Source organism: Undibacterium sp. GW821-FHT07F11 (assembly GCF_059418665.1).
In genome coordinates this window covers 1-57671 of record NZ_JBWKQH010000015.1, presented here as the reverse complement: position 1 = coordinate 57671, position 57671 = coordinate 1, and the positions used below count along the sequence as shown (strand labels likewise).

The window sequence follows — 57671 nt, the reverse complement described above, 5'->3', positions numbered from 1 at the left end:
CTGCACCGATTTGCTCGCCTATGGCGATTTGTCCGCCTGCTTTTTCTTTCAGATACTGGGCACCCGACAAATGATCGGCATGGGCATGGGTTTCCAGCAGCCATTGCAACGTCAAGTTATTCGACGCAAGAAATTCCAATACCAGGTCGGCAGATTTGCTCGTGGTGCGCCCTGACTTGGGTTCATAATTCAGTACCGGATCAATAACCGCAGCATGACCGCCAGGCGCATCAAATACGATATGGGTGGCGGTACAGGTTTGCGTATCGAAGAAACTGTGTACGTGAGGCTTGGTGTCTGGATTCATGATGAACTCGCGCATGGCGATGAAATGAGTTCTCGAATAATAACAAAAATGTTGCTGATTTTGACATCCGAAATGCGAGTGCCACATTAAGCCTGGTTTCACACTCGACGTGAAGGCTAGCCAGGAATACTATAGTGGACTTTTGTAGTTAAAACAGAATGCCTTCCGCTTGCGCGACGATGATGGCTGCGATGCAAATGCTCGCGATAGCGCCACTATCGCTTTGCTTTGCATCTTGCCCTAATCGCCGGGCAAGCGTCTTTCACTTCTGTTTTAACTACAATAGTCCACTAGCATATTTTTTAATCCAGGCTTTCGATATGTTCCTCTCTGCAGCAGAACTTGTAGTGGCTCTCATCGGTGCCTTGGTCGGTCTCATCATGGGTCTGACCGGGGCTGGCGGCGGCATACTGGCAGTGCCTGCGCTGGTGTATACCCAGGGTTTCAGCATGCAGCAAGCCATGCCCATGGCCTTGCTGGCCGTCAGCAGTGCCGCCATGATAGGCGCGATTGAGGGACTGGTACGCAAGCTGGTACGTTACCGTGCTGCCATCCTGATGGCAGTTGCGGGTAGCCTGCCTACCCTGCTGGGCGTACAAGTTGCACAGCGCATGTCGCAGCAATGGCTGATGCTGGTGTTTGCCATGATACTGGGTGTGGTGGCTGTGAGACTGTTTGTGCAATTGCGTTCACCTGACTGTGATGACGACAAGCGTGCTGCCATGGCGCGTATCAATAGTAGTACCGGTCGCTTTGAATGGTCTTTCAAGACCGGGGCAGTGATTGCCGGCATAGGTGCGGTTTCCGGCTTCATGACAGGTTTGCTGGGTGTGGGCGGTGGCTTTGTCATTGTCCCCATGCTCAGGCATTACACTAATGCCAGCATGCATGTGGCAGTGGCGACTTCGCTGCTGGTGGTCAGCATCGTTGGTTCCATGGGGGTGGGATCAGCCCTGTTGAGTGGTGCACATTTGCCGGTCTTGCTGTCAGCCATGTTTGTGGCGACTACGGTAGCCGGTATGTTGCTGGCCAGGCGCATAGCCCTGCAATTGCCGCAGCAAAAGGTACAAATGATTTTTGTCGTTGTGCTGGTATGTGTGGCAGCCAGCCTGGTCTATCGTGCTATGGCTTAGTTGAGACTGCGGCTGCTGCCATTCAATATGGCAGCCTGCGATTCCAGTTGTCGGGCCACGTTGCCGCACACCAGGTCACACAGGGCGTAAATCGATTCGTCAGCGATATGGTAATACACAGAAGTACCGCGTCCTTCGCGTGCCACCAGGCCATGCTTGGCCAAGGTAGACAGATGGCGTGAGACATTCGCCTGAGAGCAGGCGCAACGCTCGGCCAGTTCGCCGACATTGTGTTCTTTTTCGCGCAGGCAATTCAGGATACGCAAGCGGGTAGGCTCAGCGAGCGCCGAAAAATAATGGGCAATCTGTATCAAAGCCTGATCAGATAATCCGTCCATAACAGTCAATGTAGTAGTGGGAATGTTTCTATCATACCCCTAGTCGGGATGATTGCACATGCTTAATTTACTATTTGCGTAATTGCGCAAATAAGAATATTATATTTTTGCGGCATGTGTGAAAAGCATCTGCGAAAAACCTGCTATCCATGCCACCAACTGTCATTCATGAATCCAGAACCTTTGATTACTCCGTGATGAAGCAAGTGCTTACTTTATTAATTATTCTGTTTGCAGCAGCAAGCGCGGCTGTCGCTACGTCTGCAGCAGAGCTGGAGGTGGCTGCGGTCAGGTCCAGCAATGCAGCCAGCCAGATTACAACAGATGGCGTGGTCGAAGCCGTCAGGCAGACGATTATCGCTGCCCAGGTATCGGGTGCGATCACAAATTTACCGGTCAAGGCTGGCGACAGCATGAAGGCCGGGCAAATGCTGGTGCGTATTGATGGTCGCGCCGCCAGCCAGCAGGCGCATGCCAGCCAGGCGCAGGTCGAAGCAGCGCGAGCGGCCTTGCAGGTGGCAAGCAAAGACTATGAACGGCAAAAGCAGTTGTTTGCGCGTCTATACATCAGTCAGGCGCAACTCGACAGAGCTGAAGCACAATTCAAATCAGCTACCGCTGATGCCAATGCCCAAATAGCCCAGGCTGGCGCGGTGCAGACGCAATCGGGGTTTTATACATTGACTGCACCGTATGCCGGTCGCATTGCCGACGTCTTTATCAGTCAGGGTGACATGGTCACACCAGGCAAGGCCTTGATGGCGGTATATGATCCCGCAGCCCTGCGCGTGACAGCCACACTGCCAGAAGCCCATCTCGCCAGCCTTGCGCAAGGCCAGAGCATTACGGTGGAGATACCGGCTTTGCCAGCCGCGCAAGGCATCATCAAACTCAATAAATTTACCATCTTGCCTGTGACCGATGCCAGTACGCACACCGTGCAACTGCGCCTGGATTTGCCAGCTGTGCATGGACTGGCACCCGGTATGTTTGCGCGTCTGCAATTACCAGTACAAGCCGCACAAACTGGACATGCCCTGGGCAAGGATGATGCCGCACGCCTGTATGTACCTGTCAGAGCAGTAGTGCGCCGTGCAGAGTTGCATGCTGTGTATGTCGTCAATTCGCAGGGCAAGCCAATGCTCAGGCAGATCAAGCCTGGCCCCGTCATTGGTAGTGAGCAAGAAGTGCTGGCTGGTGTTGCCGCAGGTGAAAAAGTGATGCTCAATCCTCTGGCCGCAGCCCAGTCACGCTGAGGATATGCCATGGCAAAACAATTGGGATATTCTGGCCGCATCGCCAAATTTTTTCAGACGGCACAAATCACGCCCCTGCTGGCGCTGGTGGCATTTTTACTTGGCGTATTTGCCGTCATCGTCACGCCGCGTGAAGAAGAACCGCAAATCAATGTGACGATGGCGAATGTGCTGATCCCCTTTCCCGGTGCATCGGTGAAACAGGTGGAGCAACAAGTGGCAATACCGGCAGAACAGGTGCTGGGACAAATCGCCAATGTCGAACATGTAATGTCGGTATCGCGGCCAGGCATGGCGATTATGACTGTGCAATTTGAAGTTGGTATACCGCGTACTGAAGCACTGGTGCGTTTGTACGATGTGGTCCACAGTAATCGCGACTGGTTGCCCGCCAAACTGGGCGTGCTGGAAGCCATCGTCAAACCCAGGGGCATTGATGATGCACCCATCGTCGCCCTGACTTTATGGAGCAAAAATCCGCAGACCGCAGCCTATGACCTGGAGCGTGTTGCCCACAGCATGGAAGCTGAACTCAAGCGCGTAAAAGGCACGCGTGAAGTAAGCACTACAGGTGGCCCCGGCCACGCCATCAACATAGAACTTGATCCGGCCAGGATGGCAGCGAATGGCTTGACAGTGGCTGACCTGCAAAGCAGTTTGCAAGCTGTTAACCTGGGTTTGCCTGTCGGTGAGTTGACGCGTGCCAATCAAAGCATTGTTATCGATGCCGGGCCATTTTTGCATGATGCACAAGCCGTGACTGAAGTAGTGGTTGGCGTCAAGGCTGGCAAACCCATTTTCATGGGGGATGTGGCAAAAGTCGTGGATGGCGCGTTGCCCGTGAGCTCTTATGTCTGGCATGGTTTGGCAGGTAAAGATGCTGCGGAATATCCAGCCGTCACCATTGCCATCAGCAAGCAGCCGGGCCAGAATGCAGTCGCCGTTGCTGACGCTATCAAACAGCGCGTGGCAGAACTGCGTAATACCGTCATACCCGAAGGTATGGAAGTCAGCATGACGCGCAATTACGGTCAGACAGCTGACGACAAGGCAAAAAAACTCATACAGAAATTATTGTTTGCAACTGCCTCCGTGGTGGCCCTGGTATTTATTGCCTTGGGGCGGCGTGAAGCAGCCATCGTCGGCACAGCAGTGATGTTGACTTTAACAGTGACCCTGTTTGCCTCCTGGGCCTGCGGTTTTACGCTGAACCGCGTATCCCTGTTTGCTCTGATTTTTTCCATAGGCATACTGGTCGATGATGCGATTGTCGTGGTTGAAAATATACACAGGCATCAGGCGCTGTGCCCGGATAAGTCGCTGACAGAAATCATACCCGGCGCGGTTGATGAAGTCGGTGGCCCCACGATACTGGCAACGCTGACTGTGATTGCGGCATTATTGCCCATGGCCTTTGTCAGCGGCCTCATGGGGCCGTATATGAGCCCCATCCCCATCAACGCCAGCATGGGCATGTTGCTGTCGCTGGCGATAGCCTTCATTGTCACGCCATGGCTGGCACGTATCTGGATGAAGCATGGTAACAATGTGCATGAAAGTGAATTGCAGAAAAAAATTGGCAGTATTTTTAAATGCATGTTTCGTCCCCTCCTTGATGAGCGCAAGGGACGATGGAATGGCTGGAAGCTGACGCTGTTTATCGTTGCTCTGATTGCCATGTCCATCATCTTGCCGGTACTTGGCTGGGTACAATTGAAGATGCTGCCCTTTGATAATAAATCAGAGTTTCAAGTCGTGGTCGATATGCCTGCTGGTACGCCAGTAGAAAAAACTGCAGCTGTCTTGCGCGAACTTGGTGCTTACTTGTCCAAAGTGCCGGAAGTGGCTGACTATCAGGCTTATGCAGGTATAGCCGCACCCATTAATTTCAATGGCCTGGTGCGTCAGTATTATCTGCGTTCTGGTGGCAATGTCGGTGACCTGCAAGTCAATCTGGTGGACAAGCAGCATCGCAGCGAGCAAAGCCATGCCATCGCCAGCCGCTTGCGTCCTGCACTGCAGGCAATTGGTCAGCGATTTTCTGCCAATGTCAAAGTGGTGGAGGTACCTCCCGGCCCGCCAGTGCAGGCAGCCATCGTTGCAGAAATTTATGGCCCCACAGATGAGGGCAGGCAGCAAGTCGCCCGTGCTGTACGTGCAGTATTCAACAAGACTGCCGGTGTGGTGGATGTTGATGACAGCAGCATTATCAACGCGCCGCGCAAGGTCTTGCTGATAGACCAGCGCAAGGCTGCAGTACTGGGCATCAGTCAGACAGCCATAGTAACAACCCTGCGCGCTGGTTTGCATGGTGATGCGGCCAGCTATCTGCATGATGAAAGCAAATATGCGACCGCCATACAATTGCAATTGCCGGTCACTGAACAAGGCAGTCTGGAAAGCCTGTTGAGCCTGGGTCTCAGATCAGCGCAAGGCAAGCTGGTACCGGTGCGTGAGCTGGTGAATATCTCGGACACCTTGCGCGAGCAGCCGGTGTTTCACAAAGATGGCCTGGCAGTCAATTATGTCATCGCTGACATGGCAGGCAAGATAGACAGCCCGCTATACGGCATGTTTGCGATGCGCAGCGACATCGGAAACATTATTGCTCCCGATGGTGGCAAGCTGCATGAGTTTTTCATCCATGCCCCATCCGACCCTTACCGCGGCTTCAGTCTGAAATGGGATGGCGAATGGAAGATTACTTATGAAACTTTCCGCGACATGGGGGCAGCCTATGGCGTAGGTCTGATACTGATTTACTTGCTGGTAGTGGCGCAATTTGGTTCTTACCTGACACCGCTGATCATCATGGTACCAATACCTCTGACCATCATCGGCGTCATGCCGAGTCATGCACTGCTGGGTGCGCAATACACCGCCACCAGCATGATAGGCATGATCGCCCTGGCAGGCATCATTGTCAGGAATTCTATCTTGCTGGTGGATTTTATCCATGTGCAGGTGGCTGCAGGCATGGCGTTCAAGGATGCGATAGTCAGCTCTGCCATCACACGTGCACAACCTATTGCATTAACCGGATTTGCCGCCATGCTGGGTGCTTTCTTTATCCTCGATGACCCCATCTTCAATGGTCTGGCGATCTCACTGATTTTCGGCATCCTGGTGTCTACCCTGCTGACATTGATAGTGATACCGCTGCTGTATTACCACGTTTATAAAAACTATCCTGAATACCAACAAGGAGCTTCATCATGACTAGCTGGCAGATTGTCCGTATCGTTGCAGGTTGCTTTATTCTTTTAAGCCTCGCCTTGGGTATACCAGGCAGTCCGCTGTTCGTGCATCAATGGTGGCTGGGCTTTACTGCCTTTGTCGGGATTAACTTATTGCAGAGTGGCATCACCAAATGGTGCCTGATGGAAGGTATTTTACGCAAGCTGGGCGTGCGTGCAGGCAACTGAAAAGCCTGCACTTAACCCTTGATAGAAAAATGAATGCGTGAATTTGGTGCAGCCAGTTTATCGCTTAATCGTCGCCCCGGGTCTTTGCGCCTGCCTTGCAGTTTGCGGGTATTTAATAAAATGGCTTGCTGTTTTTCACGGCGGTCGGCATTGCGCCGGTTTTCAACTTGACGGCGTTCTACCTCTGGCCAGGTGACTTCTTCACTGGCAGATTTACCATCTTGTGCTTGCCCATGTGCAACAGGTCGACGGTATTGGTTGGTGGCATGCGGCGTTTCTGCGGCTTGCTCAAAGATACGGAATACTTTTAGAGGAAACATGACATAAGTGCAGGAAATAAGGCTGTTCGCACTTAGAACGGTCAAATTGCCTAAAACTTTAGCAGCCCACTTTTACAGGCAGGCTCAAGCTCCAATAAAATTTCCAGAGTGAAATTTTTATACTGCTTATACTTTTAACTGGAAAGGTGTGAAATTGGTATCTTTGTCATAGTAATCTTCATTCTCTTTTCTCTTCAGGAAAGCGACTACTTTATAAGTTACGGGCGTCATGACGACTTCCCAACTGGTCTTCAAAATATATTGTGCGACCATGACCGTGATCAGCTGACTGTCTGACCAGATGCCGTAAAAGGCAATCACATAAAACAGGCTGGAATCAACAAACTCGCCGCAAATGGTCGAACCTATGGTACGCATCCACAGATGTTTGCCTTCCATTGCCACCTTCATCTTGGCCAGCACATAGCTATTCACAAAACTGCCACACCAGAATGCGGTGACTGATCCCAGGATAATTCTTGGTGTATTGCCAAATACCGCATTCAGGTGAGTCTGGTACTCGGTATTAAACGGGTCCGCCGCCGGTGTCAGTGCCAGTACGACGACTGACATGATGGCAGCAAACAGAACCGCACCAAAACCTGCCCAGATCACGCGGCGGTCACGTCCATAGCCATACACTTCAGTCAGTACATCACCAAAAATATAAGAGATAGGGAAAAACAGTACCCCGGCACCAAAAGTCACCGTTCCCACTATTGGCAGCGTCACCTGTGCAGCCTTGGCTGCACCGATGAGATTCGAGCATAACAACACAGTGACAAAGGCCGCCATAACAAAATCGTAATATTTATAACTGGCAAGTGGGCGTGTCATCAGATTCATCCTGGAGTGTGTTGCTGTATGTTGGTATGTTGCTATGCCATCAGGCAGAGCCTTAGCTTCAGCCATATTCCTGCACCCGGTTCAAACTTGTCAACCTTGACTCAGGTTTTTGTTGGAAAATAGACCAATACGGCATTTTGCTACAATGAGCTTAGTTCAGTTCAATCCGCTTTAAAGTGTTTACATGTGCGCAACCCCTATTACCGTTGATGTTCCAGTTGAGCAATTATGCATAGGCTTATATGTGCATCTGGATATTTCATGGCTGGAACATTCCTTTGCCCTTAATAGTTTCAAGATCAAGAGCCAGCAAGAGATCAATGCGATAAAGCAGTTGGGCCTGAAAACCATCAGGGTCAACCCGTCCAAATCTGATAATCGTCCCTTGCCGCCACAGCCAAAAACTGCAGAGGCAGTGGAGCCAGAACCGGCCATCGTGCACAGCCCGGAAGAACTGGCCCTGATTGCTGAAAAAAAAGCGCGCATAGATCGCTTGATCAAGGAGCGCAACGCCATCGCCCAATGCGAAAAGCAACTGCTGAAGGCTGCCAATACCCTCAAAAATATTACCAAGAACCTGTTCTCTCGCCCGCAGGAATCTGTGCGCGAAGCTGAGCAACTGGTGCAGCAAATGCTGGACTCTTTGCTGGTCGACAAAGACATCGCCATCCATCTTATGAACGACAAGATAGTCGGCGAAGAAGCCTATTATCATTCCCTTAATGTCGCAGTACTGACCATGATGCTGGCAAAAGAATTATCCTTTCCGGCGGACGACATCAAGCAATTGGGCATGGGCTGCATGTTCCACGACATAGGTAAAGTTGAGATCCCTGACCGTATCGTCAACAAGACTTTTGCACTGACCAAGGCAGAACAAAATCTCTTGCAGATGCATAGCCACTATGGCCAGCAGATTGCCGAAAAACTGAACCTGCCGAAAGGCGTGACCGAGATCATCGCGCAGCACCATGAGCTGGCTGATGGCAGTGGTTATCCGCAACAACTCAAAGCTGAGCGTATCTCACCGCTGGCACGCATCGTTGCCATCACCAATGCCTACGATAATCTGTGCAACAAGCCCAACCCTGCCGATTCGCTCAGTCCGTATGAAGCCATGTCCTATATGTTTGCCCATCAGCGCAAGCAATTCGATGCAACGGCACTGAACCTGTTCATACGCTGCATGGGTGTCTATCCGCCAGGTACCATCGTCAAGCTCAGTGACGGTACTTTTGGCATGGTGGTGGGCGTCAATTCCAGCAAGCCTTTGCGCCCCAGCGTATTGATCTATGACCCAAGCGTACCCAAGTCCGAAGCCATCATCCTTGACCTGATACACGAACCCATACTCGACATCACTGCCAGCCTCAAGCCCGGCCAGCTGTCGCCAGAAGTGTATGAATACCTGAGCCCGCGCAAGCGCATGACTTATTTCTTTGATACGCAAAAGGCAGAAAACCTGAAGCGCCCATAAATATAAGGGTTTAACTGGTTTGCCGCGGCAGCGATGCAATCAAATCCGCAAAGCGCTGCCCCTGTATCATGATATGGCCGCGCAATAAATTCGCGGTCAGTTCTGCCTCACCTTGCAAGATGGCCTGCACCACCTGGTCATGCTCATTAAAGGAATTGGCAACGCGGTCACGCACGCGCAGTTGCAGGCGGCGGTAAGGCCGCAGGCGGCGGTGCAGGTTAATTGCCTGCGTTTCCAGAAAATCATTGTGGCTACCGCGATAAATCAGGTAGTGAAAAACTTCATTCTTGTAAAAGTATTCGTCCGGATCTTCAGCATCACGCGCCTCTTTGCAGGCTTCATGGGCAGTTTTTAAATCTGCCTGTTCCTGCTTCGACATGCGACGCGCGGCCATACGGCCACACATGGCTTCGAACTCTGCCATGACTTCAAACATTTCCACTAGTTGTTGCGGGCTGATGGTGGCGACCTGTGCACCGCGCCGAGGGCGCATTTCTATGATGCCCATGGACGCCAGTTGTATCAGCGCCTCCCGTATCGGGGTGCGGGATACGCCAAAGCGTTCTGCCAGTTCGGTTTCATCGAGGTGATGACCTGGCTGAAGTTGTCCTGTTGCTATCAATTCTTCTATTTCTTCTCGCAGGCTGGCTGAGCGGTTTTTCATTTTTCTTGTGTATCTAATTAATTCGTAAGTCTAGTATATATTCAAGTTGACTTTGAATGCAAAATAGTCGATCTTGTATACAATAATTTTAATAAGGCATACAAAGCGCAATTGTCAGCGGGATATGCAAAGAGAAAAAGGCAGGGCAAAACCTTGTCAAAAAGAGATGTCTCATCCATAAAACCTTAGGAGTAATCATGTCGCAATTGAAGAGAAGAACAGTCTTGCAAGCTTTAAGCCTGGCACCAATGGCAGCGACATGGTCGCCATCCTGGGCACAAAGTACAGCCCTGAAAATTTCCCACCAATTTCCTGGCGGCACGCTGGAAGAAGGTGATTTTCGTGACCGCCTCTGTCGCATGTTTGCCGCAGAAGTACAAAAACGCACGAGTGGCAGCCTGAAGTTTGAGGTCTACCCCGGTTCCTCACTGATGAAGACCAATGCGCAATTCTCTTCCATGCGCAAGGGCGCGCTGGATCTGTCACTGGTACCCTTGTCGTATGCTGGGGGGGAAGTACCAGAAGTGAATATCGGCCTCATGCCCGGCCTGGTACCATCCTATGAAGTGGGTGCTGCCTGGAAGAATGCCGAAGTCGGCAGGGAACTCAATAAACTCTTGCTGGACAAGGGCATCGTCGTTGTCAGCTGGATCTGGCAGGCTGGTGGCGTGGCATCACGCACCAAGGCGGTAGTTGACCCGGATGATGTCAAGGGCATGAAGATACGCGGTGGTTCGCGTGAAGTGGATCTGGTGTTGAAGGCCGCCGGTGCTGCTGTAGTTTCGTTGCCGTCAAACGAAATCTATGCCGCCATGCAAACCGGTGCGATGGAAGCCGCCATGACTTCATCGACTTCACTGATCTCTTTCCGCCTGGAAGAAGTATCGAAATTCCTGACCAGTGGCCGTGGCCAAAGTTACTGGTATATGTTTGAACCACTGATGATGTCGAAAGTGATTTTCGACAAGCTGTCCAAAGATCAGCAAAACACCATCATGACCGTGGGTGCAGAACTGGAAGCCTTTGCCATCAAGGCAGCCAAACAAGATGATATTGCTGTTGCCACTGTCTATGAAAAGAAAGGCGCCAAGGTAGTTGACCTGAACGCTGCCACCGTCAAGAAGTGGCAGGCAATCGCCCGCACGACGGCGTGGAAAGACTATGCCGACAAAAATGAAAACTGCGCCAAATTACTGAAGCTGGCGGAGAAATTATTATGAGTCATGGCTTTGAAATGGCAACTCCTAAAGGGCCTCCAGTTCCGGACCATCCCTTTGTAGCCCGGTTGGCAAAAGTACTGGAATGGATCAACAAAGCCATCGTGCGTATTTCCATGTTCGCCATGTTGTTGACGGCCTTCATCCTTACTTATTCTGTCGTCACGCGTTACCTGTTCAAGATACCGACAGACTGGCAAGATGAAGCTTCAGTCTTCATGCTAATAGGCGTGACTTTCTTTTCTGCGGCTTACGTACAATCCTATCGTGGCCATATAGGTATAGAGGTCTTGTCTTCCATCCTGCCCCCGGCAGTCAACCGCTTTCGTCTGTTACTGGTGGATATTATCAGTGCGACGTTTTGCCTGTTCTTTTCATGGAAATCCTGGACGCTGTTCCATGAAGCCTGGGTGGATGGGCAAACTACCTCGTCCACATTTGCACCACCCTTGTGGATACCCTATGCCATGATGGCAACCGGCATGACCCTGTTGTCGCTGCAAATCCTGGTACAGATACTGGCTGCCGCCACCAATAAGAGGGGGCCAGCATGAGTCCGCTAACCCTCGGTGTTTTATATGGCATCGTCACCCTGGTCGTGATGTTTTCCGGCATGCCGATTGCCTTTGCCCTGGGTGTAGTGGCAACCGGCTTCATGTATTTTTTCATGCCTGCTGCTTCACTCGATACCATCACCCAGAACGTCTATGAAGAAATGGCATCGATCACCTTGTTGTCGATACCGTTATTCATTTTAAAAGGCGCGGCGATAGGTAAATCACCTGCCGGACGTGACCTGTATTCTGCCATCCATGCCTGGTTGCACAAGGTGCCGGGTGGCTTGGGTATTGCCAATGTCTTTGCCTGCGCCATGTTTGCGGCAATGGCAGGTTCTTCACCTGCGACCTGTTCTGCCATCGGCTCGGCAGGCATACCAGAAATGCGCAGGCGTGGTTATTCGCCCGGCTTTGCTGCTGGCATCATCGCCGCCGGTGGCACTCTGGGCATCTTGCTGCCGCCATCGATTACCATGATCCTGTATGCAGTTGCTGCCGAACAGTCGCTCGGACGTTTGTTCCTGGCTGGCATAGGTCCGGGTGTCTTGCTGGTGATTTTGTTTTCTGGCTATGCCGTCTACAGGGCACGCCGTGAGTATGCGATTGCGTACAAGGCGTACGAGCAGGGTGGTGTCAAATCAGCTTATCTGGAAGAAGAACATTTCACCCTCGCGCAAAAAGTCGAGATGCTGCCACGGGTTTTGCCCTTCGTTATCTTGCTCATTGGTGTCATGGTGGCTCTGTATGGAGGCTATGCCACGCCTTCAGAAACTGCAGGCCTGGGTGCTTTGTTGGCCATGGTGCTCATCGCGATTGTGTATGGCGTCTGGCGACCAAAAGATATTTCACCCTTCATCACCTCTACCATCAAAGAATCAACGATGCTGCTGTTCATCATAGGCATGTCGCTGCTATATTCTTATGTCATGAGTTATCTGCACATCAGCCAGTCGGCGGCGCAATGGGTGGTCGATCTGCACTTGAGTAGATGGATGTTGCTGACAGTGATTTTGCTGATGGTGGTGGTGTTCGGTTTCTTCTTGCCGCCAGTATCGATTATCCTGATGATGTGCCCCATCATCTTGCCGCCCTTGAAAGTGGCCGGGTTTGACCTGATCTGGTTTGGCGTGGTCATGACCATAGTCATGGAGATGGGTTTGATACATCCACCCGTGGGCTTGAATATTTTTGTCATCAAGAACATCGCACCTGATATACCTCTGAAGGACATAGTCTGGGGTGTCATGCCTTTTTTATTATTGATGCTGGTAGCCGTGATTTTGTTATGCGTATTCCCGCATATCGCCACTGCATTTCCTGATGCCTTGATGGGAGCGAAATAATGACCGCAGCCGGTCGCTGGAATACCTTGCAAACCAACCGTCAGCAGCGCCTGCAAAGAGCAACTGCAGTGTTGGGCAATGATTTACAGGGCAAACTATTTCCGCAGCAGCGCATAGGCGACTGTCTGTATGCGGTACTGGAAACAGGCGACCGGGTTTGCCTGGAAGGGAATAACCAGAAGCAGGCAGATTTCCTGGCCAAAGCACTCACTAAACTGGATGCGACACGTGTCCACGATTTGCACATGTTGCTATCCGTGCTGGCCTTGCCTGAACATCTGGATGTATTTGATAAGGGCATCGCCAGCAAGCTGGATTTCTCTTTCTCCGGCCCGCAGGCAGCACGCCTGGCCAAACTGGCTTCGGCTGGCAAATTGAATATCGGTGCCATCCATACCTACCTGGAATTGTATGCGCGCTATTTCGTTGACCTGACCCCGCGCGTGGCCCTGGTGGCAGCGCAATCGGCTGACCGCGCAGGCAATTTATATACTGGCCCTAATACCGAAGACACACCGACGATAGTCGAAGCTACGGCATTCAAGTCCGGCATTGTGATTGCCCAGGTGAATGAAATAGTTGATGTCTTGCCGCGTGTCGATATCCCGGCGGGCTGGGTGGATTTTGTCGTGCAGGCACCAACACCGCATTACATAGAACCCCTGTTCACCCGCGATCCGGCTTTGATCTCCGAGATACAGGTCTTGATGGCGATGATGGCCATCAAGGGCATCTATGCAGAATATGAAGTTAAACGCCTCAACCATGGCATAGGCTTTGATACCGCCGCCATAGAATTGCTCTTGCCCACCTATGCAGCATCGCTGGGTCTGAAAGGCAAGATCGCCAGCCACTGGGCGCTGAACCCGCATCCAGCTTTGATACCCGCGATAGAAGCGGGCTTTGTTGAATCCGTGCATTCCTTTGGTTCTGAACTGGGTATGGAAGACTATATCCGTGCCCGGCCTGACATTTTCTTTGTCGGTGCAGATGGCAGCATGCGCAGCAACCGTGCGCTCTCGCAAGCTGCAGGGCATTATGCCTGCGACATGTTCATAGGCTCCACTTTGCAAATTGATTTGCAGGGTAATTCATCAACAGCTACTTTGGGCCGCATCGCCGGTTTTGGTGGTGCGCCTAACATGGGCGCTGATGCACGAGGCCGCCGCCATGCCAGCCCGGCGTGGCTAAAGGCGGGCCGCGAAGCACGTGCAGGCAGCAATCAGATACCGCGCGGGCAAAAACTGGTGGTGCAAATGGTAGAGACTTTCCGCGAGCATATGCAACCCGCCTTTGTAGAAAAACTCGATGCCTGGCAACTGGCAGAGCAAGCGAAGATGGCGATCCCACCAGTGATGATTTATGGCGATGATGTCACCCACATCCTCACTGAAGAAGGCATCGCCAATCTTCTTTTATGTCGTAGTGAAGAAGAGCGCGAACAAGCCATACGTGGTGTCGCAGGTTACACGCCTGTCGGCCTGGCACGTGACAAACGCATGGTAGAAAACTTGCGCGACCGCGGCATCATTAAACGTGCAGAAGACCTGGGGATAGACAAGCGCATGGCCACACGTGATTTGCTGGCCGCAAAGAATATGAAAGACCTGGTGCGCGCATCCGGCGGCTTATATCAGCCACCTAAACGCTTCAGGAACTGGTAAGGATCATCATCATGGAAACTTTGGTATACCGCTTTGAACAAGGACAGCGCAAGCTGGGATCGGCGGCGCAACTGGTAGGCGTGGTCAGCTCAGGCAATCTTGAAGTGCTGGTGCAGTCGCTGGATTTGCAATCAGCCTGCGAGATAGAAATCAGCACGGCTGCTACTGGCTTTGGTGCGATCTGGCAAGCTGTCATGAATGACTTTAACCAGCGCTGGCAACTGGCCGATTGCCGCATCGCCATCAACGATATGGGGGCTACTCCCGCTGTCGTCAGCCTGCGCATGGATCAGGCCATAGAAGCCTGTCTGGAGCAAACCAAATGAGTAGCTATCTCGAAGCAACGGCCAGGCAAAGAGTGGCCGCACTGATCAGCGATTTCACAGAGTTTCTGCCACCCGCAAAAGAATGGACCAGCCCACATCTGCCGCAACTGAATGCACCGGTGTCATTTGATGATGGCGCCGTCATCGGTCGCGGCACTATCGATGGCAGGCAAGTCTATGTCGCCGCACAGGAAGGTGGCTTCATGGGGGGCGCAGTCGGTGAAGTGCATGGTGCCAAACTGGTAGGCCTCATGCGTGCTGCCGTCATCCACAAACCTGAGGCACTGGTCTTGCTGGCAGAGTCCGGCGGTGTGCGCCTGCATGAAGCCAATGCGGGCCTGATCGCCGTGTCAGAAGTCATGCGCGCCTTGCTGGCTGTGCGTGCGGCGGGCATACCCGTCATCGTCGCCATTGGTGGCAGCAATGGCTGCTTTGGTGGCATGGGCATAGTCTCGCGCTGCGCGAATGTCATCATCATGTCAGAAGAAGCACGCCTTGCCATGTCTGGCCCCGAAGTCATAGAAACCGCGAATGGCGTAGAAGAGTTTGATTCACGTGACCGTGCGCTGGTGTGGCGCACCACCGGCGGCAAGCACCGCTACCTGCTTGGTGATTGCCAGATGCTGGTAGCCGATGATGATGCCGCATTCAAGACAGCGATAGTGCAAGCCATACAGGACAGTGCACAAAGCGAAGTTGCCCTCAGCCTGGCTGCACTGGAAGCAGAACAGCAAATGCTGACAGCACGACTGCAAGAATTTGGCAACAAGATAGAACCTATGGATATCTGGGCCGCCATGGGCATAGAACATGCTGAGGATATTGCCATGCTCGACACCCAGGCTTTCCTGCAACTGAGCGCCAGCATCAGGCAGACGGAGCGCCAATATGGATAGCATGCAATTGCTTACGCAATTATTCCCGCAAGGTCACGATGTCACCATCGCCGATGATTTTATATCTGGCACAGCGACTATAGCTGGGCAAAGCATCAGCGTCATCGGTACCAGCGGGCACACACCAATAGGTGTTGAGATAGCACTCGCGCAAGCCAGGGCAGTGCTGGCGACAGTACGTGATTATCCGCAAAGAGCTATCTTGCTGTTGGTTGATACTCAGGGCCAGCGTTTGCGCCACAGGGATGAAATGCTGGGCATCAACAGCTATATGGCACATCTGGGTAAATGCATAGAGTTAGCCAGACAGTCTGGCCACAAGGTCATTGCCCTGGTCTATGACCAGGCCTTGTCTGGCGGCTTCATTACCAGCGGCATGATGGCCGATGCCTGTTATGCCTTGCCAGAAGCCACCATACGCGTCATGGGTTTGCCAGCGATGGCACGCATCACCAAAGTGCCTGAAGAAAAGCTGACTGCACTGGCACTGCACAATCCCGTGTTTGCACCTGGCCCCAAAAACTATGAACGCATGGGGGGCGTACAGGCAATATGGGAAGGCGATCTGGCACAGAGCTTGCGCGATGCCCTGTTGCAGGCCGATGCAACTGACAGACGCAGTGAACTGGGTCAACAGCGTGGTGGCCGTCGCAAGTCGCAGCAAGTGATAGAGGCTGTTCTATCTCAGGCGGCACAAGTACAATAAGGTATGGATAGTATCGCGCAATATCAAAGGCATGATCTGGTCTGGCTTGCTGATGAAGCATGGCTGGCTGTCTTGCAGTCTTTTGGCGCGCCAGATCTGCTCAGTCAGTGGCAGCAGGAAGAATGGCCTGCCGTAGTCACACGCCGTCATCCTGATGCGGCCGAAGATGAAGTCTGCATAGGTTTCCCGCTTCCTCCTGTTAATGGCAACAAGCCGCGCTTTGCTGCCAGGGTAAAGGCTGAACATATCGCCATCCATCAGTCTGCCTTGTCCTTGCATACTGTCGTGGCGATTGTTCCACCTGCATGGCAGTCAGGTTTGCAAAACCTGCATCAGCAAGCCCTGATGGCGGGCATCAAGCTGCGCGTGTATGGCTCGGTCGCCATGCAATTTTTAACCGCGCAAGATTATCTGAGTCCGGCTTCAGATATCGATATCCTGTTCCGGCCTTATCATCAGGCGCAATTACGTGCTGGCCTGGCTTTGCTGCAAGAGCAGCAAAATTTACCGATTGATGGCGAAATTATTTTCCCTGGTGAGGCCGCAGTTGCGTGGAAAGAGTGGATGCAGCCAGCCCATCCAGGTCAAGATTTTAATCAGCAGCGGGTGATGGTCAAAGACATGCATGGCGTCAACCTGCGCACGCGCCAAAGCTTGCTTGATCTCTTGGCTGAGGGTGAATTGCCATGTTAGGGCAAGCACATGTGCTTACTGAATGGTGTTCAGTTCAGGCACAGATAGTTTCATCTCAAAGAAAACATGTTGCTCGTCAGATCGCTATCTTTGCAATTCGCAGCCTGCATGCCGAGCTGGTCTTATATCCCAAACCCGGCCTGGTATCCCTGCGTGACAATGGCAGCCATATTGACATGAATGCTACCTGCTTCATGCGCAGCCTGTTTTCGCTACGCCATTATTTCAGAGATATTGCGCTCGCTGGTGCGGACGGCGCTGAATTCCAGGTACTAAAGCAACTGGGCATCGCAGCAGAACAGCGCATGTTGAAAGCGACCAGAGGTATCAATACACATCGCGGTGCCATCTTTGCTTTGGGCATGCTCAGTGCAACGGCAGGATATTGCTTGTCACGCAGCGATGTATTGTCGGCTGCAACTTTACGGCAAGTCCTTGTCTCGCAATGGGGGAAGGCATTGGCTGCGCATAGTGCTCCTGAAGACGTCCAGCAACTGAGTCATGGCTTGCAGGCCGCAAAACTATATGCTGCCAGTGGCGCGAGAGAAGAAGCAGCGCTGGGTTTTCCATCCATCTTTGAACTGGCTTTGCCACGGATGCAGCTGAGTTTGCATGAAGGTCGCAGCCTGTATCTGGCGCAGGTAGATTGCTTCTTCACTCTGATGGCGCATATCAGCGACACCAATCTTTATCATCGCGGTGGCGCAGCAGGCATAGTTTATGCCAAGGATGCAGCACAAAATTTTCTGGAGCAGGGCGGTACAGCCAATCCGCAATGGTTGACCACGGCAGAAAATTGTCATCAAGAGTTCATCACCCGCAGGTTGTCACCAGGCGGTGCAGCAGATATGTTGGCTGCAACTTGCTTTGTGCATCACTGCCTGGAAAAATTTTCAACAATAGAAAATCATGAATAAGTTCGCACTACTGTGTCCGGGGCAGGGGGCGCAATCTGCGGATATGTTTGCGCTGGCCATGCAACACAAGCAAGCTGCCAGTTTTATTCAAGAGGCGTTGAGTCATAAGATAGGACAACACACTCTGGCAGATGCATTTTCGTCGAATGAGCTGCGGTTCGAGAATCGCTATGCCCAGCCTTTGATCGTTACAGCCACGTTGGCAAATTGGCTGGCGCTACGGGATAATTTACCCATGCCGGATTTGATTGCCGGATATAGTATAGGTGAGATCACTGCACATGCCGTCAGTGGCAGCATGGACGTACACGCTGCAATGCAAATCGCTACCACCCGCGCCGCTTTGATGCAGGCTTGCGTGCATGCGCCGCAACGCATGCTGGCAATATCTGGCATAGCTGTCGCTGACATACAGCAATTCGCCGCCACCCATGACCTTCATGTCGCTATCATTACAGCTGATAACAAGGCCATCATCGCTGGCCTGGCAGACAAGATCAGCGCGGCAATGCCTGAATTTGCGAGCTTGCCCGGGCATGATATTACACATGCAGAAATAGCCGTGCACATCGCTTCGCATACGCCCCTGATGCTGGCTGCCGCGTCTGGTTTTGCACAATTGCTGAATGACACTCCCATGTGCGCGACTGAGATTGCAGTGCTGGCAGGTGTCAATGCAGAAAAAGTCACAGAGCCAGCAATCATACGCAGCAGCTTGTTGGCACAACTGAGCCAGACCATACACTGGCATGCCTGTATGGATGCCTTGGCTGAAAGCGGCATCAGTTATGTGCTGGAACTGGGTCCAGGCTCGGCCTTATCCAAAATGCTGCAGACTCGTCATCCGCAGATTGCTTGTCGCTCAGTGACAGATTTTCGAAGTCTGGGAGGCGTGGTCGCATGGGGGCAGCGACAATGCGCTAGTTGAAGTAGCAGAGTTTCTTGTTTAAAGATTTTTTTGAGACCAAAAAGTGGCAGTAGCTTGGTAGGCTATTCAGTTACGATGAATTTATTGAGTTTTTCAATAATCTCATCTGGAACGTTTTTATTGCACATCAAATACCTTTTTTCGCCTTCGGGCATGTCCCGCAAATGGATCAACTGCAAGTCGCTTAATGTAAATCCTGCCAGCTCTATAGAATATGCTGCTTCCTCTTCAGAGATGAACATGAAATCTGCGCGATTTGCCTTGATCATCTTGATCATGCTGATATTCTCTGCCGTAGTTTGTACGAGAGCGGGTTTAAATTTGGAAATCAAAGCATCAATATACTGTCCATAGGAGTACTGTGACTTGACCAGGATCCGTATGTTCCGACGGCCCAGGATTTCAGAAAGCAGGCTGTCGTTTTGCATCTTGAATTCGGGATCGGCAATTAAGACAGTTGCGTTGTCGCGATAGATCGCTTTGGTAAACTTCGCAAATTTTTCGCGTTCAGGATTTTTGAACCAGCCAACTGCACAATAAAATCCAAGATTTTCCTTGATGTTTTGTAGCTGACGATTTGTCGGCTCTTTTTCCCATACGTATTCAATGCCTGCATTTTTGAATGCACGGGCAACTGGAGTGGCCGTTAGCCCGCTAACCGTTCCATCTGCATTGCTAATAAGGTATGGTGGACGCTCATTGTATGCAATGACGAATTTGCCGCCAGCGGATAAGGCGACAGACGAGGCCGTCAGCAAACAAATCAAGAATGCTGCTTTTAAAAACGGTATTTTAGTTTTTGCAATAGGAACATTTATGCTTTTGGTCATGATATTTATTATCACTGAATTTAAATTGCATCTGGCTAGATTCTTCTGGAAATAGCCAATTTTAAAATGTCGTCGAAATGGGGTATGGGATTTTTTTTAAAAAGGACATGTATCCCTGTCGTCGTTATCGTTTCTTTTAATTTAATAAAGAATTCATACTCCGAGTTTGTATCGAAGTCAAATGCATATTGTAGCCTCTTGTGCGCTTGCATCATGTTTAATGAATTGATCGACAGCATTTTTGAGCATGCAAACAGGATGTTCCCATTGTTGAAAGTATTGGAAGCTGGTGTCGTCTATGTACGGATGTTGCGCTGTTTTCATCCGGGGTGACACAGTCCGATCGGACATGAAGAGTTTTGAGATTGTTGTCTTTGGTGAGGCTCTCCTTGCTGGCTCTGAGACATCTTGCAACAAAAATCGCTCATCAACAGCGGAATTTTGTGGTCGTCATCAAAGCAGAAGTGACAGCAGCAATTGCCGATGGCAGACACCCTGTCGGAACGACAGACGATGAAGAAACCGTCTATGACTTTTTCATGGAGTTGTACAAAAACAAACGCGTAACTGACTATACCTATGAATGCGCAGAAAAGCGCTTTGGTAAAAAAGGGATAGTGGACCTGACAGGCATCAATGCCTATTACACTTTCTGGCCATGCAGATGAATGTGGCGCAGTATCGGATACCCAAGGATGGGAAAAAGCCGGCGCGTTTTCCTGAGGGATTTTTGGATTATCTTCAGGTCTGCTTGGGCTATATAAGCCTGAAAAAACTGTTGCAAATTCAAACTGGCGTTGCTGTAAGTTGCTCGCTATTCTTAATCAGAAACGTGGCCTGCGTCTGGTAGGGGCGCCGTGCTCATCAGTTCTTTGTAGGCACACTTTAACTTATGAATTCACGCATCTCTTGAGATCTTTGATAAGGAGGGATGTGCGCATGGCGCACTCTAGGCATTTACTCTTGCTGGACTTCTTACATAATCCGGATTCTCCACTAATCAACGACCCCGTCCCAACTTACCTCACCTTGAAGAGAAGAGTTAACTACTGCGTTTCTCCGGACAAAAAAATGGGGCCAATGCCCCATTTTTTACATCTGCAATAGTTGCTGCCGGCTACAATGAGCCGCTATCAATAACGACGGCGTTGCTGACCACCACCTGATGGACCGCGTGTTTCAATATGGCGGAAAGTAATTCTGCCCTTGCTCAAATCATAAGGCGACAATTCCAGCGTCACCTTGTCACCGGCGAGTATGCGTATGTGATGCTGACGCATTTTGCCGGACGTGTAAGCGATCAGTTTATGGCCGTTTTCCAGGTTCACGCGGAAACGTGAATCGGGCAGCACTTCTTCAACTTGACCACTCATTTCCAACAGTTCTTCTTTTGCCATGGTTTTTTCATCTTTATAGTAGGGCGTGACACTGTGCACAGACTGCGCCACTGATGGCAGACGATCACATAATCATCTGCAAGGGATTACGGTGAACTCACTGTTGATCGCCTGATACGGTAAGGCGAAAAGAGTGTGAGTGTTGAAAGAGGCTGTGCACAGACGGTTTTACCATCACATCAACACAGTGCGTGAATACCAACCAGAAGAATGTGCTAAAGGTCAGTAACTAGTGCAAGGTCAAGCAAGTCTGTAGCAGCTTGTTACCAGAAACGCTACTCAGCGCTTATCAGAAACACTTCGTCAGAAATACAGCGATTTATCGGAAGATAAAAATTCTTTTGCAATAGGATTATACCCCGAATACCATACTTTCCTCGCGATTTGTCGATAAACTGCCAGAGAAATTGAGAAAATGGTGTCTTTTTATTGCCAAATTGCTCTGTAAAGCGACATTTCCCTGTCATTGATGCAAATCAATTTCACATGTGCCTGTTATTCCGACAAAAACGGGTACATAAAGTATTTATATTGCGCTTGCCTGGTTGGCCTGATTGTGGACTGCATTGCCCTCACAGAAGCCAGGGCGGCAAATACTCAGCGAGTGAGTTCTGCATGAATGGACAATATTGACCAGTGACTTTACTAGAACTCATTTCATAAATAGGGTGAGATGCGTTTGCCTCATAACACCGGCTGGCAAGGGTAAAGCAGGGAATTCGTGCAGCATGGCTGCACGCCTGCGTACGATGTGCGCTTGCAAGCGCACATGCGCCCTGCAAGGGGACGAGGCAGTCAATAGCGGTGCTATTGATCATGAGTCGAATTGTCAAAACCTGCAGTCCAGTACGCGTTATGAGGCAAACCCTTAGTGAACTGACGATTTGGGTGCATTGCAGCGTGCAGTGTGTCACCCCTCCCTCGCTAAGGCACCGGCCTTAGCTTAACAGGGTACACACCTTAGGCCTTGCACTGCATCCCAAATCGTCTTGTTCGCACTCACTCTATTTATGAAATGAGTTCTAGCTTAAAGCTCACAGGCTGACCTGCTGTATGTATTCACAATAAGCTTTTTGTACATCTGTGCGCCTCATCAAACCGCTGTGCCCGGCATCTTTGATGAACAACTGGCGTTTGCTTTTGGATGGGATCGCTTCATAAACTTTCTGTCCAAGCTCAGCCGGGGTCAGCTTGTCTTTTTCTGCGGTGAGTACCAGTGCCGGGCCCTGGTAGTTCGACATCGCCCTGATGTTATCTACCTGCTGCAAACTATCCTGGATATTGATGCTGACGAACGGCTTGGTATACCAGGGTGTGGACAGCGATACCATGTCCTTTACATTGCTGGCCGTAGTTTCCAGAATGATGCCATCTGGCTGACGCTGCTCGGCAATAAAGCCTGTCGCAAAGCTGCCCATGGAATGCCCATGCACCACCAGCTTGCCAGTGGTTTTGGCGCGCATGACATCGTAAATTTTCAAGGCATCTTCCTGCATGTTTTTAATGTCAGGCACACCTGCCGTGCGGCCATAGCCGCGGTAGTCAAAACTCACCAGATTGACATTGCAACTGCCTATGTTTTTCAACATGAAAGGCAATGAGTCTTCCACATGAGAGAGGTTGCCACCAAAATACAGCACCGTGACTTTGCTGCCACTTTGCTGGAATGCCGCACCTTCCAGTCTGGTCTGATCGGCGGCGATGACTGTTTCATCTCTGAGCTGTACTGCCGGATTGATTTTTTGTATATCGTCCTGCGTCAATTTTTGCCTGAGCTTGTAGCCGGTTGAACTGTCGGGGCGTATGTATTGCTTGTCAGTGATGTCAACATGCATGCAGGCCACCAGTTGGCTGCTGGCTCCAACAACAAGTGCAGCTAAAAGCCAATTTGATTTGATGGAACGCATGCTGTCTCCTGATTGAACAAGTAAGGGTGAATATTATCACGCTCAGTTCTGATTTTTTTAATCCGCACCTTTAAGAATGACTACAAAAACAACTGTGCAGCAGTGTCCTTTTGCGGACATATGCACTGTCCGTAAATGAACGCTGGATACATCCTGAGTAAGTATTTTCAGGCATTTCTGGACAAATAAGAGAGTTTTGATGCCAGACCATAGTGGCACAATATTTGCGATAAGCCTTAGCCATGATCTCGCCCACCAGAGGCGCGACATATCATGGAGAACTTAATCAAATGACGAAAAAACAAATCCCGCACTACTGCAAGCTGCCATATATCTTTTTTTTCTTTTTAGTCTGTTTTACCCAGCAAGTATTTGCACAAACTGCAGCGCCCACAAAAACACCTGCTAAGGTACAGACCCTGGATGAATTGAAAGCTGCTGTCGAAAAAGTCCGGCAAGAAACCGGCACTCCTGCAGTTGGCATCGCACTGGTTAACAAGGACGAAGCTTACTGGGTCGAAGGCCTGGGCCAGGCAAATCTTGAAAAGAAAATCAAGGCAGATGAAAACACCTTATTCCGCATTGCCTCGACCTCAAAAATGTTCATTGGTCTGGCTGTGCTGAAGCTGGTGGAAGAAGGCAAATTGCACCTTGATGACAAGGTGCAGACTCTGGCACCAGAAATTACTTTCCAGAATAAATGGGAAGCCAGTCATCCTGTCCTGCTTACGCATTTGCTGGAACATACTACAGGCTGGGACGATATGCATCCGGCAGATTTTGGTTTTGACCGCAGCGACACACTGGACATCAAGGACGGTCTGGCTTTTCACTCCCATTCCAGGGTATCGCGCTGGGTGCCGGGTACGCGCATGGCCTACTGCAGTACCGGCACTGTGGTGGCGGCCTACATCGTCGAAAAAGTCAGCGGGAAAAAATTTGAAGACTATGTGCAAGAGAATTTTTTCCAGCCCTTGCAAATGCCGACGACCAGTTATTTTGAATCAGAAGCCGTGAAAAAATCAGGTGCCACTCTGTATTCTGAAGGCGTGCCGCAACGCTATCAATACCATCTCTACCGTCCCGATGGCGCACTCAATACTTCAGCTAAAGAAATGGCAAATTTCCTGCGCTTTCTGGTACAGCGTGGCCGCTTCGGTGATCAGACTTTATTGAGCGCAGCATCCTTTGACCGCATGGAAAAAGGCACAAGTACGCTGGGTGCAGCAAAAGGCGTGCGGGCGGGTTATGGCCTGACCAGCATGTCCAATGGCTTTGATGGCTATAAAATCCCCTTTTATGGCCATCAGGGCAGGGTAGTCGGCGGCGTCACTGATCTGTTTTACGCACCTGGCCTGCAACAGGGCTATATCATCATGCTCAATACTGACAACTACGAAGCTCTCGACCGCATCGTCGATCTGGTACGTCAGTATTTGCTGCGCGACAGCCAAAAGAAAACCGCGCCAGACTTGCCCATGCCAGCAGAATTCAAGAAACTGAACGGCTGGTACAGACTCATCAATCCACGCAATGAGATCAGCCGCTTTGTTGATGACGTCACTACCTTGAGCACATTTGAAGTAGAAGGCAAGTACCTGTTGCGCTCCACACTATTCGACGGTATTACCCTCAAGGCGCAAGCCATGGACAATCATCTTTTGATGGATGCGAATTCCGGCCTGGCGGCAGTCGCCATCGTGAATGACCCGCTGGAAGGCGAAGTCATACAAGTACGCAATGCCATGTACAAGTCCATCCCTGGCCTGTATTTCTGGGGTCTGATCATCGCACTGGGGGCATGGGCAGTTTTTGCCTTGTTGAATATGCTCATGGTGGCTGCCTCCGTGCTGCGCCGCATGCTGCGCAAAACCAGCAAGGCCAGCAATATCAAACTCATCGCCTTGCCCATGCTTGCCACCTTTCTGATTGTTCTGGCAAAATTTTCTGGCGCGATATTTGGCGAAGGCGATGCCGACTGGGGCCAGGTATCCGCAACTTCAGTTACCACCATGTTATGCAGCCTGACCTATGCCGCGGTGTCCTTGCATTGCCTGTGGCTGTCTATCCGCCAGATCAGGCAACAGGCACAAACCAAGGTGTACTGGCATGCCTATGCACTGTCGCTGCTGCATGGGCTGATGGTGGTGTACTTGGCTTATTACGGCATCATAGGTATCAGGACCTGGGCGTATTAGTACTATCCCGAGTTGCCAAGCACCCGGTCCCAATAAGGCGGCTCACCAAATGTGCTGCGCAGATGGGCGATAAACAATTGCGCTTTTGCTGCATGTGAACGGCCAGGCATACGCACTGCGTGTATGCCTGGCCGTATCTTTGCGTGGGTGCTGCTGGCGTTGGGAAAGAGCGAAATCAATTGACCTGCCTCGAGTGCATCGCAGACCATCCAGCTGGCCAGGTGGACTATGCCTATGCCCGCCAGCGCAGCCTGCAATAAGGACTCTGTATCGTCAGAGCGCAGGCTGCCGCGTATTGGCAGGCTGGTCTCGCGATTTACGCCGGGGTAAGTCCACCAGCCAGTTGGTATCGGTGGTGTGGCTATTGTCAGGCAATTATGCTTTAGCAAGTCTTGTGGCGTGGCTGGCCTGCCATGGCGGGCCAGGTAAGCAGGGCTGGCACAGGTCAGCCTGTGCAGCGGTGCCAGTGTGGTCGCCACCAGGTCGCTGTCTGGCAGTACACCTATGCGCACTGCGACATCGACTCTGCGTGTGGACAGATCGACGATGTCATCGCTGACATGTAAATCCACTTCCATCAAAGGATAACGATTGAGGAAACTGGCAACAGCCGGGGCAATATGCCGCCTGCCAAATGCAGAGGGCGCGGTTACCGTCAGCAAACCGCGCGGGTCAGCGTTCAGTGCTGACATGGCTTGCCGCGCATCCGCCAGTTCTACGGCGATGTTTTTTGCTCTTGGCAAAAACTGTTCTCCGGAATCAGTCAGCAGCAGGCGTCTGGAACTGCGGTGGAATAATTTAATGCCCAACTCAGCTTCCAGTGCATCTATCTTGCGTGAGATGGAGGACACCGCCACATCATGTTTTTTTGCCACGGCAGACAAACTGCCCGCTTCATGAACTTCCAGAAAAACCTGTATTGCATCGAACATGGCGGGCTCTCTTTTGTTTGCGAAAATCGCAAAGATGATTTGCATATTGGATGATTGTACTGATTTTTGCAAAGAAATAGAATCTCTCCCATCAACAAACCTTCATCAACAACACCTGGCGAATAGCCCCAAGGAAGAGAACATGATCAAGAACACTTTGCATAAATTAGCCCACGCTGCCATATACCTGTCCATCGCCGGTGCATTCGGCATGAGCAGTGGTGCAGCTTATTCAGCCGCACCCATGGTAAAAACTTCTGCCCCGGCGTATTACCGCACTATGCTGGGCGCATTTGAAGTGACCGCACTCAGCGATGGCACCGTCAAACTGCCAGTAGAAAAGATCTTGATGGAGCCTGAGCAAAAAACCAAAGATGCATTGGCAAAATCTTTTTTGCAGGCACCACTGGAAACCTCGGTGAATGCCTATCTGATTAACACCGGCAACAAGCTGATACTGATAGATGCAGGCACCAGCAACCTGTTTGGCCCCAGCCTGGGCAAGCTCATCGCCAACCTCAAGGCATCTGGTTATGAAGCTTCGCAAATTGACGATATTTACCTTACCCATTTACATCCCGACCATGTGGGTGGCTTGATGGTCAATGGCGCTATGGCTTTTAATAACGCCACCATCCATGTGCATCAGGCCGAGGCTGATTACTGGCTCAGTCAAAAAAACCTGGAGCAGGCACCGGCAGATGCCAAGTCTTTTTTCCAGGGCGCGATGGCTTCGCTTAATCCCTATAAGGTAGCGAGCAAGCTGCAAACCTTTAGTGCTGATGGTGAATTATTGCCAGGCCTTACTGCACATTCCACGCATGGCCACACTGCTGGCCATACCTCTTATCTTGTTGAAAGCCAGGGCGAAAAAATGCTGGTGGTTGGTGACCTGATCCACGTCGCATCCGTGCAACTCGACAAGCCTGAAGTGACAGTGACTTTCGACAGCCATGCCAAAGCAGCCTCAGCCATGCGCCAGAAAGTATTTGCCCAGGCAGCAAAAGACGGCGTCATCATCGCGGCCTCGCACATACAGTTCCCTGGCATGGGGCGCTTGAAAAAAACAGGTTACAGCTATCAATGGGTGCCGGTGAATTTCACATTGATGCCATAAGAAATTGATGGCTTGCCCGGGCAGGCCATCAATCATTTCATACATGTTTTAGTCTCAAAGAGAAAAAAATGATCAAGTTCTTTTATCACCCTTCACCCAATCCAGCCAAGGTCGCCCTGTTTCTTGAAGAGTCTGGCCTGCCGTATGAGCTGGTGCCAGTTGACACGCAAAAAGGGGAACAACATGGGGCGGCCTATTTAGCCATCAACCCCAATGCCAAGACGCCTGCCATCGTGGATGAGGAGACTGGTGCGGTGGTATTTGATAGCAATGCCATCCTGCTTTACCTGGCGGAAAAATCAGGGCAATTCCTGCCAGTAGCTGATCCGGCTACACGTGCAGAAATGCTTTCGTGGCTGATGTTCATCGCCACCGGCATAGGACCGTTTTCCGGGCAGGCAGTACACTTCAGGCATTTTGCGCCAGAACCAAAAATCTATGCACTGAACCGGTATGACTTTGAAGCCTGGCGTCACTGGCGCATACTCGATGCGCGTCTGGCAGAGCGCCAATATCTGGTTGGCAAGGACTATAGCATTGTCGATATGGCTTTTTGGGGTTGGGCGCGTGCAATACCGTTTATCCTTGGTGATGATGCCTGGGATGCTTTGCCGAACGTCAAGCGGCTGTTTGATGAAATCAGTGCCAGACCGGCAGCGCAACGTGCCGAGAATCTGAAGTCTGCCCATGCTTTCAAGATGGCGATGGATGCTGAGACCATGGCGGCGATGTACCCACAAAATGAACGGCTTGCTACTGTTGTTGCCGTGGATTAAGTGAAGCTTCAGTGATGCAAGAACAATGCATCACTGAACAAATTCAGGAAGCGCCAAGTATCTCTTTGATTCTTGGGTACATGGAGCGAGAAACCGGAATCTCTTTTGAAAATTTTGTATCTACCGAATACTTCCCACCTGCAGCTATCGACAAGCGCTTGAAGTGCTGCATATTGACTACATACGATCGGTGTACGCGTACAAAATTCCCAGGTAAAATTTGCAGCATATTCTCTAAAGATTTTTCATGGAAGTGCTGTTGACCATCACAACAAACAATCTTGCTGTAATGTCCGTCAGCCTGTAAAAAATCGATATCTGCAATCGCCAATAATTCTATATTGCCCATTTTTTTAATAACCAGGCTGGCACTTTTATTATTCGATGGCTGGCGTTGCTGATAGCGTTCAAATGCTAAAAATAAACGTTCCTGGCTAAAAGGCTTGGGTACAAAATCGACGACACCAAAACCAAAAGCGGTCACTGCCCGCTCTGTATGTGCTGAAATAATAATTACCTGGAAGCTGGTAGCGTTCCCATCATTTGCCATGTGTTTCAACTGTAAAATTTTGAAACCATCATGACCCAGTAAATTCAAGTCCAGCAGCAATAAATCAACACTTATTTTTTCAAGCAAGGCCAGGGCATCATCGACATCATCGCAATGATGCAATTGAGTCAGCTTCGGTCCAAAATAATGTCGTGCCTCGCGCAGCAGACGCTGTGCGATCAAGGGTTCATCCTCGACGATCAATAATTTCATGGGCTTTCTTCGTTCCGATTTTGATCAATTTCCTGGGCAGATATCAATGGTAAATGAAATCGTGCCTGCCATATATCATCCAATTGTTCCGTCACATAACTGGCACGGCCATCAAAAACTTCTTGCAAGCTCTGGCGAATATAGTCATTTCCCGTGCCTGTTCCGGCATGCGCCTTAGGGCTGACTACAGGTATCATCATGACGATTTCCATCGTCTTCTGGCCGCGATGTATATGCAGTTCAAACCGCGTCTCTTGCCTGTACTTATTGTGTGAGAATGCATTTTCCAATACGGTCAGCAAGATGGCAGGCGGGATAGTGATGGACGATGGATCTCCGTGTATCTGCAAATAGCATTTCTTTTGCAGGCGGGTACTCATAATCTCCAGATAATTCTGGCATAAACCTAGTTCCTGCGTCAAAGCGATCCTGGTGTGATTGGCATACTCATTCAGCATTCTGAATTCTCGTCCTAATGCCTGGATAAACTCTTCTGCCTGTTGTGGTGATTGATGCAGCAATTCACTCACCAGGCTTAAAGAGTTCATGAGAAAATGCGGTTGCAAACTGCGTCTTAGTAATTGGTTTTCCAGTTGGGTGGCCAGTGCCGCCTTTTGCTTGTCGCGGGCAAACTGCTGCAGAAGTTGCAGCAAGATAGTGAATAATAAAAAACACAGGCTCAGGGCAAAACCTGTTTCTGCAAAATGAAAAGCAGGCGTCAAAAACAGCAGCAAAGAAAAAATCACGACCACCAGGCTCATACCGCTGGTTTTCTTCTGGCGTTTGTACGCAATGAAGTTGATCAGCAAACTTGCCAGCAACGCGATACCAAACATCAGCTCGCTCTTGCTATCAAAGTAAGGGCTGATGAAAGTCACTGCGGCAGTAAGTATCGCCAGGCTGCCGGCAATCAGCGCCAGCCGTTCAAACCGGAAGTAGACCAGGAAATACAGCGGCAATAAAATAGAAAACAAATAAGTGAGCCCAGCCACCAGATATAACCTGGTTAAGTGAAATGGATACTGGTAGCCGTTCAGGGCGCGCCAGGTTTCGACCAGGAGCAGGCTGCTCGCTACCAGGCACAGTGTTAAAAAAAGTATCCAGTGTGTACGTCGCTGATATAACAAAGTCAGACCTGAAAACAATAAAACCACCAGCAATAATGCACCTGTTAATAACAGTGGCAAAATAATTCCCCTGTTACTGGTTGCATGCAGGCTTTGCTGCTCCGAGATGGATAAATCGTAGAAGGGATTCATGATACGTTCACTGCCATGATGGCGTGAAATTTTCAATACCAGGCTGTGCACGCCTTGTTGTAATTGCTCGGGCCTCAGGCTGACGCTGTATTCAATATACCCAGGTATTTCTTCTTTCGCCGTGATTGCCGGCTTGCCATTCCGTCCAACTTTGACCCCGTCAAGAAACAACTCAGTGGCTGCAAGCAAGGATAAAGACAGGACCTGATTTTGCTCTGGTGTCTCGGCCATTAAAAATCGCGCCCCCAGACAATAATGCTGCTTCGCTTTCAGATCATGCAAAGAGGATCCCGCTTGAGCGGGTGCGGTAGCCTGCTCAGGTGGGGCTATTAAACCTGTTTCCCCGCATTGAGAGAAGTCACCGGGTAGATGCTGGAAGCGCAATCCCATCAAATCTACTTGTGCAAGGCAGGGGCCCAGCATCAGGAAGAAAAGAAAAAATACCAGGTATTTTGTAAAGGTTGAAGTCATGGGGGGATTGTATCCATGTTTCTTTGCTGCCAAGTGCAAATCAGGCAGCGCAAGTGCAGTTCATGTGGTTTTTGCTTTTTTCTCGTCGGTGCATGGCTAAGATATTGCTCTCTATTTTCTTTGCGGTCATCTGCTTCTCCATCATGCGAAACATAGTCCTGTTCTTCCCGGTTTTCATGCTGATATTTTCCGCGAACATTGCAGCGGCTACTTTATCGGCTACCCTGTCGGCCGACACGGACAGGCAAATCCGGTTGAAAAGATTTGAGCAGTTCGTCGCTACCCAAATGGCGAGGGATAAGATTCCCGGCTTATCCATAGGCTATATGCAAGACAATGTGATGTGGGCCCGTGGCTACGGCTATGCTGACCTGGAAAACAAAGTCCCTGCCACAGCAAGGTCCAGTTACCGCCTGGCCTCTGTGACCAAACCCATGACAGCGGCTGCGATACTGCAACTGGTAGACAGCGGCAAGGTCTCGCTTGATGCCGAGGTGCAGAGCTATGTGCCTTACTTCCCCAAAAAGCCGTATCCCATCACCGTGCGTCAATTGCTGGGGCACCTGGCAGGCATCAATGCCTACGTCAATCCACAATTGGAACAGCACTTCAAAGACCATAAAAATACACGGGAATCCATTGCCGTATTTGAGAATTTTGACCTGATCGCTGAGCCGGGTACGCGGTTTCGCTACACCAGTTATGGCTATAACTTGCTGGGTGCAGTGATCGAGGGGGTATCAGGCATGTCGTATGGCGATTACATGACAAAGAATGTATGGGGGCCTTTGGGGATGACTGCTACCAGGATGGATGATCCCTACGACATCATCCCTGACAGGGTACGTGGTTACCAACTACAGAATCAGCAAATAAAACATGCCGAGTTTATTGATATCAGCAGTCGTTTTTCTGCAGGTGGAACACGTTCCAATGTCATCGACATGCTCAAATTTGGCGATGGTATTAATCGCGGGCGCATTGCTTCCACAGCGGCGCAGGATTTGATGTTTGACTCCATGGCAACCAATAAAGGAAAATTGACCAATTACAGTGCGGGCTGGCTCACCAATCCTGTCAACGGCAGGTTTTCTATTTCTCACGATGGCGTGCAGCCAGAAACCTCCACCTATTTATTCAATTTTCCTGCGCGTCATCTGACGATTGCTGTCGCAGCCAACCTGCAAAGAGTCGACACCAGCATTTTTACCGAACAATTATTTGAAGCCGTCACAGGTGAGATATGGGATATGCCTTTATATATCCATGATGCGCAAAAGCGGGTTTATTACGATGCCATGAAAAGAGTGTTCAATGAAGGCCATGCTTACTTTGAGCGCAAGCAGGCTGCCTATCTTGATGAGTTGAAAGATAGCAAAGCACTAGGTGAAGCCTTCAGTCTTTTCAATCAGCATCTGAAATCTGCAGCCTTGAAGAGCGATGCAAAGCAGGCCCAGCTTTTCATGAGCGAAGCGCAGCACCCGGCAGGAGGATTGCCGTTACGTAAAATCGGTTCGTATATGGCAAAGAAACTGCATGACGCACATCCTCAATTATCGACATATTCAAATCGTGGAGCGATTGCCTTCTTTCATGACTATATCGCCCTGTACAAACAAGATAGCTCTATCGCGACAGCATACCGTTTTGATGTGGCGTTTGAACAGCAAGTCGCGCAATTAAATGCGAGCTGGAAAAAGACTAGCCGTATCAAATTGGTCAAGCAAGATTTTGATGTGCAAAAATATATTACAGTAGCGGGGGCACGCAAGGCTGCCAGTGAGGCCAAACTGGTGAAAGTACTGGCGACACTGCACCATAAAATGAAACAGGCATTTCAGGGTGCAACAGTTGCACCTGACTACCTCGCAGATTTGAAGGTTTTGGCCCAGGATCTGATCCGTAGTGGCAATGCTGGTCATGCGCTGCAAATCGGACAACTGGCGCAAGAAATTTACCCTTCATCAGATGGCGCTCACGCACTTGCAGGTGTGTTGGAAATTTTTTCAGACGATAAAGAAAAAGGAGTCGCTACACTCAAAACTGCTGTCAGTCTTGATCCCCAGGGTGAGGCCAGCGCTTTTGGTCTCAATAATGCAGCCTACCGTTTGAGAGGTACAAATGGACCCGGAGCCGGGTTGAAGATACTTCAGGCTGCAATAGAACTGTATCCCGATGATGCCAACTTGTACGATAGCCTGGGTGAATTTTATGCCGCACTGGCAATGAACCAGAAAGCTATTACCGCTTATCAAAAAGTCCTGGACATCAAGCCCGGCGATAAAAATGCAAAAGCAGCGATACAAAAAATACAGGCATTGCAGGATTTAACTACCAGTAAAAATTGAATGCAATTTGTGCAGGCAGTTCATGAAGGAATCGATTCATTAAGGAGTAATGAATGAAGGAGTTTATTTACGCGCTAAATACAGGCTAATGCTGGGGATGACCTGCGTGCCGGCGTAGCGCCTGATCAACACTGGAGGCCAGCTCAATAAGTTGAAACGGTTTGCGCAAGATGGCATTACCTTCTATGACCTGGTCAATCGCTTCCATATCCGCATAGCCGGTGGCGATAATCATGGGCAGGCCGGGGAACTCCTGATTGGCGATATCAACCAGCCTGGCTCCAGTCATGCCCGGCATCAGATAGTCGGTGATCATCAAATTCGGTTTTTCACGTCTGAGCTCACGCAAACCAGACTCGCCATCAGGTGCCTGGCTTACCTCATAGCCCAGTGCTTCCAGCGATTCCACCATGGATTGCCTGACAGAATCGTCATCTTCCACTACAAGTATCCTTGTTCCAGTAGTCACCAATCGCAAAACAGGAACCAGGCCTTGCTTGTCTGTATCTGCAAAATCTTCTGCCAACCTGAGCCATATTTCTATCGTAGTGCCGATACCCAATTCGCTGGATACCCGGGCAGTGCCGCCGGATTGCTGGGCCATGCCATAAACCTGGCTCAGGCCCAGGCCGGTTCCCTTACCTACGCCCTTGGTTGTGAAAAAAGGTTCAAACACTTTTGCAAGAATGTTAGGGGCTATGCCATGTCCGGTATCCGTTACCGAGATAAGGCCGTATTTACCTGGCGGGAGCAAGTCTTCTGGTGGTATTGCCCTGGATGCCTTTACCGTCAGTTTGCCGCCCGATGGCATGGCGTCACGGGCATTGATGGCCAGATTGAGCAAGGCCATTTCCATCTGGTTTTTGTCGGCCATGACAAATTCCAGTTGATGGTCCATTTCAAATTCCAGCTCTATCAATGACCCCAGGGAAGTTTTCATCAACTCCCTGACACCTTCGAACAGCGCCATTACATCAGTCGAGCGCAGGTCCAGTCTCTGATTGCGGGAGTAAGCCAGCAACTGGCCTGTCAGCTTGCCACCCCGCTCGCATGCACGGCGGGCCACCTCGGCCTTGCGTCTTGCTATGTCATCTTTGGACAGCAGCAAGATCAAATCCATGCTGCCCTGTATGACATTGAGCAGGTTGTTGAAGTCATGTGCGATGCCACCAGTCAGTCGCCCCATTGCTTCCATTTTCTGGAATTGCACCATCGCCTGTTGCACCCGTTCACGTTCGATGACCTCATTCATCAGCCTGTCATTGGCTTGTGCCAGCGCACGTGTGCGTTCTTCTATGCGAGACTCCAGCGTCTCATTCAATTGCAGGAGCTGTGCCTGACTGTCGCGCAATTTTTCTGTCGCCAGCATTCTGTCCTGCAAGATATTGCGTGCTTCGTATTGACGCCGGCGACCCCGCAGGGCAGAGGCAGCAGCGCTGCGCAAGGTTTCTGAATTGAGCGGGCGTTCCAGCAAGACGATATTGCCAAGCTGATCGAAAGTGCTGCTTGCGGCACTGCTGACAATGTTGCTGCCTTTGGAAATCAGCACCACAAATGGGAAGTCAGACCAGGGTTCTTGCGTACGTAGCCAGGCAATGAGCTGTCTGGTACTTGAGTCTTGTAAAGTCTCTTCGGCAATCACACAAGCGCCTGCACCTGTCACCAGTTCATTGACCATGGCGTCAAAGTTTGGTACCGCACCGCATTCGAAACCGCTGCGCAGCAAGAATTGATAAATGACTTCAGCATCCCTGCCATGGGGTGTCAGTATGAGTATGCGCTCGTCCAGAGCGCTGTTATCGCTCTTCATCAGCGTCTTCCACCAACATTGGGGTCGTGCCGCGATAGGTAGGAAGGCCAGTCAGTACGCCTTCAAATCCTTCCAGTGCTTCACCGATAATGATGCCGCCGCTGCCCAGCTGCAATTCATGAATGGTCAGCATGTGGTTGCTGGTCCTGCTTTTTATCACCGTAATGGCACGGCGTAATCTGCCATTCGATTCAAAAAAGCGTAACAGCACCGTGGTGTCACTCAGGTAACTGAGGTCAACATCGGTACGTACTTCGCCTATCAATCCATGCTGGCCCAGCACCAGTACTGTAGTGACCCCCTGCTGGTTCAGGTAAGACAGCAGCTCGTGCATTTGCAGTGTCAGGAAATGTTCACCAGGCATGGCCTGCAGGTAAGCATTCAGGCTGTCGATGACGATAAATTGCACGCCATTCAATTCAACTGCATCGCGCAACATTTGTGCAAACTCACCAGGGGCCAGCTCGGCGGGATCAATATGTTGAATCGCCAGTTGACCATTATTAACATAGGGCCGCAGGTCCATATCCATGGAAGCAGAACGGGTAAAGAAAGTACCCAAACCCTCATCAAACAGATAGAAGGATGCTTTTTCTCCACGCTCCAGCGCACTCAGCAGGCAGCGCACCGATACCGTCGTCTTGCCTATGCCAGAAGGCCCGACGATTAGCGAATTGGTACCGGCGACCAGTCCGCCACCCAGTAATTGGTCGAAACTTTCCAGGCCAGTAGAACTGATATGAGTTTCAAATTGCCGGTAATGTTCTGCCGCCACCAGGCGCGGAAATATTTTCAGGCCACCAGTTTGCAGGATATAGTCATGGTAGCCACCGCGAAACTTGATGCCGCGCATCTTGATGACGTTGACACGGCGTCGTTCCTTGCCAAACTCTTGCGCAATCTGCTCCAGGCTGATGACGCCATGGGCAATGCTATGCAGTTGTTGATCGGGGCTATTTGACTTGTCATCCAACAACAGCACCGTGCAATCACGCAGCGCGAAAAACTGCTTCAGTGCCAGAATCTGCCTACGGTAACGCAAGGGGTTTTGCGCCAGTAGCCGCATCTCAGACAAGCTGTCAAAAACAACACGCAGTGGCTTGAGCTCATTGACACGGTCCATGACAGATTTGGTAGTCTCCCCCAATTCAACTTCAGATGGATGAAATACAGATTGCTGGGCATCCGGGTGCAGCGAATTATCGCTGGCCAGCTCAAATACCGTGATCTTGCCTATATCCCAGCCATGACTCCGGGCTACCGCATCCAGTTCATCTGCTGTTTCTGACAGGGTGATATACAGCCCGCGTTGCCCATGGGCCACGCCCTCCAGCAGGAACTGCAGGCCCAGCGTAGTCTTGCCTGTACCAGGTGCACCTTCCACCAGGTAAACACGTTGAGCGGTTAGTCCACCACAAAGGATGTCGTCAAGTCCTGCCACCCCGGTAGAAATACGTGTGGCCGGTTGGCGGGTTTCGCGTGAGAGAGAAGTTTCTATCATAGAGTGTCAGCGCATGAGGCGTAAAAGTAAAACAAGGCAGCACATGAAATAGAGGTCAAACCACGCCAGATGTTGCCGGGAAACGCACGCTGACAGCTATATCCATGGTTTATTTTAATTCTTTGATGACATCTTGTATGTGCGAGATGTCACATAGGATGATGAGTGCTGTTCGTGGTTTCATGGAGAGCTCGAATCGCAGGCTGAAAAGCTAAGCCATGCTTTCCAGCACGCCACGTTGCCATAGTCATGGAGTGATACTTCGTGAATTAAGGATGAACCGGGCCGAGTGCAAATGCGGCATCACCGAGTTGTAGCCTGCCATTTTGGCAGCTCTTGAGCGACAGGTAAGGTGTAGCTGCACAGGCTTGCAGCGTCAAAGGTTCCAGCTTAAAGGGAAAGGATAAAACGGCCCGTCCCTGGGATAATCCTCACGCTCCATATGCAGCGGCGCACCAATCAGCCGCAGCGAATTTTGAGCAGAGATCAAATGCCCATCTCTTCCCTGGCAATACCCAGCATCACTTCCTGCCAGCTAGGTGACCCATCCAGCGAGTACGCCGCATACAGGTATTGCACCATCAGGCAATGCTCAATCCCGGCATCGATGGACAAGAGATAAGTCACATAATCACGCGGAGAAAATTCCAGATTGAGCGGCGGCTTCTGGTTCTGTAACTGGGGATCAGGTTTGAGGGCTGATAGATTCAGCCAACAACAAATTCACCCCACCCAGCAAACCCTTCTGAGTCCTCGTCACAGGTAAAGCCTTAGGCTGATTCATCGCACCAAGATGACGCCTGATCTGTGCAGCACGCATTTCCTTGTCCTTTTAAGGGTTGGGTATGCAAAGACAAACATCCTCAGAACGGCCGTGGACGGCTTGCAAGGTGGTTGTTGGTTGAAAATAAGGCAACAAAATTGATGTTAATTTAATACCAAATTAATATCAATTGAAGTGAGAGAATTTTGTTTGCAGACGTATTTTGATGTTGACGAACGTATTTTCGTCACAACAAGATTTAGATACTGACATATGCGCATACTTACTTTGTCAGTTATTAATTTATGAATGCACAGGTATCCAGGGCAGTTTGGCTGGAAGTCGGGAAGGGTTCTGTGGGATGTTTCGCACTGCAACATCCTTTTAAAGGATGTAATGGAAAATTAACATGAATACTCAATTTGATGATCTAAAGAGTATTTCAAAATGCCCATATTTAATTGAAGGCGAGGACTTTTATTCAGATAATTGTGAATTCCCTTCGCGATGGCGCTTCGAAAATATATGGTCTTGTCGATTTCATCATTACACTTCAATCGCACTTTCGCATATTCAGAATACTTTAACTAAAAAGTATAGGGAACGAATTCAAATTGCAGCAAGCGCCAAATCAGCATCATCTTTTGTTGTTGCGAATGCCAATTCACGCGTCAATCTAACTATTTGATGCGCAGTGTAGCAAACATGATGATTCATATCTGCAACCACCCATTTGGCTAGCGATCCAGGTTTGATGCGTCGGTGCGCGCAATCATCAATATATGTATCTCCATAGCTGTAGGTGCGATCTATATACCGGGAGTCTCTTCTAACTCGTCCAGCCAAGACATAGTACTGATTAAAATCTTTAACTGGTTTGAGAAGACCGTGCCCTCGAAAATAGATAATCTTGTCACCTGCAGTGTATCGAATCTTTGCATTCATATTTTTATTATTCACTCGGGGGGTGAAGTCGGGATGAACAATGCCGTAGTCTCCAAATATAGGTTTGACACCGTCTGGCATGTCTAGCCATAAAGATGACCACAGGTGCAGCTCTTGTCGAATCACTTCTCCGATTTTTTCTTTTGGTATACCTCCAACAGTTTTCAGTGCAGAGGAGCCAGCTATTATTATTGACCTGTAATTTGCAATACTTGGATTGTGGAAAAGAAAGGAAATGACATTTTCTGCAAGTGCAATGGTTTCATCTGCATCAATGTGCCGTAAGTCAATGAGCAAGTCGATTTGACTTTGAGGAAGACGCATTTGAGCGGTACGTTCTATGATCTGCGCCCATACATCGTCAAGTGAATAATCGGCAAGGTCATCGCGAGATAATCTGAAGCAAAAGCCTTTACCAAAATCTTGCGCAATAATGCCAAGTGAGTCCCACAATTTATCATTACGCTCAAGACCAAATACTGGTGTCACTGGTCGACCGTATGCTTTAAGTAACTTAAACCCATAAACAGTTGCGTTTGTTCCATCTGGAATGGTTTCATCCGGCAAATAAAAATCCACAAAAATCTCACCAAGTGGCAAGTTTTTTCGGATCTGTTCGCATAGATTGAAGACATGTCTTTCTACTGGATGACTTTGTGAATCTAGAGGCATTGCTTCTATGAAAGGTTTTATCAATCGGCGCACATCATTGAATACCTTACCAACTGCCATTAAGTCGTTGTCCTTGCCCTTGATAAGCGGCACATAAATCGAGTGATTATTCATCTAGATATCCTCTTTTATTGCATCATTTGGAATTCACTGAAGTGCTTTTGAACCAACCCTTGCTCTAGAAATTCACGAAATTGCTCATAATGCCCACTCTCAAACTGAATACGACCAGCCACAATAGAAGGGTGTATGTGCAAGCTATCTGCTAGTTCCTGAATGTTTTGGTGTGTCGGCGCAAGTCTTGTCAACGAACGCTCCCAAACTGTTCGTCGAATAAAGGTATCGCGAGCTATACGATTAGCCTCATTTTCTTTTTGCTCTATCTTCTCAGAGCTTGCAATTCTCTCAATTCGATCTATAAATGCTTCATCTGATGTATTGAGGTGTTTCCACACATGCGCAACTTCATGCATAAGCGTAAACCAAAAATAATCTGTTCGATCAATTCGTAAAGTTAAGCCAATAACTGGAGTTCCGCTTTCGGATAACATCGCCGCGCCATCAATAACTGCATTTGGCAATCGAGGTTCTACAATAAGCGCAATACCGCATTTGGATAGAAATTCAACTGCTAGGTGTGGGCCATTACTAAACCAACTCAATCGAGCCAAATCTCGCAATGTGTCTGCTGATATTTTACTAGGGTCAAATTTAGGTAAATTGACTTCAATGTCCTTGGCACGCATGAGTACCCGCGCTGTCCAGGCTAAAGTTGAATAATACGCTTTTTCATCAAGTTTATCGCCTCGAAATTTCCGCCTAAACATTACTGGCGCATGACGGTTAGGGACAATTTGAGAGAGGAATGAGCGCAACATTTCTTCAGCACTATTGCCACTTATTCTTGCCGCGCTAAACCATCCGCGTCTTTCCATTTCTCTGTATGGAAAACGCTTCCAATCAATGTCATTGACATTAGTTTCATCTTCGTCAGTGGAATTCCCTGGTTCTTTTCCGATAAGCGCATCTGCCGGGATACCAAGCCCGCTGGAAAGTGCTCGTATCATTTGGACTGTTAAGGGGCGTTTGCCTCCTAAAACCTCAGAAACCCTACTTCTACTGCCTAGTAGCGGAACAAGGTCTTTCTGCCTTAGACCTTGTTCGGCCATACGAAACTCGATTATTTCAATTGGATCAAGTGCTTCAAAGTGGTATGCACGCTTTTCGTAGTCTTCAATCAAAAGGGCAAGGAGGGCGAGACGATCGCCATCCATCGACCCTGTCGCTGGGTCGAGCGAAACTAACCGCTCCGCTTCCTGTAGAGCATTTTTATGCTCTACCTCATTCTTAAGAATTCTGTATTCCATATTAACGCATCCGATTTATGTACTGGTCACTCGCGCCAATCCACTTAATGATAATTACGCTTGTGTTGTAAGCCACTTGGGTTTCCATGCGGTACTCACTGCCGTTCACGTTAAAAATAACTATATTTGTAGTTGCGAAATTTGCAGATGGATACTTTGTTTCAATGTCTTTGGCGGTGAGCCAGAGCGCCGCGCTTACATCTGCAATCCAGTTTGCAACCCACTTTCGACAGCCCGCGTGCTGATCGCAGAACTCAGCAGCCACACCGCGCCCTAAAACCCTCATACAAAATCGCCTTAAAAGTCATCGAATATTTTATTCCCAAATTGGGAATATTTAATATGTTACCAAATTGGGATCAAAGGTCAAGTTAAATTTAAACTCCTGAGATTGAGTTTCTTTCTTATCGCGTCGAGGGAAGCATACTCAATTCAAATTTCTTCTGAGTTCATGCATTTTTTAATAAACGACGACACTGGTGTCGTCATAGTAATATTCACTTTACTTTAACAGTTTTTTCAAAGATACTTGCTAACATCAATTAACGAAAGCAGATGGTAATGAGTGAGCTGACAGAACTTGCTGTTACTAATCCACTGCATCAAAAGTGGGGAGTAGCATTAAACGATGGGTTTGTAGTCATTCCTTCTGCGCTGTTGCGACATCAGAATGAGTTGGGAATTGATGGTGGAGAGATGGTGGTGCTGATAAATTTACTGATGTCATGGTGGAAGCCTGATGACATGCCATTTCCCCAAACATCAACCCTTGCAAGGCGTATGGGGGTATCTCGAAGAACTATTCAGAGACATTTAGAGACTCTCGAAAAGAAACAATTTGTTCGGAGAGTTTGGGGTGTGGTGCAAGAAAAAAATGATCGTGTGGTCGCTAAATACGATTTAAGCGGAATAGTGATGAAATTGAAAGTACTTGGTAGCATTGCGCATCCAAGTAGAAAACTTACAACTTCTGATGGCGCGTGAAGAAATTGGCAGTCCCCCCAAGCGCCAGTTAGCACTTAGGGGACTCTGAGAAAACTTGGAAAAGTCCTGTCCGAGTTCTGTTGTTTCCTGGCAAAGGGGCATCACGGCTTCCAAACCCGTGATGTGTAAACAGCAGAATTGTAGAGCCAGATGCGGGTCTCCAAAACCTGAAGATCAACTCTCACAGGCCATTATTTTAAGCCATGAGGAAATAATTGTATATCGTCACTCATAAAGTTGTTTGCGATCTATTGCTGCAGATCAATGTAGGTCTCATTTTTATTTCATAAATATGTTTTCGCAGAATAAATAGCAAGATAAATGCAATCGATTGGCGACATGAACCAGTCTCATCTCGGTATTTCGCACTTTTAATCTGCTTCACGGTAGTCGATTCTGTATGCAGAACTATTTTATGAGTCGAATATCAAATAATGCAAGAGCGCATTCTTGGAAGATTGCTCTCAATAAGTTATCTTTTCCACTTCCTGTCCCATCCCACAAATGCAGCCTTGGTAGTATGTCTGCATTTCTTCTATTGAAAGCAAATTTAATGACAAAAATGATTGCTTCGCTTTGCGTAGTTTGCAGTTTGATGGGAGCAACAGCAAATAGCTATTCAGCGAATGCTACTGACACTCCCATCACAGCCCTGACCCACGACGCAGAGGTCAAACAGCATATCGACGTCTATATAAAAAGCGAAATGCAAGAACGCCGCATCCCTGGCATGCAACTGGCTGTGGTCAGGGGTGGCAAGATTGTTTTGTTGAAGTCTTATGGTCTTGCTGAGATACCGAATGCGGTGGCTGTGAATGACCAGAATGTGTTTTCCATCAATTCTGCGACCAAGTCGTTTACTGGGGTTGCCATCATGCAGTTGGTGGAAGAGGGCAAGCTGGATTTGTCTGCACCCGTGTCGCGGTATCTGGATGGTTTGCCTGTGGCCTGGCAGGCGGTGACTGTGCGGCAGTTGCTTACGCATACTTCGGGTATCCCTGACATCATCAGCAGCAAGATACCTTCGCTAGCGACGCCGCAAGAGGTGGATGCGGCTTGGGCTGCGATTCAGACCTGGCCTATGGAGTTCAAGACTGGTGAGCGGTATCGCTACAACCAGACCAATTATATTTTGCTGGGCAAGATCATAGACCGTCTGAGTGGCATGCCGTTTATCGAGTTTTTCCAGAAGCGGCAGTTTGCGGTGGCGGGCATGCGCAGCGTGGGCTTTGGTGAATCGCGTGATGTGATACCGCACAAGGCGGTGTCGTACAGGTATGAAGAACCGGGTGGCAGCCTGCGGCATATCGTCGAGACCTATCCGCCATTCTTGCGCACGGGTGCGGGCATGAATAGCAGTGCCGAGGATGTGGCGAACTGGCTCATTGCGCTGCAACAGGGCAAGCTGATTTCTGCTGCGGGTTTGAAGCAGCTCTGGACGCCGGGTACTTTCAATAATGGGAAGCCAACTGTGTGGGCGCTGGGCTGGCCAGTGATGCGGCAGGGTGAGTATGCTGCGGTGGCTGGCGTGGGTGGTGCGCGTTCTGCATTTTATGTGTATCCCGGCCATGATCTTGCCATCGTCACGCTGACCAATCTGGCGGGTGCTGATCCGCAGGGGATGATCGATGATATAGCTGGTTTTTATTTGCCGGGTCTGAGAAAAGCGCATGGTGGCGCTTATGCTGCGCATCTTTTACGTGAGCAGATTGCGCAGGATGGCTATGCAGGACTGGCAGCGAAATTGAACAAGATCAAAATCGATAAGGGTTTGCCTGATCCTTCGGAAGATGATTTCAATTCCTGGGGTTATCGTTTGCTGAGCAAGAAAATGGCTGATCAGGCGGTGACGGTGTTTGGCCTTGGCGTGCAGATTTATCCCAATAGCGCAAACCTGCATGACAGCCTGGCGGAGGTGTATGAGTTCCAGGCGGATAAGATAGCGGCTTTGAAGCATTACCGCTTGTCGTTGGGGCTGGATGCGCAGAATAGTCATGCGGCGGAGCGTATAGCGGCGCTGGGTGGGAAATGAATGGGAAGTAAATGTTCCCCGTCTGTTGAAAGCCAGCCTGAGCTAGCTTTCAACACAGCCTTGCAACCTGATATGCCCATCACACTTTCCATAAGCGGCGGGCTTCTTCCGCAATCACATCCGGAAACTCTTCCTGAAAAAACAGTTTCCCTTCTGGTATGACACGTATGCCGCGTGATTGCGGGAATAGCTGGTCAAGGTAATTTGCATCAGCCAGGGGAAACAGGGTGTCGCTGCCGCCCCATACTATCCTGACGGGAATGTGGCTGCGCTTGAGTGTTGCCTCTATGCCCGCCAAGGGGTTGGGTTCCAGCGCCAGGTGGAAGTCGTGGTATTGCTGGCGGCGCAGTGCTGAGCTGACCAGTGGCGTGACGTAACAGGCGATATTGTCAGCGGTAAGTATTGCCGGGTTGTGGAATACGGCAGCACCGAAGGTGGCGCGGGCCATGGTGTTGTCGCTCAGCCATTTGGCGGTTTCGTCAGCCAGGGTGCCAGCGCGGGCCATCTTGATGACGGGCTGCACGCCTGCTGGCGGGCTGTCTGGCTCGACGTCGCAGTTTGTCAGCAACATGCTGCGCACGCGTTCTGGATAGCGTGCCGCAAATAGCTGTGCCACTGCACCACCACTGTCGCTGGCAATGATATCGACTACTACTATCTTCAAGTGATCCAGCAGGCTGATCAGCATGTCCAACTGGGCATCGGCCGTCAGTGATTGCTGTGCGGGTACTTGTGTATAACCCAGGCCCATGAAGTCGGGCGCGATACAGCGGCGGTAGGGTGACAGCCTGTCTATCGCACCACGCCACTGGAAACCATTGAGTGGCGCACCGTGCAGTAACAGTGCAGTGTCGCCCTGGCCGCGTTCTACATAAGCGATTTTGCCGAAGGGCAGGCTGGCAAAACGGCGCATGGCATGAAAAGCTGCGGCATCCGTTGCTGGCTGCTGCATGTCTGGTTCTTTGGGTAGTGCCAGGGCTGGCATCAGCAATGTAGCGCTGACGCTGCCAACAATGGCTGCAGGAGTGAGTTGCAAGAAAAGCCGTCTCTTCATTTTTATCTCCAGGTGTGGTTAATTCGTGGACCGTAACAATGGAGACGATGCTAGCAACAGCATTTTGAAATGACGCGCACAAACAGCCAGTGCTGAGCACAGGCGGATGATTTGCGCTACATTAATACTTCTTCAGGTGTGCATACTTAGAGGGCGTGATGACCAGACCTGCATGTTATCCCCATCCATCTGCGGCGCTGCTGGACAGTGCTGGCAGCCATGATTTGCCGCTGCTTGATGTGCTGACTTCACCTGTACCAATTGGCCTGTTCAATTCCCCCGTCGATGCACGCCATGTACTCTGCCTGCATCTGGGTGACCCCGTGCCTGTGTCTTACCGCGCTGGTAATTATGAACGGCAGGGCGTGCGCCTGCATGGCCAGTTCTGTGTCGTGCCTGGCGGCTCCAGCACACGCTGGACACTGACACAACCCGCCACATCCTTGCTGTTGCGCCTGTCTCCGCAAATCCTTAGCGACACTGCAGAAGCCATGAACATGGGTACACAGAATACGCAGCTTGCGCCAGCCATCCATATCCGTGACCCACAGATAGAATGCATAGGCTGGATGATGCAAGCCGAGGACCATGACGCTTATCCAGGTGGGCGTATTTTTGCCGACAGCCTGGCAGTCGCCTTGGCCGCCCGCCTGTTTGCCTTGCAGTCACGTAAGCCAGCGACAGACCCGGCAACCGGCCCCGGCTTGCCAGGCTGGCGCTTGCGCCACGTCATTGATTATGTAGAGTCACATCTGGATAGCGACCTCACCCTGGCCGAACTCGCTGCCGTGGCCGGGTTCAGCCTGTCGCACTTCAAGTCACTGTTCAGACAGGCGACAGGCATGCCAGTGCACCGCTATGTCATGGAGCGACGCCTGCAACGCGCACGCCAGCTCATGATGGAAGGCAAACAGAGCATGACAGAAATCGCCCTGGAAACAGGCTTTGCCCACCCTAGCCATCTCGCCCGTAGCATGCGCCGCGTGCTGGGTTTGAGCCCGGCGCAGATTCGGGGGATGATGACATCGTCAATATGATGCAAGCTGGTTCATCTTGCCGATGGCAGGGGAAACGATCATTCTGAATCATTGTTCTGCTGATGAAGCATAGCCTGGTGAGGCCCAGCCCAACGTGGCCCGGCCCAACCTACCTACGCAACTCGCATAAAAAAACGGCCCATTATCCTGAAAATAATGAGCCGTTTTTTGTGCTTCTATACTTAAACTTTTACATCCGTTGTCAAAATTCAGAAGATAATGAGAAATAAGGTTTAAATCAAGCAATTAAGTTCAGTAGTTAATGAGAAATAAATCAGTAATTAATGAGAATACTTTTTAGCCACAAAAAGACCTAAGGGAATTAGCCTGACAAATCCAAATCTCATGTTTGAAGGGATTTAATATCCGCAGTAATATCTATTCGACAAGGCTGTAAAAAATACTTGCTGATTAGCAATGTGCTAATTGCTGCATTGTAATTTTTCAGATATTAAAGCATCGGATATCTATTTTCTGGCGGAGAAATATAGTGGCACGCAAAATACCTAAAAATTACCTATCTGTCACAGGTAGCTTTGCCAGTCAAAAAAATGACCAAATGGCTGGATTTGAGTCCATCCTGGAAAAAGAGTTTCTTCTGCTCCTTGATTTTGATGAATCCGTCGAGCGCTTTGAGGTGCAGGAAATCACAATACCAGTACCTGGCATACCCAAGGGTTACACACCAGATGTACTGATTTATTACAAGCCCAATCCTCTAACGGGCGAAATTCCTATCCCGGTACTTACTGAAGTGAAGCATACCGACGACCTCGAGCGCAATGCAGACAAATACAAGACTAAGTTTGCACTTGCAGATGAGTATGCGCGTGAGCATGGATGGGAATTTCGAATAACAACACAAGTCGATATTCGAACAAACCGCCTTCAAAATATCAAATTCTTGAGGGAATATCGAAACATTCAGCCAGAAGAGATTGTTCGTCACCAACTCATCAGTACAGCCACTTCATATAACAGCGAATTCTGTCTCAGGGACATCCTTCAAAGGCTTGCATCAGATGACGATGCTCAATTGCACTGGCTCCCTGTCATATGGCACGCAATATTAAAAAAAGACCTGATTGCTGACTGGGATCATCTGATCGACTACAACACCTTGTTACGCCTATCTCCGGAGGCGTGATGCAGAAACAAGAGCGTGCAGTACTGTGGGTAAACAAAGGTGCATTGATCTCAAGTCACGGACGTGACTATGTGGTTTTAGCACTTGCCGACGTAAATCTGGTTCTTGCTAAAGAAGTTGGATCTGGCGAGAAGGTCTTACTGAAAATCGGAGACCTAGAGCCGCCAAGAGCGATAAAAAGCCGTGACGCTGAACCTATCGCTGAACGTGATCTTTCTACAGTTTTAGCAGAGGATTGGGAGCTTGCAGAGGCACGTAAACGCTTCATAGAGCCAATGCTTGATAGAAGCTATCGACGTCATGATGCACTCGCTATCAAGATAGCCAATGAGGCTGGCGTGAGTTTGGCAACTATTTACCGATGGGTCTCGACATATAGACATTCTGAATTGGTATCATCTTTATTGCCAAACTATACCGAACGCGGTGGAAAAGGAAAAGCCAGGCTTTCAGCAGAAGTTGAAACGATCATTGCCAGGACGATCGACACCTTCTACGATATTGAACAAAAAAATACTATTGCCGCCACCATTCAGGAAGTCCGTCGTCTTTGTTCCAATGCTAATTTGCCTTTGCCAGCGCCTAACACAATACGGATTCGCTTGGGAAAAACCAATGGTCGTGAACGCGTCAAGAAACGTGAAGGCGAGGCAAAGGCACATGATCAATTTGATCCAATAAAGGGAACAATTCCTGATGCCGATTGGCCACTGGCGATGGTGCAAATTGACCATACCCTGTTACCCGTCATTATTGTTGACGACATTTACCGCAAATCCATTCGCCGTGCCTGGATTACCTTAGCTATTGACGTCAATACTCGTGTTTGTCTCGGAATGCATTTGTCGCTAGATGCACCCTCGGCCATGTCAGCAGGAATGTGCATATCTCATGCGATTTTAATGAAAGACAAATGGTTGAATCGATTAGGTATTACGACCACAGATTGGCCATGCTGGGGTGTGATGACCGTTTTGCACATGGACAATGCGAGAGAGTTTCGTGGTGATATGTTGAAATTCGCGTGCAACGAGTACGACATAGATTTACATTTACGACCCGTGAAAAAGCCTCGTTACGGTGGACATATTGAGCGTCTTATGGGAACAGTTTCCGAGGGATTGAAAACACTCAAAGGTTCGACATTCTCTGGCCCGGATGAGAAAGGTACTTACGATTCCGAAGGAAACGCTTGCATGACTTTCAGTGAGCTGGAGAAGTGGTTAGTACTATTTTTTGCGAGATACCACCGCAATATACACACAGGGATTGGAACAACACCAATGACCAAATGGCGCGAAGGGGTGATGGGTACAAAAGAGAAACCTGGAAGGGGCATGCCTGTGAGGCGTCTCGACGAAGAGAAATTACACATACAATTCATGCCATTCATTGAGCGGACGGTGCAAAATTATGGTGTATTGATCGATGAAGTTCACTATTATCATGATGTACTTCGTCCTTGGATCAATGCTCCACACCCTGAGTTTGAAAAGCATAAAAGAAAATTCCGGTTTCATCGAGACCCAAGGGACATCAGTACCCTATATTTCTTTGATGAAATCGCGCAAAGATATTACGGTATTCCTTATCGCGACGTAAGCCTCCCACCTGCCAGTATTTGGGAATTGCGTGAAGCACAGAGAAAGGCAGACGAAAGAGGTATTTCTCGCGAGAATGAAAAAGCTATTTTTGCTTTGCTGACGGAGCAGCGTGAATTGGAAAGAGATGCTGCCGAGAAAACAAAATCTGCCAGACGTGCTACTCAAAAACTGGCTCAACACGAAAAGGCGAGACAACACAAGAAAGAAGACTTACCAACAATGAGTCAAACAACGCCGACCGAATTTCCACCGGCAATTCGCGGATATGATCCTGACGCAGTGACGCCCTTGGATGATGATTGATGACGAAAGAAAACCTCTATCCACATTTAAATGAGAATGCACGTGTACTGATCCAGAAAAGTGACGAGCAGCGCATTTTTGCGATACGCCAAGGCTCTTGGCTGGGATACGGCGATGCCAAACGGATTTTGGCGAGAATGGAGGAGTTGCTGGCATATCCACGCATCACGCGCATGCCAAACATGCTTCTTGTTGCACCTTCGTTCAATGGCAAGACATCTATACTTGAACGATTTATGGAATTGCACCAGCCTGATTTGGACCCCACGGGCGAAGTGACTGTTTGCCCTGTTCTCATGGTTGACGCTCCAGGCCGACCTGACATTACTGATTTTTATACGCGAATTCTGGATAAATTAATGACGCCGTATAAGCCGACGGCATCTGCTTCAGAAAAATACTCTCAGATAAAGCGACTCTTTCGCCAGATGGATGTACGCATGTTGATTATCGATGAAATCCATAATCTGATTGCAGGCAGTACCAATAAACAAAGAGAGTTTCGCAACATCTTAAAGAGTATTGGCAACGAGACTAAAGTTGTCATAGTCGCAGCTGGTACGGAGGACGCCTATAATGCCTTTAATACCGATCCCCAAATGTCCAGCCGCTTCACACCAGAAGAATTGCCTGTCTGAAAGGCAAACAATGAATTTGGCGGCTTGCTCGCGACATTGGAATTAAGGACTCCTCTTAAACTACCCTCGAATTTAAAAGATCCGGCTGTAATGCTGTCTATCTTTAATAGAAGCAAAGGAACTTTAGGCGATGCTTGCGACCTAGTGAAAGAACTTGCGGTTGATGCTATTCGTAAAAAGACGGAGCACATCACGCTGGATAGCATAAAAAATCTGCGCTGGGTACCGCCGTCTAAGCGCAAACAATATAAACGTTTGAGTTCATCATGAAAGGAATCACTGAATCTTTATGGCCGATTCACTATAAGCCTTTGCCAGACGAATTGCTATCTTGCTGGCTGGTGCGCTTGGCTCATGGTCATGGCTTGAAGGTTCAGACTTTCTGTAATTTGATATTTGGCAATCAGCGTCAAATCTGGAACCGGGATATGGACCGCCTGGCTCCAATGTGGTTGATCGACGTATTAAGCCAACGTACGGCCACCCCACCAGAGATCACATGGAATACGACACTTCGTTACTATGAAGGACTGCTTTACCGAAAATTCAAAGTGTCGGGCGGATTGCAATGGATACTCGCTCTCAAGTTGTACCATCGCAAACGGGAGGGGTACGGATTGCAATGCTGTCCCACCTGTCTAGCTGAGGATCGCATTCCTTATTTCAGGAAGCGATGGCGCATCGCTTTTTATACAGTTTGCACTAAGCACCAAACAATGATGCTGGACCGTTGCCCACAGTGTGCTGCTGCCATAGCCTTTCACAGGATCGATATTACGAACGTCGATGCACTTGATGCTGGTACGCTTGCATATTGCCATGAGTGTGGATTTGATCTGAGGGCTGCTCCTGCAGTAGAGCCATTGTCCTATGATCGCGATGCTACTGCTTTATTGCTGAACGCATGCGACGTGCTTGACCCAGGTCATGCAGGTGATCACAAATGGGACCTGGGACGATATTCTGTATTGCATCAATTGAGCATGATTTTGACTTCAAAATATCGGCATGTGTCCTTGCGGGATTTTGTGCTGAATCAGATTGGATGCCCTGATATTCGCTTAGCCACTGGACGAATTTCTTTGGAAATGCGTTCAATTGAGGAGAGGCACCATTTGCTCCAGCTTGCCATGTGGCTGATGGTGTTGCCGGATGTGAGATTGGAGCATGCCTGGCGTAGCGGTGCGGTTCGATATAATGTTTTGTTGAAAGATTTTTCTGAGCCGCCTGATTGGTATCAGCGTTTGACGAAAAAATTTGTGAATTGGCGGAATCGGTTTCAGGTGGAATAGTTGCTGCTCAATCTTACAGATGGTGCCGGATCATATGAAGTGAAGAAATTCTCGGAAAATGCTGTTGGTTACTACAATTCAGAACTATTTTATGCGACTTCAATACTGTCTGCTGCGCAACTGCATATTATTAGAATGTGGTGAACATTTTTCCCCGAAACCACTATAAATTAGGCATGCGAAGTCTGAATTTATAATGCATTAATTTTCGCCAACAATGGTGGGTTACAAAAAGATCGAATTTCATTAATATATGACTCTAGTCCTGCTTTGAGGTCATCGGGTTGAGCATCACATCGGCTACCCAGAACGATTGATACCGCCTTATCAATTTCTCGCATCGGGCATACATGTGATAAAAGCCAATCGCGTCCTTTCAGATCAAGACAGCACATCAGCAGTTGTTCAACACAAATGACTTTGCCAGTAAATTTTAAAGACAATTGATGGGTGCCAATCGCCCTAAGTGCGCGCTTGTCCCCAGTAATGAAAATTCCATTTGGGTCCATTGCTGCTAATGCTAACTGCACGGCTTCCCCAGGATCAACTTGTGGTATTTCTACGAGTTGGACCAGTAGATTTTCATCTGGACAACCAGGTTGTGCCATTTTCTTTATGCAATCATTGGCAGATATTGCTGCCTCCTTTGTCCTAAATAGTCTTCCATCGGGAGACTTAATAGCACGCTCAACACGATATCGTAACGATGAAACGGTAGATGCCTGTACATTTGTGGGAAAAAAGAATGGTCCGCAACATCGACAGCATATTGCAGCATTTGCCAGCGGCGGCAATAAATTTCGATTTGACGAATATCTCAACTCATTTGACCAGCTCTATAAAATAAGAAATAAGATCGTGCATAGCGGTAGGGTTAACTGCGTATTCTCATAAAAGTAGCCATGAATTCTTACGGCAAAGTAGCCAGCGATTCTCATTTCAAAATAGCCCCCAATTGGCGCCATAAAATAGCCGCTCTATCTCATTTTAAAATAGCCACTGGTTCTCATGCAAAGTAGCCACCTGCATGTATCGAATTGATTTAGACTATAAATTCAACAATGGAAAAGCTGCCCAGAGCGTGATTGGAGTGGCGGACCAACAAACTATCGCTGGAGGTATTCGACAAAGCGTAAGCGAACAGCCGTCCCATCTATGAATTGACATTCAGCTTGTAGATACTTCAGTTTTTAAAGCTTAGGAAATCAGGATGACACGAGAAGAACGCAGAGCACTGTGGCAAGAGCGAATCAATCAATGGCAGCAAAGCGGCTTACGACTGGCAACGTTTGCCCGTCATCATGAGCTCAATATCAAACGTTTGGCTTACTGGCGCACCCGGCTTAAGAACATTGCATCAGAGCCGACACATCAGTCACTCGTCCCTTTACGCATTCAACCTGTCAGCTCTCACGTAGATGCATCTGCCCCATCCGCCGTGCAGCCGCTATTCAAAGCCTGCTTGCTACCGCAAAACTCAACGGTCTCGAACCGCTAGCATGGCTCACTGAAACATTGGAAAAACTTCCTGCCTGCCCCAATAGCCAGATCGATTCTCTGTTACCGTTTCCACAGTCTATTCCCGCCTGATTGACTTTGCTATGTGGGGCGGCTGCACCCTTACCACGCTGGCGGTGGTAGGCGAAGTTGACTGCCATGGCCATCAGGCCGCTGCTACTGATTAGCACAAAGGTCACGATGGCGATCAGCAGCAGGGGGAATTCGGTGCCACCTATGTTGAGCGAAAAGACGTGGCTGGAATTGGGCCAGGAATCGGCGGCTCACGATCGCTCGCATTGCTGTGTTAACTCGAGAATGAAGATGACCTCATCCCTGATAAGCCGCAGTCTTTACCAAAAATACGGCATGCATCCTGGGTACCCGCCTGCGCGGGTACGACGGGTCATATTTCTTATATTCCTTGTTGGCAAGACTAGGCATGGTTTGCCATGTTGAAAACCAGAATGTACATCAAAGAAAAGATGCCGCATGTAGATCGTGAACACGCCCCAAAAAGTCGGCCGCAAGCTTGCTGACGATGTTTGCCCGCTTCGGTTTTGCGTAAAGTCGGTACACATCAGCTTGTAAGCAATTATTACCGTTGTAAGTTTTGCTACTTTATTTGTTTGCATTTTGCCAGCTGCATTAACATCAATTTTTTATTAAAAGGGGATTTTTTGTGAAATTTCTTACAATAATGATGACGGCTGGCGTGGCCATTTTTGGCCTATGCGCCGGGGTAAGCTCTACAGTGTCTGCTGCCACAGTGGACCATAGCAATGCTGGTTATATTGATGGGGTCAGTTTAAACCCTGACAGGATGAGCTATACCGTGTCAGGTTGGGCCTGTGCTAAAAACTATACCGGTTCCATTGACGTTGATCTCTATTTTGGTGGTCCTTATGGAACGGGCTTCCCGTACGGTCGTTTCCAGGCCAGTCAATCCAGTGAACCAGCCGTGGCGGCGGCCTGCCAATCAACGGGTGCTGCCTATCGATTCAATATCTTGGTCAACAACAGCACGGCAAAGGCGCAGGCAGGTAAAACAATTTTTATTCATGGCATCAATCCCTGGAATGGCCAGGACGGCGTCATGAATACCGTGATCGGCAATTCAGGTAATGTGTCCTTGCCGACGCTCCCTGTGGTGCAGCATGATATTCGCGGATACATCGATGTTGTCAGCAAACAGACCGATGGTTCAGCGCTGGTGAGCGGGTGGGCATGTGTGTCAGCCTATAATGCATCGATACAGGTCGATCTCTATGCAGGCGGCCCCTTTGGCACGGGTACCAGCATGGGTCGCTTCAGCGCCTCTATTGCCAGTGAAGCTGGCATCGCGGCCGCATGCTCAGCCTCGGGCAGCAATTATCGATTTTCCATCCCGGTAAGCGCGTACGATGCAATCAAGTATGCAGGGAAAAGTGTTTGGATGCATGGTATCAATCCCTTTGATTCCTCAGGCGCATCCAATTTGGTGATTCCAAATTCTGGCTATCTGCGCTTCCCCGAGATCAACTTGATCCGCGACCCCTTGGCGGATGCCGGCGTGAGCCCGTATATCGCTACACTTCCCGCTGCCGAAACAGCCCTATGCAAGTCAAACTGGGCCGCTGCAGGAAAGTTAACTAGCGGAGCACCCTGGGGCTTTGTAGAAATTGCGGAACGCACTTATTTCTGTAAAAACCCTGCTAATGCAGCCCCTAAAGTCCCTGGACAGCCCTTGGTCTATCGCTCTGCCGATGCATCCAAAGTAATTGCCATGAATCCCGGTGGAAACGCTATAGACCAGGAACGTAGCATTGATTTCACTATTGATACTTCTAAAGAATGGCGTCAGGGATGTAACCTGAGCCTCCCGGATAGCAGTGGAAATAAGCCGCAATATGGCGGCGGTGCCTGGAATTGGCCACACTTGCTGATGCTACAGGACATTCAAAACCCTGAAGTGCCTACAGCGCCCTTGGACATGACACGATTTGGCACAATGACACTCGGCGCTTCGATAAAACTTGCCAGTAGCGAAAAAGTTCCCTCGACCTATAACGATGCCCAAGGTAACTGCCCTTCAGGCACGTGGGGAGCAGGCAGCTATTTTTCTAACCATGAGATTTTTTATGTCAACGTGGTATTGCGAAACAAATCGGATAATTCCCAAATTTATGTATTGGTTCCAACTTTTTACTCAGAAGACGGAAGCAAGGCAATCCCGCGGACTGTGGGTTGGATAGGCGGTGATCCTCTCGCCAAAGACGCCACCTATTTTGCCCCTGGCCTGCCGATTTTGCAATTAGGACAATGGGTCGATTTTTCTGTCGACGTGCAAGATATCGCCGCTAAAGCGATCACTGCCTATAATGGAAAATTCGGCACGTCCTACACAAAGTCGAATTTCACGCTGGCGAGCTTTTTTATGGGTTACGAAGTGTGGGGATCTTATAAGGCTAAGGTGCAGGTGAAAAACCTGTCCTTAAAGGTGCGTTAAACCTGCCAGGTTTGCGTTGAATAGTCATATCACTAGCAGTGATTGCTAAACATCATCCTGTTACTGTGTAAGACTAACGACGCATCCCTTGCCAAACGCCAAAACACCCCGCACAGCAACATTATGCGGGGTGTTTTATTTTTGGGAAATGTTCAGGTCAACGCTGTGGGTGCCTGATGTGCAGGAGTATTGATTCCGGTAATCAGTCTGCACCGACTGGCTAACTTCAGCTTGTTTCCCTATTTGCACTTGAATCTAAAAGGTGAGCACTTCGACCAGATCAGATGTCGTAGCTCAAACCTGAGTGTCAGATTGGCTAGAGTTCGCTCTGGTCGATTCCGGCCACGAAGTAAACGGTCCTCAATTCAACCAGAGACATACGCTGCCAAGACTTTAAAGATAGCAGCGAGTCGCGCCTCCGGAGTAAGCTCCTCGAATGCTAACTTGATCTCAATGTCGTAGGGGCGAGGGTGTATAGTCCATGTCTCGTTTAGACGAAGCGCCTCTTGCTCCATAACGCAAGTCGCAAAAACTAGGCGCTGTATATGTCCATTGCCATCAAGAAAAGGATGAATCAGCCCAAAGATATAAAACAGCCGAACTATTTCTGCTAGGACGATATCGGATCTCGTTCCAGAGGGCAGATCGAAGATTTTTTTGCCTGCTCTGCTACTGCTGTCATCCAATCCAAAACTTTATCGGGCATTGCAAACTCCTGGAAAGTGCCGTCTTCACGATAAACCCCACAGTGACGTCCTTCGAGAGTTGTTCCTAATGTCCCACGATAAGTACCTGCGTATTCAGGATGCAGATCAGGTGTCAAAGCTGCATAAAGGTGTTTATGGACCTCCCTCGGATCGCTGACGAATCTTAAGCGTTCCTGCGAACTTGCAATCGCTAGACGCCGAATTTCAGTCGCGCACCTTGTTTCCAAAATAGCGTCATAGGTCTGTAACTCATGAGGCTTCCACGGCAAGGGTTGTTCCAATTTACTAGCACCATTCATATATGCACTCCATTCTGCTATTGCTCCGAGGATGGGGCCCGTTACTCGAAATTTACTCAAATGACCATATTGGGTAAAAGCCACCGAACCTCAGACACGTGCCGTCGGATCACGTCTTCGCCACTACAATTTGTAATAGAGTGATTGACGTTGCTCTGCGCGACTCAACATCATTTTTTTAAAGTTCAGGCATTTTATGTAAATCCGATAAACTTTGTGAATTCTGTATATTGGTTCTCAATCCAGATGCTCTTCGATAAAAGCCAAAGTTATCACAGATAAACTTTGGAGCACAGACCAAATTCTAAAAAATGGAAGGAGTGGTGTATTGCTGTTCTCTCAAACGAATATTCGCGACGAAGGACAGTACAGATCGAATTCAACCAAGAAGATGATGGACACTCATTTCTCCCATGCACCCCTTCAACCGGCGCATAGAGGCAACGCGAAAACGAACAAATAAGGGAATTTTTGTTGGTAAATTTATCGACAATATACCGTTGGCTTAAAATTTTTCGTATGTTTCAATAACGCTCCAGATTGTGCATTTCAACATGTCCACATTGTCATCACTCTCCGAAAGCCACATTAAAGTCATAACAATGAATGAAAAAAATAGTAACTTAAATGGTAGCTTAATACGCACTGTTAATACGCCGGGGCTATGGATCAAATTTAAAAACTCGATTGCCGCTATAAATGCGACTTTTCTTTTACAAATAACCAATTTCACAATTTGGGTAGTTTGGTTAGCCACAGATATGCCAAATACTCGGCGAGCGTTGGCCCAAGCTATTGAAAAAAAAATTCTTCCACACTTTAAAGAAAATGAACGCCCGTATCAGCTTTATTTTCTTGCCGCAGTTCTTATGTTGGTGGCATTTTTCTTTTTTTTATTTGGGTGGCATGTTGGGTGGTCTTCAATTCCCTTAATTCTTGGTATTGTTGCATATGGTTCGGGATTCGCCATATGGTTTAAACCATATCTTAACGAGTTTATATCTAGCGAGATGGGAAAACTTTCCGGGAAAATTGCTCATGCAATTGTCGCCATATTTTCTGCTGTGTACGCTAGACATGCTGTTTCAGCAGCGATACAACTTCCCCCGCAATATTTTGATCTCACCGTATTGTTTGTCGGACTAATTTTTTACATTCCAACTTACGTCGCGTTCTTGTGCAGTTTAAGCATCCTGTTCATATTAGTTATGTTTATTGTTTCGTCAGCCGCATACTTTTTTGAGCACACGATACGGATGTACCTGACACCATGGTTTGGAGAAACTGCATGGATCGAAAATATTGCCTCAAGAGCGAAACGTTTTAGTTTGAAAGTATTTCTTCACGGATGTGGTGCGATCTTATTTGCAGTATTCGGAGCAGGAGCTGTTGTGATTTTGTACGAATTTACACCGCATATGTATCCGCAGATAAGGCATTTCGCATATATTGCAGATTTTCAGCCAGGAGGACAATATCCAGGTGTGCCATGTGATGGGAAAATCAGGCTAGAGGATAACGGAATAATTGCCATTGCTCAGATGAATTCGACGGGGGTACAAATTAGAAATGAACGTTTTGATGCGGACGTACCTTTAACTGCAAACTGTTTGGCAAAAAAAATGTCAAAATGGTGACAACTCGGAGAAATGCTTGCATCCAGTAAATAGACGACACCTTAAACTGGAACGATGGATCGGTTTCTTGATCTGGTGTAAGCGCCAAATCTTCCCCCTCGTATCGCTGAAACCACGCTGCTGTCAGGGCTAACGGACAGGTTTGTGATGCAACAAGATAGCCCTATGCTACAATTTAACTCCAGTCCTACAGCCCCTATCGTTCAGTGTCACGGAGCTACGCATCAAGCAATTCGTGACAGTCTTTAGGAAAAGCCACGGGGGCTGTTTTTCGTTTTCCTCCCTAATTTCCCAAACTCAGCAATTCTTATTTTTTTTGTTCCCGAGTGGCGGAGTTCACGCTATTTAGGAAAACAGCAAATTGTGTCTGCATAATATTTTGCTGGATAATTTGCATCTATTGTGATCCACGTTTAGTACACAATCCTACTTATCTTGTTGAATAGGAGACGAGAGTGATTGACGTGGCATTACAAAGTATTATTCGACGCTTGCACATTCGTGACCAGATTCCATTACGGGAGATCGCCAGACGACTGGTCATCTCTCGCAACACTGTCCGGCGCTATCTGCGCTCTGAAGTCACAGAGCCAGCCTATGCGGATCGACAAACAACAAGCGCCATCGACAAATATGCGTAAGCGAACAACCACAATAGACAGAACTCCAAAAGGGTAGTCTGGATCTTTTTTTAAAAAAAGGGCTGGTCGTGAAACCAGCCCTCCTGTCTAACTCCTCATACCTTGTTCAGAACAAGGATTACCTCAAGCTCACATCAACAACAAAGCCCCCGTTTCCAGTTGCGGCCTGGCATGCAAAGTCTGCCCTGTATTTTTGTTAAAGTCATTAGCCGCCAGACTGGTCTGGACGACGCTGAGACCAA

Annotated in this window: 51 protein-coding genes and 2 pseudogenes (1 of these 53 running past the window's edge); 31 read left to right on the top strand and 22 right to left on the bottom strand. The window is 49.2% G+C overall.

Translation table 11 applies throughout. The features are described 5' to 3' along the window. Positions 1 to 307, bottom strand: the start of a protein-coding gene (locus tag AC07OI_RS28680; RefSeq protein ID WP_495259520.1) for an MBL fold metallo-hydrolase. Its footprint begins 566 nt before the window's first position; the window shows 307 of its 873 coding nt (coding positions 1-307); the start codon lies at positions 305 to 307; its stop codon lies beyond the left edge, outside the window. A gap of 320 nt (positions 308 to 627) precedes the next feature. Between AC07OI_RS28680 and AC07OI_RS28675 the strand changes: the two genes are divergently transcribed. Continuing rightward, complete coding sequence (locus AC07OI_RS28675) at positions 628 to 1440, top strand: sulfite exporter TauE/SafE family protein (protein WP_495259519.1); 813 nt, start codon at positions 628 to 630, stop codon at positions 1438 to 1440. Here AC07OI_RS28675 and AC07OI_RS28670 read toward each other — a convergent pair. After that, positions 1437 to 1778 carry an ArsR/SmtB family transcription factor gene (locus AC07OI_RS28670; protein WP_492705220.1) on the bottom strand — a complete coding sequence of 114 codons (342 nt, stop codon included), beginning with the start codon at positions 1776 to 1778 and terminating at the stop codon, positions 1437 to 1439. The genes AC07OI_RS28675 and AC07OI_RS28670 overlap by 4 nt on opposite strands. Positions 1779 to 1975: 197 nt before the next feature. On the opposite strand from AC07OI_RS28670, the gene AC07OI_RS28665 reads away from it, so the two are divergent. Genes AC07OI_RS28665 through AC07OI_RS28655 form a run of 3 tightly spaced genes read left to right on the top strand, consistent with a single transcriptional unit; the run spans position 1976 to position 6459 of the window. Continuing rightward, positions 1976 to 3034, top strand: coding sequence for an efflux RND transporter periplasmic adaptor subunit (locus tag AC07OI_RS28665; RefSeq protein ID WP_495259548.1), 1059 nt, complete (start codon positions 1976 to 1978; stop codon positions 3032 to 3034). Positions 3035 to 3043: 9 nt separating this feature from the next. Beyond that, the gene (locus AC07OI_RS28660) at positions 3044 to 6253 is read left to right on the top strand and encodes an efflux RND transporter permease subunit (protein ID WP_495259518.1); all 3210 of its coding nucleotides are present in this window, start codon (positions 3044 to 3046) and stop codon (positions 6251 to 6253) included. Continuing rightward, entirely contained in the window at positions 6250 to 6459 is a 210-nt protein-coding gene (locus tag AC07OI_RS28655) for a YgaP family membrane protein (RefSeq protein ID WP_495259517.1), read from the top strand. The genes AC07OI_RS28660 and AC07OI_RS28655 overlap by 4 nt, the downstream gene beginning before the upstream one ends. 11 nt (positions 6460 to 6470) lie before the next feature. Here AC07OI_RS28655 and AC07OI_RS28650 read toward each other — a convergent pair whose 3' ends face one another. Next, positions 6471 to 6779, bottom strand: a complete 309-nt coding sequence (locus AC07OI_RS28650) for a hypothetical protein (protein WP_492705225.1) — start codon at positions 6777 to 6779, stop codon at positions 6471 to 6473. A gap of 126 nt (positions 6780 to 6905) precedes the next feature. Then, positions 6906 to 7625 carry a queuosine precursor transporter gene (locus tag AC07OI_RS28645; RefSeq protein ID WP_492705227.1) on the bottom strand — a complete coding sequence of 240 codons (720 nt, stop codon included), beginning with the start codon at positions 7623 to 7625 and terminating at the stop codon, positions 6906 to 6908. Positions 7626 to 7809: 184 nt separating this feature from the next. Between AC07OI_RS28645 and AC07OI_RS28640 the strand changes: the two genes are divergently transcribed. Then, on the top strand, positions 7810 to 9102 hold the full coding sequence (locus AC07OI_RS28640) for a cyclic di-GMP phosphodiesterase (protein WP_495259516.1): 1293 nt from the start codon (positions 7810 to 7812) through the stop codon (positions 9100 to 9102). Positions 9103 to 9112: 10 nt separating this feature from the next. Here AC07OI_RS28640 and AC07OI_RS28635 read toward each other — a convergent pair whose 3' ends face one another. Continuing rightward, on the bottom strand, positions 9113 to 9766 hold the full coding sequence (locus AC07OI_RS28635) for a GntR family transcriptional regulator (protein ID WP_495259515.1): 654 nt from the start codon (positions 9764 to 9766) through the stop codon (positions 9113 to 9115). Between the two features lie 197 nt (positions 9767 to 9963). On the opposite strand from AC07OI_RS28635, the gene dctP reads away from it, so the two are divergent. From dctP to AC07OI_RS28585, 10 genes are read left to right on the top strand one after another with little or no spacing between them, the layout of a single operon-like run. Next, entirely contained in the window at positions 9964 to 10986 is a 1023-nt protein-coding gene (dctP, locus tag AC07OI_RS28630) for a TRAP transporter substrate-binding protein DctP (protein ID WP_495259514.1), read from the top strand. Continuing rightward, complete coding sequence (locus AC07OI_RS28625) at positions 10983 to 11537, top strand: TRAP transporter small permease (RefSeq protein ID WP_492705236.1); 555 nt, start codon at positions 10983 to 10985, stop codon at positions 11535 to 11537. The genes dctP and AC07OI_RS28625 overlap by 4 nt, the downstream gene beginning before the upstream one ends. Further along, positions 11534 to 12883: a TRAP transporter large permease gene (locus AC07OI_RS28620; protein ID WP_423011460.1), complete on the top strand. Its 1350-nt coding sequence runs from the start codon at positions 11534 to 11536 to the stop codon at positions 12881 to 12883. Before AC07OI_RS28625 ends, AC07OI_RS28620 begins: the two co-directional genes overlap by 4 nt. Continuing rightward, positions 12883 to 14547 (top strand): malonate decarboxylase subunit alpha, encoded by a 1665-nt coding sequence (gene mdcA / locus AC07OI_RS28615; RefSeq protein WP_495259513.1) that lies wholly within the window; start codon positions 12883 to 12885, stop codon positions 14545 to 14547. Before AC07OI_RS28620 ends, mdcA begins: the two co-directional genes overlap by 1 nt. Before the next feature lie 11 nt (positions 14548 to 14558). After that, positions 14559 to 14873 (top strand): malonate decarboxylase acyl carrier protein, encoded by a 315-nt coding sequence (gene mdcC / locus AC07OI_RS28610; RefSeq protein ID WP_495259512.1) that lies wholly within the window; start codon positions 14559 to 14561, stop codon positions 14871 to 14873. Then, positions 14870 to 15769, top strand: a complete 900-nt coding sequence (locus AC07OI_RS28605; RefSeq protein WP_495259511.1) for a biotin-independent malonate decarboxylase subunit beta — start codon at positions 14870 to 14872, stop codon at positions 15767 to 15769. Before mdcC ends, AC07OI_RS28605 begins: the two co-directional genes overlap by 4 nt. Next, a complete protein-coding gene (gene mdcE, locus AC07OI_RS28600) occupies positions 15762 to 16475 on the top strand; it encodes a biotin-independent malonate decarboxylase subunit gamma (protein WP_495259510.1) in 714 nt (237 codons plus the stop codon). The genes AC07OI_RS28605 and mdcE overlap by 8 nt, the downstream gene beginning before the upstream one ends. Positions 16476 to 16478: 3 nt before the next feature. Continuing rightward, positions 16479 to 17168, top strand: coding sequence for a malonate decarboxylase holo-[acyl-carrier-protein] synthase (gene mdcG / locus AC07OI_RS28595; RefSeq protein ID WP_495259509.1), 690 nt, complete (start codon positions 16479 to 16481; stop codon positions 17166 to 17168). Beyond that, complete coding sequence (gene mdcB / locus AC07OI_RS28590) at positions 17162 to 18085, top strand: triphosphoribosyl-dephospho-CoA synthase MdcB (protein ID WP_495259508.1); 924 nt, start codon at positions 17162 to 17164, stop codon at positions 18083 to 18085. The genes mdcG and mdcB overlap by 7 nt, the downstream gene beginning before the upstream one ends. Next, positions 18078 to 19013, top strand: a complete 936-nt coding sequence (locus tag AC07OI_RS28585; protein ID WP_495259507.1) for an ACP S-malonyltransferase — start codon at positions 18078 to 18080, stop codon at positions 19011 to 19013. Before mdcB ends, AC07OI_RS28585 begins: the two co-directional genes overlap by 8 nt. Positions 19014 to 19075: 62 nt before the next feature. Here AC07OI_RS28585 and AC07OI_RS28580 read toward each other — a convergent pair whose 3' ends face one another. Continuing rightward, a complete protein-coding gene (locus AC07OI_RS28580) occupies positions 19076 to 19843 on the bottom strand; it encodes a substrate-binding periplasmic protein (RefSeq protein ID WP_492705253.1) in 768 nt (255 codons plus the stop codon). Positions 19844 to 20286: 443 nt separating this feature from the next. Between AC07OI_RS28580 and AC07OI_RS28575 the strand changes: the two genes are divergently transcribed. After that, positions 20287 to 20511: a carboxymuconolactone decarboxylase family protein gene (locus tag AC07OI_RS28575; RefSeq protein WP_495259506.1), complete on the top strand. Its 225-nt coding sequence runs from the start codon at positions 20287 to 20289 to the stop codon at positions 20509 to 20511. Between the two features lie 465 nt (positions 20512 to 20976). On the opposite strand, the gene infA is transcribed toward AC07OI_RS28575, so the two are convergent. Further along, on the bottom strand, positions 20977 to 21240 hold the full coding sequence (gene infA, locus AC07OI_RS28570) for a translation initiation factor IF-1 (RefSeq protein ID WP_110258049.1): 264 nt from the start codon (positions 21238 to 21240) through the stop codon (positions 20977 to 20979). A gap of 1034 nt (positions 21241 to 22274) precedes the next feature. Beyond that, positions 22275 to 23147: an alpha/beta hydrolase gene (locus tag AC07OI_RS28565; RefSeq protein ID WP_495259505.1), complete on the bottom strand. Its 873-nt coding sequence runs from the start codon at positions 23145 to 23147 to the stop codon at positions 22275 to 22277. A 290-nt stretch (positions 23148 to 23437) separates the two neighbouring features. Between AC07OI_RS28565 and AC07OI_RS28560 the strand changes: the two genes are divergently transcribed. Then, complete coding sequence (locus AC07OI_RS28560) at positions 23438 to 25345, top strand: serine hydrolase domain-containing protein (protein WP_495259504.1); 1908 nt, start codon at positions 23438 to 23440, stop codon at positions 25343 to 25345. Between the two features lie 2 nt (positions 25346 to 25347). On the opposite strand, the gene AC07OI_RS28555 is transcribed toward AC07OI_RS28560, so the two are convergent. Beyond that, positions 25348 to 26277 carry a LysR family transcriptional regulator gene (locus AC07OI_RS28555; RefSeq protein WP_495259503.1) on the bottom strand — a complete coding sequence of 310 codons (930 nt, stop codon included), beginning with the start codon at positions 26275 to 26277 and terminating at the stop codon, positions 25348 to 25350. A gap of 142 nt (positions 26278 to 26419) precedes the next feature. On the opposite strand from AC07OI_RS28555, the gene AC07OI_RS28550 reads away from it, so the two are divergent. Further along, positions 26420 to 27394, top strand: coding sequence for an MBL fold metallo-hydrolase (locus AC07OI_RS28550; protein WP_495259502.1), 975 nt, complete (start codon positions 26420 to 26422; stop codon positions 27392 to 27394). 68 nt (positions 27395 to 27462) lie between these two features. Further along, positions 27463 to 28170 (top strand): glutathione S-transferase family protein, encoded by a 708-nt coding sequence (locus AC07OI_RS28545; RefSeq protein WP_495259501.1) that lies wholly within the window; start codon positions 27463 to 27465, stop codon positions 28168 to 28170. Between the two features lie 43 nt (positions 28171 to 28213). Here the strand turns inward: AC07OI_RS28545 and AC07OI_RS28540 are convergent, their stop codons facing one another. Continuing rightward, complete coding sequence (locus AC07OI_RS28540) at positions 28214 to 28933, bottom strand: LytR/AlgR family response regulator transcription factor (protein ID WP_495259500.1); 720 nt, start codon at positions 28931 to 28933, stop codon at positions 28214 to 28216. Next, positions 28930 to 30663 (bottom strand): sensor histidine kinase, encoded by a 1734-nt coding sequence (locus AC07OI_RS28535; RefSeq protein ID WP_495259499.1) that lies wholly within the window; start codon positions 30661 to 30663, stop codon positions 28930 to 28932. Before AC07OI_RS28535 ends, AC07OI_RS28540 begins: the two co-directional genes overlap by 4 nt. Positions 30664 to 30806: 143 nt before the next feature. On the opposite strand from AC07OI_RS28535, the gene AC07OI_RS28530 reads away from it, so the two are divergent. Further along, positions 30807 to 33011, top strand: a complete 2205-nt coding sequence (locus tag AC07OI_RS28530; RefSeq protein ID WP_495259498.1) for a serine hydrolase domain-containing protein — start codon at positions 30807 to 30809, stop codon at positions 33009 to 33011. Between the two features lie 85 nt (positions 33012 to 33096). On the opposite strand, the gene AC07OI_RS28525 is transcribed toward AC07OI_RS28530, so the two are convergent. From AC07OI_RS28525 to AC07OI_RS28500, 6 genes are all read right to left on the bottom strand, one after another. Further along, on the bottom strand, positions 33097 to 34821 hold the full coding sequence (locus AC07OI_RS28525; RefSeq protein WP_495259497.1) for a response regulator: 1725 nt from the start codon (positions 34819 to 34821) through the stop codon (positions 33097 to 33099). Next, on the bottom strand, positions 34808 to 36322 hold the full coding sequence (locus AC07OI_RS28520; protein WP_495259496.1) for an ATPase domain-containing protein: 1515 nt from the start codon (positions 36320 to 36322) through the stop codon (positions 34808 to 34810). The genes AC07OI_RS28525 and AC07OI_RS28520 overlap by 14 nt, the downstream gene beginning before the upstream one ends. A 486-nt stretch (positions 36323 to 36808) precedes the next feature. Next, positions 36809 to 36949 carry a ferritin-like domain-containing protein gene (locus AC07OI_RS28515; RefSeq protein ID WP_495259495.1) on the bottom strand — a complete coding sequence of 47 codons (141 nt, stop codon included), beginning with the start codon at positions 36947 to 36949 and terminating at the stop codon, positions 36809 to 36811. A gap of 745 nt (positions 36950 to 37694) precedes the next feature. Beyond that, positions 37695 to 38816 carry a beta family protein gene (locus tag AC07OI_RS28510; protein ID WP_495259494.1) on the bottom strand — a complete coding sequence of 374 codons (1122 nt, stop codon included), beginning with the start codon at positions 38814 to 38816 and terminating at the stop codon, positions 37695 to 37697. 14 nt (positions 38817 to 38830) lie between these two features. After that, on the bottom strand, positions 38831 to 40069 hold the full coding sequence (locus AC07OI_RS28505; protein WP_495259493.1) for an ImmA/IrrE family metallo-endopeptidase: 1239 nt from the start codon (positions 40067 to 40069) through the stop codon (positions 38831 to 38833). A gap of 1 nt (position 40070) precedes the next feature. After that, on the bottom strand, positions 40071 to 40355 hold the full coding sequence (locus tag AC07OI_RS28500) for a type II toxin-antitoxin system HigB family toxin (protein ID WP_495259492.1): 285 nt from the start codon (positions 40353 to 40355) through the stop codon (positions 40071 to 40073). A gap of 275 nt (positions 40356 to 40630) precedes the next feature. On the opposite strand from AC07OI_RS28500, the gene AC07OI_RS28495 reads away from it, so the two are divergent. Further along, positions 40631 to 41053 (top strand): helix-turn-helix domain-containing protein, encoded by a 423-nt coding sequence (locus tag AC07OI_RS28495; RefSeq protein WP_495259491.1) that lies wholly within the window; start codon positions 40631 to 40633, stop codon positions 41051 to 41053. A 553-nt stretch (positions 41054 to 41606) separates the two neighbouring features. Further along, complete coding sequence (locus AC07OI_RS28490; protein WP_495259490.1) at positions 41607 to 43085, top strand: serine hydrolase; 1479 nt, start codon at positions 41607 to 41609, stop codon at positions 43083 to 43085. Positions 43086 to 43164: 79 nt separating this feature from the next. Here the strand turns inward: AC07OI_RS28490 and AC07OI_RS28485 are convergent, their stop codons facing one another. After that, complete coding sequence (locus tag AC07OI_RS28485) at positions 43165 to 44139, bottom strand: alpha/beta fold hydrolase (RefSeq protein ID WP_495259489.1); 975 nt, start codon at positions 44137 to 44139, stop codon at positions 43165 to 43167. 158 nt (positions 44140 to 44297) lie between these two features. Between AC07OI_RS28485 and AC07OI_RS28480 the strand changes: the two genes are divergently transcribed. From AC07OI_RS28480 to AC07OI_RS28460, 5 genes are all read left to right on the top strand, one after another. Then, positions 44298 to 45176 (top strand): helix-turn-helix domain-containing protein, encoded by an 879-nt coding sequence (locus AC07OI_RS28480; RefSeq protein WP_492705286.1) that lies wholly within the window; start codon positions 44298 to 44300, stop codon positions 45174 to 45176. Positions 45177 to 45666: 490 nt separating this feature from the next. Next, entirely contained in the window at positions 45667 to 46323 is a 657-nt protein-coding gene (locus AC07OI_RS28475) for a TnsA endonuclease N-terminal domain-containing protein (protein ID WP_495259488.1), read from the top strand. Then, entirely contained in the window at positions 46323 to 48230 is a 1908-nt protein-coding gene (locus AC07OI_RS28470) for a transposase (RefSeq protein ID WP_495259487.1), read from the top strand. The genes AC07OI_RS28475 and AC07OI_RS28470 overlap by 1 nt, the downstream gene beginning before the upstream one ends. Next, entirely contained in the window at positions 48230 to 48868 is a 639-nt protein-coding gene (locus AC07OI_RS28465) for a TniB family NTP-binding protein (protein ID WP_495259486.1), read from the top strand. Before AC07OI_RS28470 ends, AC07OI_RS28465 begins: the two co-directional genes overlap by 1 nt. Before the next feature lie 266 nt (positions 48869 to 49134). Continuing rightward, the gene (locus tag AC07OI_RS28460) at positions 49135 to 50160 is read left to right on the top strand and encodes a TniQ family protein (protein ID WP_495259485.1); all 1026 of its coding nucleotides are present in this window, start codon (positions 49135 to 49137) and stop codon (positions 50158 to 50160) included. Between the two features lie 191 nt (positions 50161 to 50351). Here the strand turns inward: AC07OI_RS28460 and AC07OI_RS28455 are convergent, their stop codons facing one another. Beyond that, positions 50352 to 50768 (bottom strand): hypothetical protein, encoded by a 417-nt coding sequence (locus AC07OI_RS28455; protein WP_495259484.1) that lies wholly within the window; start codon positions 50766 to 50768, stop codon positions 50352 to 50354. Positions 50769 to 51370: 602 nt separating this feature from the next. On the opposite strand from AC07OI_RS28455, the gene tnpA reads away from it, so the two are divergent. Together tnpA and AC07OI_RS28445 are read left to right on the top strand one after the other, a co-directional pair. Further along, the gene (gene tnpA, locus AC07OI_RS28450) at positions 51371 to 51658 is read left to right on the top strand and encodes an IS66 family insertion sequence element accessory protein TnpA (protein ID WP_495259483.1); all 288 of its coding nucleotides are present in this window, start codon (positions 51371 to 51373) and stop codon (positions 51656 to 51658) included. After that, positions 51595 to 51750: pseudogene (locus AC07OI_RS28445) on the top strand (transposase domain-containing protein); the annotation flags it as partial. The gene tnpA and the pseudogene AC07OI_RS28445, both read left to right, overlap by 64 nt. A gap of 20 nt (positions 51751 to 51770) precedes the next feature. On the opposite strand, the pseudogene AC07OI_RS28440 reads toward AC07OI_RS28445, so the two are convergent. Next, positions 51771 to 51929: pseudogene (locus AC07OI_RS28440) on the bottom strand (bb3-type cytochrome oxidase subunit IV); the annotation flags it as partial. Between the two features lie 410 nt (positions 51930 to 52339). On the opposite strand from AC07OI_RS28440, the gene AC07OI_RS28435 reads away from it, so the two are divergent. After that, on the top strand, positions 52340 to 54145 hold the full coding sequence (locus AC07OI_RS28435) for a hypothetical protein (RefSeq protein ID WP_495259482.1): 1806 nt from the start codon (positions 52340 to 52342) through the stop codon (positions 54143 to 54145). 365 nt (positions 54146 to 54510) lie between these two features. Here the strand turns inward: AC07OI_RS28435 and AC07OI_RS28430 are convergent, their stop codons facing one another. Next, positions 54511 to 54831, bottom strand: a complete 321-nt coding sequence (locus tag AC07OI_RS28430; RefSeq protein ID WP_495259481.1) for a Fic family protein — start codon at positions 54829 to 54831, stop codon at positions 54511 to 54513. Then, on the bottom strand, positions 54756 to 55151 hold the full coding sequence (locus AC07OI_RS28425; RefSeq protein ID WP_495259549.1) for a hypothetical protein: 396 nt from the start codon (positions 55149 to 55151) through the stop codon (positions 54756 to 54758). The genes AC07OI_RS28430 and AC07OI_RS28425 overlap by 76 nt, the downstream gene beginning before the upstream one ends. Before the next feature lie 554 nt (positions 55152 to 55705). Here AC07OI_RS28425 and AC07OI_RS28420 point away from each other — a divergent pair. After that, complete coding sequence (locus tag AC07OI_RS28420; RefSeq protein WP_495259480.1) at positions 55706 to 56788, top strand: hypothetical protein; 1083 nt, start codon at positions 55706 to 55708, stop codon at positions 56786 to 56788. Positions 56789 to 57671: the final 883 nt, after the last annotated feature.

Bases quoted from the DNA above. Each gene is read 5' to 3' on its own strand.
- AC07OI_RS28565 (WP_495259505.1), bottom strand. From the start codon at position 23,147: ATGCGTTCCATCAAATCAAATTGGCTTTTAGCTGCACTTGTTGTTGGA.
- AC07OI_RS28540 (WP_495259500.1), bottom strand. From the start codon at position 28,933: ATGAAATTATTGATCGTCGAGGATGAACCCTTGATCGCACAGCGTCTG.
- AC07OI_RS28495 (WP_495259491.1), top strand. From the start codon at position 40,631: ATGAGTGAGCTGACAGAACTTGCTGTTACTAATCCACTGCATCAAAAG.
- AC07OI_RS28605 (WP_495259511.1), top strand. From the start codon at position 14,870: ATGAGTAGCTATCTCGAAGCAACGGCCAGGCAAAGAGTGGCCGCACTG.
- AC07OI_RS28635 (WP_495259515.1), bottom strand. From the start codon at position 9,766: ATGAAAAACCGCTCAGCCAGCCTGCGAGAAGAAATAGAAGAATTGATA.
- AC07OI_RS28525 (WP_495259497.1), bottom strand. From the start codon at position 34,821: ATGAAGAGCGATAACAGCGCTCTGGACGAGCGCATACTCATACTGACA.
- AC07OI_RS28425 (WP_495259549.1), bottom strand. From the start codon at position 55,151: ATGAATGGTGCTAGTAAATTGGAACAACCCTTGCCGTGGAAGCCTCAT.
- AC07OI_RS28555 (WP_495259503.1), bottom strand. From the start codon at position 26,277: ATGTTCGATGCAATACAGGTTTTTCTGGAAGTTCATGAAGCGGGCAGT.
- AC07OI_RS28585 (WP_495259507.1), top strand. From the start codon at position 18,078: ATGAATAAGTTCGCACTACTGTGTCCGGGGCAGGGGGCGCAATCTGCG.
- infA (WP_110258049.1), bottom strand. From the start codon at position 21,240: ATGGCAAAAGAAGAACTGTTGGAAATGAGTGGTCAAGTTGAAGAAGTG.
- AC07OI_RS28650 (WP_492705225.1), bottom strand. From the start codon at position 6,779: ATGTTTCCTCTAAAAGTATTCCGTATCTTTGAGCAAGCCGCAGAAACG.
- AC07OI_RS28535 (WP_495259499.1), bottom strand. From the start codon at position 30,663: ATGACTTCAACCTTTACAAAATACCTGGTATTTTTTCTTTTCTTCCTG.
- AC07OI_RS28510 (WP_495259494.1), bottom strand. From the start codon at position 38,816: ATGAATAATCACTCGATTTATGTGCCGCTTATCAAGGGCAAGGACAAC.
- AC07OI_RS28420 (WP_495259480.1), top strand. From the start codon at position 55,706: ATGTCCACATTGTCATCACTCTCCGAAAGCCACATTAAAGTCATAACA.
- AC07OI_RS28505 (WP_495259493.1), bottom strand. From the start codon at position 40,069: ATGGAATACAGAATTCTTAAGAATGAGGTAGAGCATAAAAATGCTCTA.
- AC07OI_RS28560 (WP_495259504.1), top strand. From the start codon at position 23,438: ATGACGAAAAAACAAATCCCGCACTACTGCAAGCTGCCATATATCTTT.
- tnpA (WP_495259483.1), top strand. From the start codon at position 51,371: ATGACACGAGAAGAACGCAGAGCACTGTGGCAAGAGCGAATCAATCAA.
- AC07OI_RS28480 (WP_492705286.1), top strand. From the start codon at position 44,298: ATGACCAGACCTGCATGTTATCCCCATCCATCTGCGGCGCTGCTGGAC.
- AC07OI_RS28520 (WP_495259496.1), bottom strand. From the start codon at position 36,322: ATGATAGAAACTTCTCTCTCACGCGAAACCCGCCAACCGGCCACACGT.
- AC07OI_RS28460 (WP_495259485.1), top strand. From the start codon at position 49,135: ATGAAAGGAATCACTGAATCTTTATGGCCGATTCACTATAAGCCTTTG.
- AC07OI_RS28665 (WP_495259548.1), top strand. From the start codon at position 1,976: ATGAAGCAAGTGCTTACTTTATTAATTATTCTGTTTGCAGCAGCAAGC.
- AC07OI_RS28470 (WP_495259487.1), top strand. From the start codon at position 46,323: ATGCAGAAACAAGAGCGTGCAGTACTGTGGGTAAACAAAGGTGCATTG.
- AC07OI_RS28500 (WP_495259492.1), bottom strand. From the start codon at position 40,355: ATGAGGGTTTTAGGGCGCGGTGTGGCTGCTGAGTTCTGCGATCAGCAC.
- AC07OI_RS28675 (WP_495259519.1), top strand. From the start codon at position 628: ATGTTCCTCTCTGCAGCAGAACTTGTAGTGGCTCTCATCGGTGCCTTG.
- mdcB (WP_495259508.1), top strand. From the start codon at position 17,162: ATGTTAGGGCAAGCACATGTGCTTACTGAATGGTGTTCAGTTCAGGCA.
- AC07OI_RS28620 (WP_423011460.1), top strand. From the start codon at position 11,534: ATGAGTCCGCTAACCCTCGGTGTTTTATATGGCATCGTCACCCTGGTC.
- mdcE (WP_495259510.1), top strand. From the start codon at position 15,762: ATGGATAGCATGCAATTGCTTACGCAATTATTCCCGCAAGGTCACGAT.
- AC07OI_RS28490 (WP_495259490.1), top strand. From the start codon at position 41,607: ATGACAAAAATGATTGCTTCGCTTTGCGTAGTTTGCAGTTTGATGGGA.
- AC07OI_RS28655 (WP_495259517.1), top strand. From the start codon at position 6,250: ATGACTAGCTGGCAGATTGTCCGTATCGTTGCAGGTTGCTTTATTCTT.
- AC07OI_RS28625 (WP_492705236.1), top strand. From the start codon at position 10,983: ATGAGTCATGGCTTTGAAATGGCAACTCCTAAAGGGCCTCCAGTTCCG.
- AC07OI_RS28645 (WP_492705227.1), bottom strand. From the start codon at position 7,625: ATGAATCTGATGACACGCCCACTTGCCAGTTATAAATATTACGATTTT.
- AC07OI_RS28660 (WP_495259518.1), top strand. From the start codon at position 3,044: ATGGCAAAACAATTGGGATATTCTGGCCGCATCGCCAAATTTTTTCAG.
- AC07OI_RS28670 (WP_492705220.1), bottom strand. From the start codon at position 1,778: ATGGACGGATTATCTGATCAGGCTTTGATACAGATTGCCCATTATTTT.
- AC07OI_RS28485 (WP_495259489.1), bottom strand. From the start codon at position 44,139: ATGAAGAGACGGCTTTTCTTGCAACTCACTCCTGCAGCCATTGTTGGC.
- AC07OI_RS28580 (WP_492705253.1), bottom strand. From the start codon at position 19,843: ATGACCAAAAGCATAAATGTTCCTATTGCAAAAACTAAAATACCGTTT.
- AC07OI_RS28530 (WP_495259498.1), top strand. From the start codon at position 30,807: ATGCGAAACATAGTCCTGTTCTTCCCGGTTTTCATGCTGATATTTTCC.
- AC07OI_RS28545 (WP_495259501.1), top strand. From the start codon at position 27,463: ATGATCAAGTTCTTTTATCACCCTTCACCCAATCCAGCCAAGGTCGCC.
- mdcA (WP_495259513.1), top strand. From the start codon at position 12,883: ATGACCGCAGCCGGTCGCTGGAATACCTTGCAAACCAACCGTCAGCAG.
- mdcG (WP_495259509.1), top strand. From the start codon at position 16,479: ATGGATAGTATCGCGCAATATCAAAGGCATGATCTGGTCTGGCTTGCT.
- AC07OI_RS28640 (WP_495259516.1), top strand. From the start codon at position 7,810: ATGTGCGCAACCCCTATTACCGTTGATGTTCCAGTTGAGCAATTATGC.
- AC07OI_RS28550 (WP_495259502.1), top strand. From the start codon at position 26,420: ATGATCAAGAACACTTTGCATAAATTAGCCCACGCTGCCATATACCTG.
- AC07OI_RS28455 (WP_495259484.1), bottom strand. From the start codon at position 50,768: ATGGCACAACCTGGTTGTCCAGATGAAAATCTACTGGTCCAACTCGTA.
- dctP (WP_495259514.1), top strand. From the start codon at position 9,964: ATGTCGCAATTGAAGAGAAGAACAGTCTTGCAAGCTTTAAGCCTGGCA.
- mdcC (WP_495259512.1), top strand. From the start codon at position 14,559: ATGGAAACTTTGGTATACCGCTTTGAACAAGGACAGCGCAAGCTGGGA.
- AC07OI_RS28465 (WP_495259486.1), top strand. From the start codon at position 48,230: ATGACGAAAGAAAACCTCTATCCACATTTAAATGAGAATGCACGTGTA.